Annotated in this window: 52 protein-coding genes and 1 pseudogene (1 of these 53 only partly in view); 39 read left to right on the plus strand and 14 right to left on the minus strand. The window is 50.3% G+C overall.

All coding sequences use genetic code 11. The features are described 5' to 3' along the window. Together ACJJIV_RS16650 and ACJJIV_RS16655 are read left to right on the plus strand one after the other, a co-directional pair. Positions 1–3,635, plus strand: the 3' portion of a protein-coding gene (locus tag ACJJIV_RS16650; RefSeq protein WP_444889671.1) for a toxin TcdB middle/N-terminal domain-containing protein. The gene continues 2,467 nt to the left of window position 1, outside the view; the window shows 3,635 of its 6,102 coding nt (coding positions 2,468–6,102); its start codon lies beyond the left edge, outside the window; the stop codon is at positions 3,633–3,635. Then, a complete protein-coding gene (locus tag ACJJIV_RS16655; RefSeq protein WP_444889672.1) occupies positions 3,635–4,147 on the plus strand; it encodes a hypothetical protein in 513 nt (170 codons plus the stop codon). Before ACJJIV_RS16650 ends, ACJJIV_RS16655 begins: the two co-directional genes overlap by 1 nt. A 46-nt stretch (positions 4,148–4,193) precedes the next feature. Here ACJJIV_RS16655 and ACJJIV_RS16660 read toward each other — a convergent pair whose 3' ends face one another. Beyond that, positions 4,194–4,355: a SymE family type I addiction module toxin gene (locus ACJJIV_RS16660; protein ID WP_444889673.1), complete on the minus strand. Its 162-nt coding sequence runs from the start codon at positions 4,353–4,355 to the stop codon at positions 4,194–4,196. Between the two features lie 608 nt (positions 4,356–4,963). On the opposite strand from ACJJIV_RS16660, the gene ACJJIV_RS16665 reads away from it, so the two are divergent. Continuing rightward, complete coding sequence (locus tag ACJJIV_RS16665) at positions 4,964–5,167, plus strand: helix-turn-helix domain-containing protein (RefSeq protein ID WP_444889674.1); 204 nt, start codon at positions 4,964–4,966, stop codon at positions 5,165–5,167. Between the two features lie 1,105 nt (positions 5,168–6,272). Here the strand turns inward: ACJJIV_RS16665 and ACJJIV_RS16670 are convergent. From ACJJIV_RS16670 to ACJJIV_RS16680, 3 genes are all read right to left on the minus strand, one after another. Then, positions 6,273–7,520 carry a ribonucleotide-diphosphate reductase subunit beta gene (locus ACJJIV_RS16670; protein WP_444889675.1) on the minus strand — a complete coding sequence of 416 codons (1,248 nt, stop codon included), beginning with the start codon at positions 7,518–7,520 and terminating at the stop codon, positions 6,273–6,275. Positions 7,521–7,698: 178 nt separating this feature from the next. After that, a complete protein-coding gene (locus tag ACJJIV_RS16675; protein ID WP_444889676.1) occupies positions 7,699–7,905 on the minus strand; it encodes a hypothetical protein in 207 nt (68 codons plus the stop codon). Between the two features lie 66 nt (positions 7,906–7,971). Next, on the minus strand, positions 7,972–10,911 hold the full coding sequence (locus tag ACJJIV_RS16680) for a ribonucleoside-diphosphate reductase subunit alpha (RefSeq protein ID WP_444889677.1): 2,940 nt from the start codon (positions 10,909–10,911) through the stop codon (positions 7,972–7,974). Between the two features lie 39 nt (positions 10,912–10,950). Here ACJJIV_RS16680 and ACJJIV_RS16685 point away from each other — a divergent pair, with 39 nt between their 5' ends. Next, a complete protein-coding gene (locus tag ACJJIV_RS16685; RefSeq protein WP_252082866.1) occupies positions 10,951–11,205 on the plus strand; it encodes a hypothetical protein in 255 nt (84 codons plus the stop codon). Positions 11,206–11,733: 528 nt separating this feature from the next. Here ACJJIV_RS16685 and argF read toward each other — a convergent pair. Both argF and ACJJIV_RS16695 read right to left on the minus strand, forming a co-directional pair. Beyond that, positions 11,734–12,648, minus strand: coding sequence for an ornithine carbamoyltransferase (gene argF, locus ACJJIV_RS16690; RefSeq protein ID WP_444889678.1), 915 nt, complete (start codon positions 12,646–12,648; stop codon positions 11,734–11,736). Positions 12,649–12,670: 22 nt separating this feature from the next. Then, a complete protein-coding gene (locus ACJJIV_RS16695) occupies positions 12,671–13,855 on the minus strand; it encodes an acetylornithine transaminase (RefSeq protein WP_444889679.1) in 1,185 nt (394 codons plus the stop codon). Between the two features lie 322 nt (positions 13,856–14,177). Between ACJJIV_RS16695 and grxD the strand changes: the two genes are divergently transcribed. Further along, a complete protein-coding gene (gene grxD / locus ACJJIV_RS16700; RefSeq protein ID WP_252082862.1) occupies positions 14,178–14,510 on the plus strand; it encodes a Grx4 family monothiol glutaredoxin in 333 nt (110 codons plus the stop codon). A gap of 111 nt (positions 14,511–14,621) precedes the next feature. Here the strand turns inward: grxD and bfr are convergent, their stop codons facing one another. From bfr to ACJJIV_RS16715, 3 genes and pseudogenes are all read right to left on the minus strand, one after another. Further along, a complete protein-coding gene (bfr, locus tag ACJJIV_RS16705; RefSeq protein ID WP_252082861.1) occupies positions 14,622–15,113 on the minus strand; it encodes a bacterioferritin in 492 nt (163 codons plus the stop codon). 299 nt (positions 15,114–15,412) lie between these two features. Next, positions 15,413–16,758 (minus strand): annotated as a pseudogene (locus ACJJIV_RS16710) (DUF2254 domain-containing protein). A 131-nt stretch (positions 16,759–16,889) separates the two neighbouring features. Next, complete coding sequence (locus ACJJIV_RS16715) at positions 16,890–17,132, minus strand: bacterioferritin-associated ferredoxin (RefSeq protein ID WP_444889680.1); 243 nt, start codon at positions 17,130–17,132, stop codon at positions 16,890–16,892. A 305-nt stretch (positions 17,133–17,437) separates the two neighbouring features. Between ACJJIV_RS16715 and ACJJIV_RS16720 the strand changes: the two genes are divergently transcribed. The 7 genes from ACJJIV_RS16720 to ACJJIV_RS16750 all read left to right on the plus strand — a co-directional run bounded on the left by ACJJIV_RS16720 (position 17,438) and on the right by ACJJIV_RS16750 (position 24,969). Next, positions 17,438–18,040, plus strand: a complete 603-nt coding sequence (locus tag ACJJIV_RS16720) for a peroxiredoxin (protein ID WP_252082857.1) — start codon at positions 17,438–17,440, stop codon at positions 18,038–18,040. 246 nt (positions 18,041–18,286) lie between these two features. Then, complete coding sequence (locus ACJJIV_RS16725) at positions 18,287–19,498, plus strand: serine hydrolase domain-containing protein (protein WP_252082855.1); 1,212 nt, start codon at positions 18,287–18,289, stop codon at positions 19,496–19,498. A 261-nt stretch (positions 19,499–19,759) separates the two neighbouring features. Next, complete coding sequence (htpG, locus tag ACJJIV_RS16730) at positions 19,760–21,676, plus strand: molecular chaperone HtpG (protein WP_252082854.1); 1,917 nt, start codon at positions 19,760–19,762, stop codon at positions 21,674–21,676. 252 nt (positions 21,677–21,928) lie between these two features. Continuing rightward, positions 21,929–22,960 (plus strand): NAD(P)H-dependent glycerol-3-phosphate dehydrogenase, encoded by a 1,032-nt coding sequence (locus ACJJIV_RS16735; protein WP_252082853.1) that lies wholly within the window; start codon positions 21,929–21,931, stop codon positions 22,958–22,960. 12 nt (positions 22,961–22,972) lie between these two features. Next, positions 22,973–23,491: a DUF4389 domain-containing protein gene (locus tag ACJJIV_RS16740; protein WP_444886899.1), complete on the plus strand. Its 519-nt coding sequence runs from the start codon at positions 22,973–22,975 to the stop codon at positions 23,489–23,491. A 19-nt stretch (positions 23,492–23,510) separates the two neighbouring features. Beyond that, complete coding sequence (gene sixA, locus ACJJIV_RS16745; RefSeq protein WP_252082850.1) at positions 23,511–23,969, plus strand: phosphohistidine phosphatase SixA; 459 nt, start codon at positions 23,511–23,513, stop codon at positions 23,967–23,969. A gap of 133 nt (positions 23,970–24,102) precedes the next feature. Beyond that, a complete protein-coding gene (locus ACJJIV_RS16750) occupies positions 24,103–24,969 on the plus strand; it encodes an alpha/beta fold hydrolase (protein ID WP_252082848.1) in 867 nt (288 codons plus the stop codon). On the opposite strand, the gene ACJJIV_RS16755 is transcribed toward ACJJIV_RS16750, so the two are convergent. Together ACJJIV_RS16755 and folE are read right to left on the minus strand one after the other, a co-directional pair. Then, a complete protein-coding gene (locus tag ACJJIV_RS16755; protein ID WP_252082845.1) occupies positions 24,966–25,310 on the minus strand; it encodes a 5-carboxymethyl-2-hydroxymuconate Delta-isomerase in 345 nt (114 codons plus the stop codon). The genes ACJJIV_RS16750 and ACJJIV_RS16755 overlap by 4 nt on opposite strands. 59 nt (positions 25,311–25,369) lie before the next feature. Then, entirely contained in the window at positions 25,370–25,915 is a 546-nt protein-coding gene (gene folE / locus ACJJIV_RS16760) for a GTP cyclohydrolase I FolE (RefSeq protein WP_252082843.1), read from the minus strand. 374 nt (positions 25,916–26,289) lie between these two features. Here folE and prmB point away from each other — a divergent pair, with 374 nt between their 5' ends. Both prmB and aroC read left to right on the plus strand, forming a co-directional pair. After that, positions 26,290–27,213 carry a 50S ribosomal protein L3 N(5)-glutamine methyltransferase gene (gene prmB / locus ACJJIV_RS16765; RefSeq protein WP_444884114.1) on the plus strand — a complete coding sequence of 308 codons (924 nt, stop codon included), beginning with the start codon at positions 26,290–26,292 and terminating at the stop codon, positions 27,211–27,213. 177 nt (positions 27,214–27,390) lie between these two features. Then, positions 27,391–28,467, plus strand: a complete 1,077-nt coding sequence (aroC, locus tag ACJJIV_RS16770) for a chorismate synthase (protein WP_444889681.1) — start codon at positions 27,391–27,393, stop codon at positions 28,465–28,467. A 59-nt stretch (positions 28,468–28,526) separates the two neighbouring features. Here aroC and ACJJIV_RS16775 read toward each other — a convergent pair whose 3' ends face one another. Continuing rightward, a complete protein-coding gene (locus ACJJIV_RS16775) occupies positions 28,527–29,606 on the minus strand; it encodes an integron integrase (protein WP_444889682.1) in 1,080 nt (359 codons plus the stop codon). Positions 29,607–30,326: 720 nt separating this feature from the next. Between ACJJIV_RS16775 and ACJJIV_RS16780 the strand changes: the two genes are divergently transcribed. The 14 genes from ACJJIV_RS16780 to ACJJIV_RS16845 all read left to right on the plus strand — a co-directional run bounded on the left by ACJJIV_RS16780 (position 30,327) and on the right by ACJJIV_RS16845 (position 42,122). After that, positions 30,327–30,884: an alpha-ketoglutarate-dependent dioxygenase AlkB gene (locus tag ACJJIV_RS16780; RefSeq protein ID WP_444889683.1), complete on the plus strand. Its 558-nt coding sequence runs from the start codon at positions 30,327–30,329 to the stop codon at positions 30,882–30,884. A 72-nt stretch (positions 30,885–30,956) separates the two neighbouring features. After that, a complete protein-coding gene (locus ACJJIV_RS16785) occupies positions 30,957–31,310 on the plus strand; it encodes a hypothetical protein (RefSeq protein ID WP_444889684.1) in 354 nt (117 codons plus the stop codon). A 443-nt stretch (positions 31,311–31,753) separates the two neighbouring features. Next, the gene (locus tag ACJJIV_RS16790; RefSeq protein ID WP_444889685.1) at positions 31,754–32,158 is read left to right on the plus strand and encodes a hypothetical protein; all 405 of its coding nucleotides are present in this window, start codon (positions 31,754–31,756) and stop codon (positions 32,156–32,158) included. Between the two features lie 24 nt (positions 32,159–32,182). Next, a complete protein-coding gene (locus ACJJIV_RS16795; RefSeq protein ID WP_444889686.1) occupies positions 32,183–32,575 on the plus strand; it encodes a hypothetical protein in 393 nt (130 codons plus the stop codon). 449 nt (positions 32,576–33,024) lie between these two features. Next, positions 33,025–33,411: a hypothetical protein gene (locus ACJJIV_RS16800; protein WP_444889687.1), complete on the plus strand. Its 387-nt coding sequence runs from the start codon at positions 33,025–33,027 to the stop codon at positions 33,409–33,411. A 114-nt stretch (positions 33,412–33,525) separates the two neighbouring features. Then, a complete protein-coding gene (locus tag ACJJIV_RS16805) occupies positions 33,526–34,395 on the plus strand; it encodes a hypothetical protein (protein ID WP_444889688.1) in 870 nt (289 codons plus the stop codon). Between the two features lie 179 nt (positions 34,396–34,574). Next, positions 34,575–36,131 carry a transposase gene (locus ACJJIV_RS16810; RefSeq protein WP_444889496.1) on the plus strand — a complete coding sequence of 519 codons (1,557 nt, stop codon included), beginning with the start codon at positions 34,575–34,577 and terminating at the stop codon, positions 36,129–36,131. Positions 36,132–36,292: 161 nt separating this feature from the next. Next, complete coding sequence (locus tag ACJJIV_RS16815) at positions 36,293–36,514, plus strand: hypothetical protein (protein ID WP_444889689.1); 222 nt, start codon at positions 36,293–36,295, stop codon at positions 36,512–36,514. 112 nt (positions 36,515–36,626) lie between these two features. Next, positions 36,627–37,094, plus strand: a complete 468-nt coding sequence (locus tag ACJJIV_RS16820; protein WP_444889690.1) for a hypothetical protein — start codon at positions 36,627–36,629, stop codon at positions 37,092–37,094. A gap of 113 nt (positions 37,095–37,207) precedes the next feature. After that, a complete protein-coding gene (locus tag ACJJIV_RS16825) occupies positions 37,208–37,735 on the plus strand; it encodes a hypothetical protein (RefSeq protein ID WP_444889691.1) in 528 nt (175 codons plus the stop codon). Positions 37,736–38,119: 384 nt separating this feature from the next. Next, a complete protein-coding gene (locus tag ACJJIV_RS16830; RefSeq protein ID WP_444889692.1) occupies positions 38,120–38,407 on the plus strand; it encodes a hypothetical protein in 288 nt (95 codons plus the stop codon). Positions 38,408–38,497: 90 nt separating this feature from the next. Continuing rightward, positions 38,498–39,681, plus strand: a protein-coding gene (locus ACJJIV_RS16835; protein ID WP_444889693.1) for an IS3 family transposase whose coding sequence is annotated in 2 segments (ribosomal slippage) — positions 38,498–38,780 and positions 38,780–39,681 — 1,185 coding nt in all. Because the reading frame shifts where the segments join, the coding sequence is not laid out codon by codon here. A gap of 100 nt (positions 39,682–39,781) precedes the next feature. After that, the gene (locus tag ACJJIV_RS16840; protein ID WP_444889694.1) at positions 39,782–40,588 is read left to right on the plus strand and encodes an amidohydrolase family protein; all 807 of its coding nucleotides are present in this window, start codon (positions 39,782–39,784) and stop codon (positions 40,586–40,588) included. 169 nt (positions 40,589–40,757) lie between these two features. Next, positions 40,758–42,122, plus strand: coding sequence for an IS4 family transposase (locus ACJJIV_RS16845; RefSeq protein WP_444889695.1), 1,365 nt, complete (start codon positions 40,758–40,760; stop codon positions 42,120–42,122). A 110-nt stretch (positions 42,123–42,232) separates the two neighbouring features. On the opposite strand, the gene ACJJIV_RS16850 is transcribed toward ACJJIV_RS16845, so the two are convergent. Beyond that, positions 42,233–42,841, minus strand: a complete 609-nt coding sequence (locus ACJJIV_RS16850) for a tRNA-uridine aminocarboxypropyltransferase (RefSeq protein ID WP_444889696.1) — start codon at positions 42,839–42,841, stop codon at positions 42,233–42,235. Between the two features lie 28 nt (positions 42,842–42,869). Between ACJJIV_RS16850 and ACJJIV_RS16855 the strand changes: the two genes are divergently transcribed. Further along, positions 42,870–43,304: a GNAT family N-acetyltransferase gene (locus tag ACJJIV_RS16855; RefSeq protein WP_444889697.1), complete on the plus strand. Its 435-nt coding sequence runs from the start codon at positions 42,870–42,872 to the stop codon at positions 43,302–43,304. 300 nt (positions 43,305–43,604) lie between these two features. On the opposite strand, the gene ACJJIV_RS16860 is transcribed toward ACJJIV_RS16855, so the two are convergent. After that, the gene (locus ACJJIV_RS16860) at positions 43,605–45,686 is read right to left on the minus strand and encodes a glycoside hydrolase family 16 protein (RefSeq protein ID WP_444889698.1); all 2,082 of its coding nucleotides are present in this window, start codon (positions 45,684–45,686) and stop codon (positions 43,605–43,607) included. A gap of 511 nt (positions 45,687–46,197) precedes the next feature. Here ACJJIV_RS16860 and ACJJIV_RS16865 point away from each other — a divergent pair. From ACJJIV_RS16865 to ACJJIV_RS16910, 10 genes are all read left to right on the plus strand, one after another. Next, on the plus strand, positions 46,198–46,713 hold the full coding sequence (locus ACJJIV_RS16865) for a CinA family protein (RefSeq protein ID WP_444886871.1): 516 nt from the start codon (positions 46,198–46,200) through the stop codon (positions 46,711–46,713). 174 nt (positions 46,714–46,887) lie between these two features. Next, positions 46,888–47,922: a recombinase RecA gene (recA, locus tag ACJJIV_RS16870; protein WP_252082775.1), complete on the plus strand. Its 1,035-nt coding sequence runs from the start codon at positions 46,888–46,890 to the stop codon at positions 47,920–47,922. Next, on the plus strand, positions 47,923–48,411 hold the full coding sequence (locus ACJJIV_RS16875) for a regulatory protein RecX (RefSeq protein WP_444889699.1): 489 nt from the start codon (positions 47,923–47,925) through the stop codon (positions 48,409–48,411). Between the two features lie 97 nt (positions 48,412–48,508). Next, positions 48,509–49,987 carry a glycerol kinase GlpK gene (glpK, locus tag ACJJIV_RS16880; RefSeq protein WP_444889700.1) on the plus strand — a complete coding sequence of 493 codons (1,479 nt, stop codon included), beginning with the start codon at positions 48,509–48,511 and terminating at the stop codon, positions 49,985–49,987. Between the two features lie 47 nt (positions 49,988–50,034). Continuing rightward, positions 50,035–51,054: a class I fructose-bisphosphate aldolase gene (locus tag ACJJIV_RS16885; protein WP_252082769.1), complete on the plus strand. Its 1,020-nt coding sequence runs from the start codon at positions 50,035–50,037 to the stop codon at positions 51,052–51,054. A gap of 46 nt (positions 51,055–51,100) precedes the next feature. Beyond that, positions 51,101–51,937, plus strand: a complete 837-nt coding sequence (locus ACJJIV_RS16890; protein WP_252082767.1) for an alpha/beta hydrolase — start codon at positions 51,101–51,103, stop codon at positions 51,935–51,937. Between the two features lie 135 nt (positions 51,938–52,072). Then, positions 52,073–52,258, plus strand: a complete 186-nt coding sequence (locus ACJJIV_RS16895; RefSeq protein WP_152452364.1) for a Trm112 family protein — start codon at positions 52,073–52,075, stop codon at positions 52,256–52,258. Positions 52,259–52,262: 4 nt separating this feature from the next. After that, entirely contained in the window at positions 52,263–52,610 is a 348-nt protein-coding gene (locus tag ACJJIV_RS16900; RefSeq protein WP_444884135.1) for a histidine triad nucleotide-binding protein, read from the plus strand. 71 nt (positions 52,611–52,681) lie between these two features. Beyond that, positions 52,682–55,294 carry an alanine--tRNA ligase gene (gene alaS / locus ACJJIV_RS16905; RefSeq protein ID WP_444889701.1) on the plus strand — a complete coding sequence of 871 codons (2,613 nt, stop codon included), beginning with the start codon at positions 52,682–52,684 and terminating at the stop codon, positions 55,292–55,294. Between the two features lie 129 nt (positions 55,295–55,423). Then, complete coding sequence (locus ACJJIV_RS16910; RefSeq protein WP_252082761.1) at positions 55,424–56,647, plus strand: aspartate kinase; 1,224 nt, start codon at positions 55,424–55,426, stop codon at positions 56,645–56,647. Positions 56,648–56,744: the final 97 nt, after the last annotated feature.

The raw sequence follows: 56,744 nt of genomic DNA on the forward strand, positions 1-56,744 counted from the left end.
AGCAGCATATGCTGGAGCGAGGCAGCGGTACCCCAGTGACCCTTGCCTGGGAGTATGACTACGATAATTACGGCAATACCACTTATATCAAAGAGCTGGGCCGTACCGATGGCAACTGGCAGGATGAGCGTATTACCCAATTGCGCTTCAGTGCGGAATCCGCCTCTGCACAGGGCCACTGGTTCCTGCACCTACCGCTAGAGCGCAAGGTTACCGACCTATCGGGCCGCGCTGTGGCCAAAGAGCAGTGGTTCTACGATGATGAAAGTTTCTCCGCAGGTAATTTAGGCGCGGTCTCCAAGGGCAACCTGACCCTGCGTCGACTCTGGCACGATGCTGAGAGTGCAGATGCCTATGTTGCCGCAGAGCGCCACCGCTACGATGCCTTCGGCAACCGCATTCAAAGTTATGACCCCTTGTGGGACGCCAACACAGGCCACCAAACCAAAGTCACTTACGACTCGCAATATCACACCTTCCCAACAGAAGTGGGTTTGCATACCGGCAGCCGCTGGCTCACCGCTCGTGCGGGTTATGACAAGGGCCTCGGTGTACTTACCGACTACACCGATTTTAACGGGCAGCAGACTCAATATGGTTACGACAGCCATGGACGCCTCACCGCCATGGCCAAGCCAGGGGACAGCCTGCAACTCCCCACGGTTGAGTACGATTACCAACTGGCGCAGATGGTGGATGGTCACCGTATCAGCTGGGTAGAGACTCGCCAGCGCGAGCGGAGTGGTGCTAGCGGTACCATCGACAGCCGCCGTTTTTACGACGGTCTGGGCCGCACCCTGATGGTGCGCAGTGAAGCCGAGCAACCGGGACAGGTTGTGGTCAGCGATCACAGTAACTTTAATGCGCGCGGCCAAGTAGTGCAGACCGCACTGCCTTACTTTGCCCAGGGGCTCGCCTATCGCGCTAATGATAAAGGTCAGCACCACCGACAATATCTTTACGACGCCCAAGGGCGTACCCAGGAGGTTTATCAGCCCTATACCGCGCAAAGTGGGGAAAGTGTCTTCAATCGCATCACCTATTTGCCCATGGCACAGATGCTGGAAGATGAAGAGCAAACTCGTGCGAACAGTGTTCACCATGGGGCCGCCAAAAAACTGGTGTTTGATGGCCTGCAAACGGCGCAGGGTGAATACCGCCTGAGGCAAGTGGATGAAATTGTTGGAGCCAATACCCAGGGCGGCATCGGTGGTGCCACCTGGTCCACCTATTACGACTACGACCTCAATGGTAATTTTACCCGCCTGCAGGATGCACAAAATAATGTGCGCACCATGCACTACGACGACCTGGGGCGCATGCGCTTCTTGGACGACCCCAACCGCGGACAGCGCTGGCAGTACTTTGACGATGCCGGCAACCTGCTGGCCACCCGCGATGCCCTGGGGCAGGAGCGGCACTATCGCTACGACGGCGCCAACCGTCTCTTTGCCGAGTATCAATTATCGCCGCGAGGAGAAGCTCCCAGCGGCGCAAATTGGCAACCGGGCTTGCAGCTGGGCTCCACCTCACCGGTAGTCAGCTACCAGTACGACCAGCGCGGCGAAGAGGGCGGTGCCTTCCTGCTTGGGCGCCTGGCTAAAGTGACCGACCAAGCCGGCTTCGAGCAATGGGGTTATGACGCACGCGGTCGAGTGGTACAGCGCCAGCGCAAGATCATCGGCCCGCAAATTAACAGCCCCCTCTACACCACGCGCTTCGCCTATGACAGTGCCGGGCGTATGACACAGCAGTTCTACCCCGACAATAGCCGGGTGAACTTCGAATACAACACCCGCGGCCTGCTCGAGCGCATCCCGGGAGTGGTGGAACGCCTGGACTATACCGCCAATGGTGTTTTGCAGCACCAAGGGCTGGCCAATGGTGTTGAAACTGATTGGGGCTTTGACGAGCGCCAGCGACTGGCTGGCTTGCGCACCCAGCGCAGCGGGGACGCCCTGCCACTGCAACAGTGGGATTACCGTTTTGATGCCGTCTCCAATGTACTCGGTATCGACGACAAACGCCCCAGCGACGCTCTCGCCGCAATGGCTGCCGAACTCGGCGCAACCAGTGCCCAGGCAGCCTCCCTGGCAAAAAATATTGTCTACAGCTACGACGATGTCTATCGCCTGACCGGCGTTGCCGACGATATCGAGCAGGTTTATTACAGCTACGACAAAATCGGCAACCTGCTGCAAGTGGGTCGCGCGAGTGTCGACCTGGCAGATATGGCTACCGCTGGAAATACCCAGATCACAGATCTGCGTTATGGCGGCAGCAATGACAATGGCAACACTGGCGCCTCCAACCGCAGCAGCCGTGGCAGCCTGCCTGGACCCCAAGCGTTGAGCTGGGCTGAAGGCCTGATTGAATACGATGACAACGGTAATCGTACGCAAGCCGGCGACCAGGCCTACCACTGGGACCACGACCAGCGCCTGACTTACGCCGGTAATCAGCAAGCCGCTGACCAGTACGGTTATGACTTTAAACACCAGCGCCGCTTTAAAATCACCGAACGTGCAGGCGGAGCCCGCAGCGTCACCCTGTATATCGACGGAGATAGTGAAGTACGTGATGGCAAATTACTGAAGTACATCAGTGTTGGTCAGAAACGTATTGCCCGCAGTGACCAGAGTGGAGAAGTGTTCACGCCGACTGAGTATTACCTGCACACGCACGTAGGTTCTACCGACCTGACTCTGGATAAGGCTGGCAAGATCGTTAATGCCTTTACCTATAAGTCTTACGGCGAGCTGGAAAATGTCTTCGGCGATAGTACCGCAGCACCTTACCGCTATGCGGGTAAAGAGCTGGATAAGTCCACGGGTTTAGGTTACTTCGAACGACGCTACCTGCAGTCTGACTTTGGTACCTTTATCAGCCCGGATCCGGTGCTAAATCACTCGGGACGTTTTACGGATCCACAGCGTTGGACGCCTTATCGCTATGCGCGGAATAATCCAATTAATTATGTGGATCCGAAAGGGGAATGGGTTGTTGGTGTTGGGGATGGTGGTCCTGGATCTCCAAATACCTGCGGCGCGACCTCATGTGGTGTTGGATCTAATGGTGATGACAATCTTTCTACTTTACCGTCTCATTTAAGTCTTCTCTCAGTTAAAGATGATTTAGAGTATGTACAAAAGGGGCCGCCCGACTTAATGGCTCGAGATAAAAATGGTAATCCAGTATTTCGTTCTATTGGTGATCCTATAGAGGTAGACCCAAGAAGAGCCGGTCCCGGAACACTACAGCGTGGTGTACTCACTATGAAAGATGGGTCTGAGATCATTGCGTTTAAAAACTTAAGTGCGAATATGGCATGGAATACTGATTGTCACGGATATTCACTCACGGGCGGAGAGTTTTGGGTTAATAATGAGGATATGCAGTCATGGCTGGGTAAACAATCGTTGTTAGTCAAAACTCCATTTGACACCGAGGGGTCTATTGTGGTCTATAGGGTCGGAGGACAAGTGCAACACTCTGCAGTGATTACTGGTTCGGGCACAGTAACCATGGCCGCCGGTACTGTAATTTATCCTGGGCCTAGTAAAACAACGACTGTTCCAATTGGTGAGGGGTGGACTGCTCCTGGAACGACAAGAGAGTATTGGAAAGAAAAGTAATGAAATTAATTTTTTGTTTGGTACTTCTCATGACAATTTCTAGTATGGCTCAAAGTAAGCCAGAGCTTTCTTTGGGGGTTGAAGTAAATGATAAAAATCAATATAGGGTTGGTTTTTTAGCTTTAAATTTTGATTCGGGTGAGTCTTACAATAAGACTGCATTGGAGCCTGCATCGGTTGGGTTGGCTCCATATGCAGCTAAAATTTATGTGAAAAACAAAGATGGTAAAGATGTAACTTGCGGTTCTGTAGATGGTTATTCCTCTGCAAATATGTCGTCGAGCTTCTCTTTTGAGAAAGATAATTTTGAGCCACTATCGCTTGGAAGTCGTGTGTATAGTAATTGGTTGTCAATAGAAGATTTGCTTAGGGGGTTTAAGCAGTGCGCTAGTAATGAAGTTGAAGAGTGGGGTAGTTTCAAAATAGTTTTTTCTGTTGAGTTATCCAGTTTGTTTTTATCAGTAGAAAGTGACTGGTATGGCTTTGATGCTGATTTTTTAAAGCGTCTTTAAATTTTCATACAGTAAAGCCCTAGCTAAAATCTAGGGCTTTTAAATTTTAGTGTTCACTAGTCAACATCAAACATCCCTCCATAACCTTGACCTTCACAGGTAGATCAACCCAAAATACCGCTTGGATTAACCAATGGCTTTTAATATGAATCTCACCAATGGGTGTGTGTTGGTGGCAGTTCTGGCCCAGTTGGTAAGAGTGGTACACTTCCCTGATTTTTAGCTGACGTTGTTGGTTTTTAGTTTATGGAAGGCATTTGTCGGACGCATGCTTCTTGTTGCTCATAATAACCTCACTGCAGGTTTCTGATTGGATGCTATAAGCCAATAAAGAATGATAATTCTGCTTCTATGTTTGATATTTATAACCTGGGTGTCTCTCAATTTGAGGGCATTTCAGGCATTAAGGTGAGAATTCTATTTTGATTATTTTTGGAGGTTATAATAATTGAAGGGTGTGAGTGTTTGGTAAAATTGGTCGAAAAAAATGGTGAAGTATTTTTTAAATTAATCTTTTGCTTTTAAATAATGGTGGAGGCAGGCTATCCAGATTTCTTTGGGTCTTGCTTGATGGTTTTGTCACGATTGACGCAGTCATTTTGAGTCTTACCAGTTTATTTAATATTTTTGGCTTCGGTTGTTTTGTATAAGTGGGTATTGGGGGAGATTAATTTGCAGCGTTTGCTGGTCCATGTTTTTATAGTGGCTGGGCTGAATTGGTTTAGGTTAAACCGAGCACATCCACTATAAAAAATAGGAGGTTACGGGTTTTGATGAGGGTGCCTAAACCGAAAAGAAAAACCAAGGATAAATCCCTTGATCCATACTAAGGATCGCATCATCAAACACAAGAATGGAATGCTCAAGCTGGCAGAAGATCTCGGCAAAATCACCAAAACTTGTAAGATGTGTGATGTATCGAGAGACACCTTCTATCGGTACAAAGAAGCTGTTTTAAGCGGCGGCGAGGGTGTGTTTTTTGAGAAAGATTGGCGGGTACCTAACCACAAATCGAGTTGATACTGCCATCGAAGATGGTCCTATTGACCTATACCCTGCAAGAGCCTGCCCGTGGAAAAGTTTGGGGATCTAATGAACTACGTAAATGTGGTGTATTTGTATCTCCCAATGGTGTTCGAAGCATCTGGTAATGGCATATCCTGGTCAACTTTAAATTGTGATTAAAAGCGCTTAGGGCCAAGTTGGCTAAAGAGGGGATGATACTCACCGAGTTACAAGTTCAGGCTTTAGAGTGAAAGTGGCATGATGAAGTCTGGAGGGTGTTTAAAACTCTGTGTCAGCCAGGAAGCTATAAGTTGCTTTACATAGATATTTCAATGTACCTCCTATTTTGTATTGAAGCGGGCATTATGCCCGCTTCAATACATCACTTCCTGTGAACGACTATTTTTTAGTAACTCCATTTCTACAGCCTGTGGGGGGAGGTTCCGCAAGAGCGAAACCTCAATACTGGTATTTATAATCTTCTCTATATGTATTTCGTTACGCCCAGCTCAGCAAATAAGAAATATTCTCAAAGTCACCAGATGGTGTGATTGGAGTCAGTTAATGCTGTGACTCACAGCGGCTTACCACCACAATGCACCGCCGGTCTGATATTCGATAATGCGGGTTTCAAAAAAGTTTTTCTCTTTGCGCAGATCTATAATCTCAGGCAGGTCCATAATCTCAGAAACCACTGGAACGGGTTTAACACGTTAGGGGATTGTTCTTTGGGGGCTTGCTGACTGGGTGACGGTTAGCAATGCGCTGGAAGAAGCTACTTGGTGAGAGTGAGAGTGAGAGTGAGAGTGAGAGTGAGAGTGAGAGTGAGAGTGAGAGTGAGAGTGAGAGTGGGAGCTCACTCTGCTAAAACGTTAATGAGTGACTCATTAACTGGGACTTAGCAGGCTCCACTAAAAGTACTCCGAGGGGGCAAAGTGTAATGTAATAAGTATTAAGCCTGGAGGGATCCGGTGGAGTGGTAGGGAACGCCTTTCACGCTTATGTTTTAACTATTCAGAATCAGATAAAAAAAACGGGCTGAAAGCCCGTTTTCAATACTTCTCTTCCTGTGAGCGACTACTTTTTCCTTTTGTAGTAATTCACTGGCCGGAAGCCTCTCTTACCACTGCAGCGCGCCGCCGGTTTGGTATTCGATAACGCGGGTTTCAAAGAAGTTTTTCTCTTTGCGCAGGTCCATAATTTCAGACATCCACGGGAATGGGTTCTGAGCGCCAGGGAACTGCTCTTTCAGGCCCAGCTGGCTGAGGCGGCGGTTGGCGATAAATTGGAGGTATTCCTCCATCATATTTGCATTCATGCCGAGTACGCCGCGGGGCATAGTGTCGCGGGCGTAGGCCACTTCGAGTTCCATACCTTCGAGAATCATCTGGGTCACCTCCTGCTGGAATTCCGCCGTCCACAGGTGTGGGTTTTCCAGCTTGATCTGGTTGATCACGTCGATGCCGAAGTTCAGGTGCATGGACTCGTCGCGCAGGATGTACTGGAACTGTTCGGCAACACCAGTCATTTTATTGCGGCGGCCCATGGACAGGATCTGGCTGAAGCCACAGTAGAAGAAGATACCCTCGGTAACGGCATAGAAGGCGATCAGGTTGCGCAGCAGCTCCTGGTCGGATTCAACGGTGCCGGTTTTGAAGTTGGGGTCGCCAATGGCCTGGGTGTGGGACAGGCTCCAGGCGGCCTTTTTGGCAACGGCGGGCACTTCGCGGTACATATTGAAGACTTCGCCTTCATCCATGCCCAGGGATTCTACACAGTACTGGTAGGCGTGGGTGTGGATCGCTTCTTCGAAAGACTGGCGTAGCAGGTACTGGCGGCACTCCGGGTTGGTGATATGGCGGTAAATAGCCAGTACCAGATTGTTGGCAACCAGGGAGTCTGCAGTGGAGAAATAACCCAGGGAATACTCCACGATGCGACGCTCGTCCTCGGTCAGACCGTTGGGGTCTTTCCACATGGACACGTCTTTATTCATATTGATTTCCTGGGGCATCCAGTGGTTGGCGCAGCCGTCCAGGTATTTTTGCCAGGCCCAGTCGTATTTAAAGGGCACCAGCTGGTTGAGGTCCGCACGGCAGTTGATAATACGCTTTTCATCCACCTGGATGCGGGCTGCACCCATTTCCAGTTCTTCCAGGCCGGGCGCTGGGTCCAGGCTGGCAACGGCTGCACGTGCAGCCTCAACAGCGGCGGAGCCATTTTTTGTGGTGGAGCTCGCTGGAGCTTCCGCAGAGTAAGAAGCGCTGGGCTCTTGTACGGATTTCGCCTGGGGCTCCGCTGCGGTCTGCGCCTTAACGGCTTTTTCGGGTTGTTGGGGCTTTGTCTCGAAATCGTCCCAGCTCAGCATAGTCGGCCCTTTTAATCGGTCTCGTTATCGGAAATTCGATATTAATTTCTGTGTTCTTCCTGGCGCTACATTCGTAGAGCGAGGCCAGGGGTGCTATTCCGGAATTTTCCGGTAGTGGTCAATCGCTGCAGGTATTTTTACCCCAGCGGGGCACAAAGTTTCTGTGCCAGATCAATTATCACTTTGCTTTTAGCCAAAATTTATTTTTGGGTTTTTGCCGCACGGCTGTGAGGTTTATGGCAAAGTTTTTTTCGTAGTTTTCATGCGCCGCACCTTTGTGCGGGTTACTGAAAACGTAGTTGGGAAAAAACGCAGACGATCCCCGGCCCGAAAATTCTTCCCGGTTTTTGCAGCCGGGTGGGCCGGGGTCGTTGCGCATGGTCATGCCCGCACTTGCGGTTACGACGCTCTCCCCCGAGAGTGAGTACAGGCCCCAGGAGGGGCCAAATTTTTACTGACAGGCTTCGCAGTCTGGATCGTCCAGAGAGCAAGCCTGCGGCACTGCAGCCGGTGCGGGTGCAGCCTGTTCTACGGGCGCTGCTGCGGCGGCACCATTGCTGCTGCCGTGTGCGCTTACCGCGTTCAGGGTGCCGCTGTTTACAGTAGATTTCTCTGTGGTAGTGGCAGCCAGGGCACGCAGGTAGTAAGTGGTTTTCAAGCCGCGGAACCAAGCCATGCGATAGGTTAGGTCCAGCTTCTTGCCATCAGCGCCGGCAATATACAGGTTCAGGGATTGGGCCTGGTCGATCCACTTCTGGCGACGGCTGGCGGCATCCACAATCCAACGCGGTTCCACTTCAAACGCGGTGCGGTATTTTGCTTTCAGGTCTTCTGGTACGCGATCGATTTTCTGTACAGAACCCTCGTAGTATTTCAGGTCGTTAACCATGACCTGGTCCCACAGGCCGCGATCTTTCAGATCGTGTACCAGGTAGGGGTTTACTACGGTGAATTCGCCGGACAGGTTCGATTTCACATACAGGTTTTGATAAGTCGGTTCGATCGACTGGGAAACCCCGGTGATATTGGCAATGGTCGCGGTAGGGGCGATCGCCATCACGTTGGAGTTGCGCATACCCTGGGCTTTTACTTTTTCGCGCAGGCCGTTCCAGTCCAGAGTGGAGCTGGTGTCCTGATCGATAAATTGCTGGCCGCGCTGCTCAGCCAGGATCTGGATGGAATCCAGTGGCAGAACACCCTTGCTCCACAGGGAGCCTTCGTAGGTCTGGTACTTGCCGCGCTCAGCAGCCAGGTCGCTGGAAGCGGAGATGGCTTCGAAGCTAATCGCTTCCATGGTGTTGTCGGCGAAGGCGACGGCTTCATCGCTGGCGTAGGCGATGCCGGCTTTGTACAGCGCGTCCTGGAAGCCCATCAGGCCCATGCCCACAGGGCGGTGACGCATGTTGGACTGACGTGCACTTTCAACCGCGTAGTAATTAATGTCGATCACGTTATCGAGCATACGTACCGCGGTTTTTACGGTATTAGCCAGTTTGGTGCGGTCGAGTTCACCGTTTTCACCAATGTGTTGAGCCAGGTTGACGGAGCCCAGGTTACACACGGCGATTTCGTCGTCGGCCTTGGTGTTGAGCGTGATCTCGGTGCACAGGTTGGAGCTGTGAACCACACCGGCGTGTTGCTGCGGGCTGCGCAGGTTGCAGCTGTCTTTAAAGGTGATCCAGGGGTGGCCGGTTTCGAACAGCATGCCCAGCATCTTGCGCCATAGGTCGAGCGCGCGGATCTTCTTGAACAGACGCAGCTTGCCTTCGGCAGCCAGTTGCTCGTAGTGGTTGTAGCGCTCTTCAAAGGCGGTGCCGAACAGGTCGTGCAGGTCTGGGCAATCGGCTGGGGAGAAGAGGGTCCACTCTTTGTCTTCGAACACGCGCTTCATAAACAGGTCGGGGACCCAGTTGGCGGTGTTCATATCGTGGGTACGGCGGCGGTCGTCACCGGTGTTTTTGCGCAGCTCGAGGAATTCCTCGATATCCAGGTGCCAGGTTTCCAGGTAGGCACACACAGCGCCTTTGCGCTTACCGCCCTGGTTGACCGCTACAGCGGTGTCATTGGCCACTTTCAGGAAGGGCACAACACCTTGGGACTTGCCGTTGGTGCCTTTGATATAGGAACCGAGGGAGCGCACCGGCGTCCAGTCGTTGCCGAGGCCGCCGGCCCACTTGGACAGCATGGCGTTGTCGCGGATAGCACCGTAAATACCGTGCAGGTCGTCCGGTACTGTAGTCAGGTAGCAGGAGGACAGCTGCGGGCGCAGGGTGCCGGCGTTGAACAGGGTCGGCGTGGAGCTCATGTAGTCGAAAGAGCTCAACAGGTTGTAGAACTCTACCGCGCGCTCGTTCTTGTTTTCTTCGTTAATGCTGAGGCCCATGGCGACGCGCATAAAGAAAATCTGTGGCAGCTCGAAACGAATATCGTCACTGTGCAGGAAGTAGCGGTCGTACAGGGTCTGCAGGCCCAGGTAGGTAAACTGGTGATCGCGCTCGCCTTTTAAAGCTCCGCCGAGTTTTTCCAGGTCGAAGGTGGCCAGGGCTGGGTCCAGCAGGTCCAGCTCGATACCCTTTTTCACGTAAGCGGGCAGAGTGGAAGCGTAGAGTTTTTCCATCTCGTGCTGGGTGGCGCGCTCGGCGATATCGAGGAAGCGTAGGGCTTCGGAGCGCAGCTTGTCTAGCAGTAGGCTGGCTGTGGCGTAAGTGTAATTTGGCTCTTTTTCAACCAGAGTACGCGCAGTAATTACCAGGGCGGTATTGATATCGTTTTCGGAGACGCCGTCGTAAAGGTTCTTCAGGGCCTCGCTGAGGATGGCCTCGGCGTTGACGTCTTTCAGACCTTCACAGGCCTCGCTGACAACAGTGCGCAGGCGCTCCATATCCAGGGGAACGAGGCTGTCGTCGTCGAGTTTAACGCGGATGCTGGGGTGCGCATCGACGGCCTGTTCGGTTTGACTGGCACTTTTTTCTTTTTCTGCACGCAGGCGTGCGTGCTCTTCGCGGTAGAGTACGTAGTCGCGGGCAACCTTGTGTTCACCGGCGCGCATCAGGGCCAATTCCACCTGGTCCTGAATTTCCTCGATATGAATAGTGCCGCCAGAGGGCATGCGACGCTTAAAAGTGGCGCTGATCTGGCCAACCAGCTCCTCGACTTGCTCGTGTACACGGCTGGACGCAGCGGCGGTGCCGCCTTCAACAGCGAGAAAGGCCTTGGTAACGGCAACGGAAATTTTGCCATCGTCGTAGGGGACAACGGTACCATTGCGCTTGATGACGCGGGTCTGGCCCGGTGCGGTGGCGGCCAGAGTGGTGCCGTCAGTAGCCTGGTCGCTGGTTGTGCCTGATTTTGCCGCAGGCACGGTTTGAGAGCGCCCTGTCTCTGTGTGCATGTAAATCTCCGAAAGGTTTGTATTGTTGTCTGTCCGCGTGTGTTCACCAGAACAGCGCCACTGGACTGCGTGGCATGTGCGGAGCGAGTCCATCGCTTGGCCAGTGATTCCTCTCACACCGTGAAGGCACTGGAAACAGGCGGCTCGGTGGCCGGTGTTCAGTTAAGCTTTGCCGGCTGCTGCCTGTGGCGGATCATTCCTTTCCGCCCGCTTACCTCTGATTCTGCTTTGAAAAAAGCAGCGTCTGGCACCGGCCGCCAAAAAGTGTGGCGGAGTGCCGGGATTCGCCCCTAGATTTGGGGATGCTCAAGGTCCCTTACCCCAATATATAGGGGGTATGCCTCGAGCGCGCTACAAGATAATGCGGTAGGCGGGTCAGTTCAAGCCGAATAACTTTGTGGTTGTTTGTGGATAAATTGTGGGTAGGCGTGTTGAGTCAGTAGCCACTTCTGCGGCAGGTCCCGCCACAGCTGGGCTGCATGGCATTTGTCAGTGAAGGGAGAAGGGTAATACAAGCTCTTACAATTTTTTTTAATAGCCGGGGCGTTCTAAATTAACAACGGCAATAACCATTTGCGAATGTGCGCAATTTGAGCAAGTTGGTACTAAGATGATCAGTTTTGTGGCGTGATTTTTTTGTTGCAACATGGCTGGTTATTATTTGTTCACCCGCATTATTTCGCTTGAATCTGTATTTTGATGTCACGAAAAAAGTGCGTGGTCGTTTTTTATACGGATGTCAGTTGGTGGAGGGGTGGTAGGGCGGAGGATGGGCCAGTCGACAGGTTGTAAATAACGCCATCGACCGGCGCATAAAAAACCTTACTGGCTGTGCTCCTGTAAAAACTCCATGAGTGCTTTCTGTGCATGTAGGCGATTTTCCGCCTCGTCCCACACCTTGGAAATACGCTCGTCCTCCAGTAATTCGGCGCTGACTTCCTCACCGCGGTGCGCTGGCAGACAATGCATGAAAATTGCGTCTTCGTTGGCGTGGCTCATCAGCTCGTGATTCACTTGGTAGCGGTCGAAGGCTTCGCTGCGAGCTTGTTGTTCTGTCTCCTGGCCCATTGAAGCCCATACATCGGTACTGACCCAGTCGGCATCGCGCACGGCCTCTACAGGGTTATGCACAACTTTTACCCGATCGCCGGCGGCAGCGACAATATCGGCATCTGGAGCATATCCTTGGGGGCAAGAGATACGTAGTTCAAAGTCGCAAAGCCGCGCCGCATTGATATAGGAGTGACACATATTGTTGCCGTCGCCCACCCAGGCCACCACTTTGCCCGCGGGGCTGCCGCGGTGTTCGACGAAAGTCTGGATATCGGCGAGTAACTGGCAGGGGTGGTAACTGTCAGATAAAGCATTGATTACGGGCACTCGTGAGTGGGCTGCGAAGCGCTCCACATTTTGATGGCCGAAGGTGCGGATCATCACCATGTCGACCATGCGTGAGATCACCCGAGCGCTGTCTTCGATAGGCTCGCCGCGCCCCAGTTGGGTGTCGCGCGGTGACAGAAACAGGGCGCTACCGCCCATCTGTGCCATACCGGCTTCGAAAGAGACGCGGGTGCGGGTGGAAGACTTTTCAAAAATCATCCCCAGCACTTTGCCGCGAAAAAGGTCGGTAGTAATGCCCTGGTTGCGTAGGGTTTTTAATTCGATAGCGCGCTCGATAATTTGTTTTAGCTCCTCTGCGGAGAGATCCATTAAGGTGAGGAAATGCCTGGTCGCCATAAATTGTTCTCCTTTGAGTGCTTCAGACTGCCTGCGGGGTAAATTGTTGAATCAGAGTGCTGACATTGTCGGCCAGTTGCTGGCACTCCTCGTCAGTAAGGGTGAGTGGAGGCAGTAGCCGCACCACATTGCCGGCGGTGACGTTGATCAGTAACGCCTTCTCCCTAGCCCGCTCAACCAGCTCAGCGCAAGGGTGGTTGAGTTCAATACCGATCATCAGACCCTGTCCGCGAATATCCACTACCCCAGGGCAATCGCCCAGTCGCATGCGCAGGGAGTGTAGTAATTGTTCGCCCAATTTTTCTGCGCGCTCGATTAACCACTCGCCCTGAAGAGTCTCCAGCACTGCAAGACTGGCACGGCAAGCGAGAGGGTTGCCGCCGAAGGTCGAACCGTGGCTGCCAGCGGTGAAAAGGCCGGCAGCCTTGCCACGGGCGAGACAGGCGCCGATAGGGACACCATTGCCGAGCCCTTTGGCGGTGGTTAATACATCCGGCACTATGTCGGCGTGCTGGTAGGCAAACATTCTGCCGCTGCGACCGTTGCCGGTCTGGATCTCATCCAACATTAACAGCCAGTCGTGTCGATCGCAGAGTGTACGAAGTTGTTTTAGGTAGTCGGTATCTGGTACGCGGACACCGCCTTCCCCTTGTATTGGTTCCACCAGTATGGCGACGATATCGCTGTGCTGTTCTGCCAGGTTTTCAATGGCTTGCACATCGTTGAAAGGCACCCGCAAAAAACCCTCGGGTAAGGGGGCGAAGCCCTGTTGTGCCTTTTCATTGCCTGTTGCCGTAAGCGTGGCGAGGGTTCGCCCATGGAAAGCGCCCTCCATAACCACAATTTGCGGTGTCACCAGCCCGCGCTCATTACCGAGTTTACGCGCTAGCTTGATAGCGGCCTCATTGGCCTCAGCACCGGAGTTGGAGAAAAATACATTATCCATACCCGATAGGAATACGAGCCGGTCGGCCAACTGCTGTTGGGGAGGAATGTTGTACAGGTTGGATACATGCAGCAGGGTGTTGGCCTGCTCCTGTAGGGCTTCGGTGACTTTGGGATGGCAGTGGCCAAGACCGCAGACGGCGATACCGGAAATAGCGTCCAGGTAGCGGTGGCCGCGATCATCCCACACGTAGTTTCCCTCGCCGCGGACCAGGGTCAGGGTCCTTTCGCCATAGTTGTGCATCAGTGTGTGGGGGGGCACTGAGACGCCTCCTTATTTAATCGTTGGGCTTGTTTAATAGAAGTTATTTCCGCAGATAATTCTGTTTGGTGTATTTTAATCTGCAAATTATATCGTTGAGCTAATGCTAACACAGCCTTTACGGCGTGTGGGCCATCTATTTGATTTCTCTTTGTAAAGGATGGGGCCATTGGGGAGTGGTGCGCATTTTTTGGCTATGCACTGCTGCGGGTACTTATTCCCCCCTGCGCTGAGGTACAATGGCCGACCGTGCGCAATGGCTGGGTGCCGATGCGATACACGTTAATAAATTTGCTTCCACCACCTGAGGTTTCTCACGCTTATGGATACACTGGAGAACATCAAACAGCAGATTGCTGACAACGACATTCTGCTCTACATGAAAGGTAGCCCCAACGCGCCCCAGTGCGGCTTTTCCATGCGCGCCTCCCAGGCGATGATGGCCTGCGGTAAGCGCTTTGCTTATGTGGATATCCTGGCTAATCCAGATATTCGCGCTGAATTGCCCAAGTACGCCAATTGGCCGACTTTCCCTCAGCTTTGGGTGAAGGGTGAGTTGATCGGCGGTTGCGACATCATTATGGAAATGTATGAAAATGGTGAGCTGAAAACCCTGATCGATGAGGCATCGGCGGAGAGTGAAGGCGAAGGTTAATTTTCGTTTTTGCTTCGATGTATCTGCCTGGTGAAAGCGGCAGTACATGGTTGAGAATAAAAAACCGCAGTTGAAACTGCGGTTTTTTTATACCTGTTAAGGTTGTTCTATTTATTTGCCAGAGTGGCCGGCTGCAGTTTCCATTTGAGTTTGCAGGTAGTTTTGAATGCCCACTTTGTCAATCAGTTCGAGCTGAGTCTCCAGCCAGTCGACATGCTCTTCTTCGGAGTCGAGAATTTTTTCCAGTAATTCACGGCTGCCGTAATCGCGTACCGATTCACAGTAGGCGATGGCTTCGCGCAGATCGGGAATTGCTTTGGATTCAATCTTCAAGTCGCACTTGAGCATTTCCTCGGTATTCTCACCGATCATCAATTTGCCCAGGTGCTGCAGATTGGGGATACCCTCAAGGAACAGGATACGCTCGATCAGCCAATCGGCGTGTTTCATTTCATCGATGGATTCGTGGTATTCCTGTTTGCCCAGCTCTTTTAAACCCCAGTTGTCGTACATGCGCGCATGCAGAAAATACTGGTTGATAGCTACCAGCTCATTGCCCAGTACTTTATTTAAATGTTCGATAACCTTGGGATCGCCTTTCATAGCTTTTGCTCCTGTGGCCCTGCGAGCTAGATAACACCCTCAGAGAATTCCTATTTGTTGGTTACTTGAAATAAGTAGCAATAAAAAGTCACTAAATTGTGTTAGTCACTTATGTCTGCAGCTGACCGATTTCCCACAATTTATTTTAGGGTGATAGCTGCAATCCGGGCCGAGTTTGCGTTGCGATTTGCGGCAAGTCAAGAAGAAGTTGTTAGCTGCGGAATGCAGAAAAAACACGGGTTTTAACACGAATTTGGCCGAAAATAGCAACGAAAATGATTCTTGTTTAGGTTGCAGTGTCAGCTGGCGAGCTTTTTCTGAATAGCGGATATTATTTGCTGAATTTCAGTGGAGTCGGTTTCACTCTTAATAAAGTTTTTATTGTCGTTGGCTAGACGTTGCAGATAATTAAATAGTGCAGTCTTGTCTTTTTCCCTTTGGCAAACTTCGGCGAGATGTTCCAGTGCGTTGAGTATGTGGCGCATAAAAACGCCATTGGCGCGGCCGTGTTCGACGATTTCATCCAGTGAAGCATCAAGCAGCTGAGTAAATTCCAATTTGCAGCTGATTAGGCGTAAAGCTCCGCTGGAGTCAGTAAAACAATTCGCAGGTTCCGGTCTTTGCAGCACAGTACCGAGACCCTCAATGAGGCGGTCAACACAAGAATAGGCTGTGAAAGGATCATTAATACCGGGGGATAATGCACGTACTGCAATCTGTGATAACTGGCGCACAGAAAAAACAATGTTCTGCTCGGCAGTGGGCAATGCGCCAATTTGTAGGGCGGACTGCAGTGGTGGAATTATCTTTTCAGGGTTGTCGCCCTGATAAATTCTGCCGATGTGTCCCCAGTGATGCACATAGGAGCCTGGGTGACAATTGACCTGCACACAGCAATTAAATTTTCCGCAATGGCAATCATTTTTTCCCGGTCGATGATTTGTATATAGCCCCCGCGGGGAGTGGGTAAGGGGATCCGCCCAGGCCCCAATGCCAGGCGCTCAGTATCGAAGTGCTCGCCGCGTTTGGGCTCTGTTGAGCTTGGGTATTCACGGTTTATTGCCTGGTGGAATTCCAGGTTGATCTGGTGGGCGATGTTATCCACTTGGATGGATTGCGCCACGTTGTGGATGAAATAAACGAGGTAGTCGACGCTGATTAGAGTGAGCAGTAATGCAACTTGGATAGTAAAGCCATAGGTAGTGATTTCCCCAGTGCTACCCTCAATACCGCGCATTGTGACCAGTGCATAGACATAAGTTGAGAGAAAGATCCCGAGGGACCCCTGGGTACTGCGATCGCGGATAAAATTTCTTACCAGGTGAGGGCCAAACTGGTTGGAGGCAAGGGTCAGGGCCACCACAGTAATTGAGAATACAGTACCGGCAACTGTAATAGTTGAACCGGCAATTACCGAGAGCAAGGCGCGTGCGCTGTTAACGTCGGTCATATGCAGCCAGTCGAGAGTGGCGATATGGCCTGTTTCAAATAGAGGCAGTGCGCTTAAAAGGGCGTCCAGCTGACGCATCAGGTAGGCGAGCAGCAACGCCGACAGAATCATCACGAGTGGCACACTCCAAAAGCTGGAGCGAAGCCGTTCATAGAGGTGTAAGAGGTGCTTCTTCATGGGCAAAGCTGAGCACATTGATGTGCACCCAGCTTAGCGCACCGAGTGTGATTGCCAGAAGTCTAGGGAAAGCTGCAGGGGTAGGGCTTGAGGTACAACTGGCCGCCATTCATGGCAATCTATTCGTGCGCGGCGGCCAAAATGAGAACTTAGCTGGCGGAGTAAAATAGCCCGTTGGTGGCCGAGGAAATCATTCCGGTACCCAGGGTTTCACTGATAATTTCCTTGGTCTGCTCGGCACAGCGACCGCACTGGGAAGAAACCCCGAGCTGGCGTCTTAAGGCCTTCACAGAAGTGGAGCCATCGTAGACAGCCTCTTTGATTTGGCGGTCGGTTATACCTTTACAGATACATACATACATCGTCGTGGGCTCTGCTCGATTTCTGTTCAATACTAGACTGATGTGAATCCTATTGCAATTGAGAATGAGTGTCAATAAGATTCCGGAAAGATCAAAAAGCGACCTCTATGTTTCTTTTTTATGCGAATTATCGGTTGTTTTTTCCTAATTTGAGGTCTGGTTCACGCATAGCTTTTCCGCTATCAGGCTCATTAAAAAAATTTATGGGCCTGCAATAAGTGGATGTGTATCATAGCGGCCCACTATCAATTCCTATTCAATTTATAGCTGTTGCGTATAAATTGAACACTTCACTCTCTTTATCAACAACCCATCATTGGATTGAGGAGGTTTTCATGGCAGTACTGGTAGGCAAGCCGGCTCCGGACTTCACCGCTGCAGCGGTATTGGGTAATGGCGAAATCGTCGATACCTTTAACCTGAAAGAAGCGATTAAAGGTAAGAAAGCAGTAGTTTTCTTCTATCCGCTGGACTTCACCTTCGTATGTCCTTCTGAGCTGATCGCTTTCGACCACCGCTTTGCCGAGTTCGAAAAGCGTGGTGTTGAGGTAATCGGTGTTTCCATCGACTCTCAGTTCTCTCACAACGCATGGCGTAACACCCCGGTCAACGACGGTGGTATCGGCCCCGTAAAATACACTCTGGTTGCCGATGTTAAGCACGAAATCTGCCAGGCGTACGACGTAGAAGCTGACGCTGGCGTCGCTTTCCGTGGCTCTTTCCTGATCGATGAGGAAGGTTTGGTTCGTCACCAGGTTGTGAACGATCTGCCACTGGGCCGCAACGTTGACGAAATGCTGCGTATGGTTGATGCTCTGGCGTTCCACCAGGAGCATGGCGAAGTTTGCCCGGCCGGTTGGCAGGAAGGCGACAAAGGTATGAACGCTTCTCCGGAAGGCGTAGCGGCTTACCTGAGCGAGAACGCTGAGAAGCTGTAAGCTCAAGTTCGCTGGGCTAGCTCGAAGCTAGTCCCGATGCAGAAAAAACCGCCGAAAGGCGGTTTTTTCGTTTTAATGAGTGCCAATACGCAGATCTATGCGGGTGGCATGGGGATTCACACAGGACTAATGGCAAGCGACTAGAATTCAGCAGTCAGTCCTGCGTGGCGCCTAAATAGAGTTTTTGCCCGTTGGCTGCTAGTCTTATCTGCATGTACCGGATTGCTTTGGCGGCTCGATTTGCTTATGAGACCTGCAATTCTTTCAAATATCGTCTACCACCTACGCGCCTGGAAGGCGTGTACCATTCTTTCACTACTGCTCCTATGCGCTGTGGCGCTACCTGTGCGGGCGATGGATATAGACGCCAGGGCCAAGGAGTTCGATCGATACTTCCGCAAGATGATGGCTGGCAAGTCGATCCCCGGTGGTGCCTATGTCATTGTTGATGGCAACCGGGTGGTGGCCATGGACACTTACGGTGTGCGCACACGCGGAAAGAAAGGTAAGGTGGATTCGGATACCGTTTTTCGCCTGGCCTCGGTCTCAAAGACCTTTGCCGCCAGTATGGCCACTCTGTTGGAGCATGAGGAGCGCTTTAATTGGGATGACAAGGTCGTCAATTATGTGCCGGATCTCAGCTTTAAGACGCCGTCCCTGTCTCGCCAGCTGCAGGTAGAGCATTTACTCAGTCACTCCTCCGGCTTAACGCCCAATGCCTACGATGATTATCTGGAGGACAATAAGCCGCTCAGCAAAATATTGCCGAAATTCGCCAATATTGACCCACGCTGTACTCCGGGAAAATGCTATGGCTACCAGAATGTGCTGTTCAGCCTGATTGAAGATGTGATTCTTGAGGCGACAGGTACCACCTTTGCCAAACAACTCAAGACGCGAATCTTTGTACCGCTGAAAATGCAGAATGCCTCGGTAGGTTGGGAGAGCTTTATGGCCTCAGACAACCGCGCCGCGCCCCATGTGCAAACAGGCAGTGGCTGGCGCCCGGTGAAAGTGGAAAAAGAGTACTATTTCGCCGCCCCAGCAGCGGGTGTCAACGCCAGTATTTCGGATATGGCCCAGTGGTTGAAAGCACAAATGGGTTACTACCCCAAGGTACTTTCTCCCGCAATGATCGAGGATATGACCACCGAGCGAGTGTCCACTCAGCGCCATATGCGCCACCGTATCTGGCGAGATTACCTATCTCATGCAGGTTATGGCCTAGGCTGGCGTCTCTACACCATTGGTGATGACCGCATTATCTATCATGGTGGCTGGGTGGCAGGTTTCCGTGCGGCAGTGGCCTACTCGGAGAAACTGAAAATCGGTATCGCCATCTTGCTGAATGCCGAATCCCGGGTGATCTCCGATATGACCGCCAACTTTGTGATCGATGTGACCGGCAGCAAGGGCAAAGCCGCTACGCTCAAGGCTAAGGCCAGTCGCAAGCGTTAGTTGACTGTGCAATAGTCAATAATGCACTCCCCTTAAAGCCCCAGCTGGTGGGGCTTTAAGGAGAAGTCCCAACTCTAAAATGTCTTCTTGAAACCCCGCCGTTTCCCGTAAAGTCTTAGCTGAATAGCGAATTACTGTCAGCGCCGTTTGCGTTACGGCATCATGCAGATATCCTCTATTTCCAGCTTTGCCCTTGAAACCTGTCAGCAGGTCCCAATATTTGCTCCCTGTTCCGATTGACGTGTATGGGGAGACCTACAGATGACCGTTGAGGCCCACAAAGAGAGCCACGGGTTCCAGACAGAAGCCAAGCAACTGCTGCACCTGATGATCCACTCGCTCTACTCCAATAAGGAGATTTTCCTGCGCGAGCTGGTATCCAATGCCTCCGATGCCGCTGACAAGCTGCGCTTTGAGGCGCTGTCGAAGCCAGAATTATTTGCCGATGATACGGACCTGCGTATTCGTATCGAGTTCGATAAAGATGCGGGCACCCTAACCATTACCGATAACGGTATTGGTATGAGCCGTGACGAAGTGATCGAAAACCTCGGTACCATCGCTCGCTCCGGTACCTCCGCCTTTATGCAGCAACTCACCGGTGACCAGAAAAAAGACGCGCACCTGATCGGTCAGTTTGGTGTTGGTTTTTACTCAGCATTTATTGTCGCCGATAAAGTGGATGTGTTTACTCGTCGCGCAGGTGCGGAAGCCGATCAGGGTGTGCACTGGGAGTGTCACGGCGAAGCGGAATATTCCGTAGAAAATGCAGAGTTGCCCCAGCGCGGTACTCGCGTTGTTCTGCACCTGAAAGAAGATGCCAAAGAGTTTGCCGATGGTTGGCGCCTGCGCTCCATTATTAAAAAGTACTCCGACCACATCGCTATTCCGGTAGAGATGCTGAAAGAGGAAATGCCGGCGGCAGAGGGCGAGGAAGAAAAAGAAGAGAAGGCGCCCGAGTTTGAAGCGGTCAATGCGGCCCAGGCGTTGTGGACCCGCCCGCGCTCCGAAGTGAAAGCCGAGGAGTACAAAGAATTCTATAAGCATATTTCCCACGACTTTGATGACCCACTCAGCTGGAGCCATAACCGCGTTGAAGGCAAGCAGGATTACACTAGCCTGTTGTATATCCCGGCGCGCGCACCTTTTGACCTGTATCAGCGCGATGCCGCCCGCGGCCTCAAGCTTTATGTACAGCGCACTTTTATCATGGACGACGCCGAGCAGTTCCTGCCGCTGTACCTGCGTTTCGTGAAGGGTGTACTGGACTCCAACGATCTGCCGCTAAACGTTTCCCGTGAAATCCTGCAAAAAGACCGCAATACCGATGCGATCAAAAGCGCACTGACTAAGCGTGTGCTGGATATGCTGGATAAGCTGGCGAAGAAGGACGGTGACGAGTACCAGAAATTCTGGGACCTGTTTGGCAATGTGCTGAAAGAGGGGCCGGCCGAGGACTTCTCCAATAAAGAGAAAGTGGCCAAGCTGCTGCGCTTCGCCACCACGCATACCGATACCGACAAGCAAGATCAGTCTCTTGAAGACTACGTCAGCCGCATGAAAGATGGCCAAAAGGCGATCTACTACGTGTGCGCAGACAACTTCGCGACAGCGAAATCCAGCCCCTACCTGGAAGTATTCCGCAAGAAGGGTATCGAGGTGCTGCTGCTCACCGATCAGGTGGACGAGTGGTTCGTGGGCCATATGAACGAGTTTGATGGTAAACCGTTCCAGGACGTGGCCAAAGGCGCGCTGGACCTGGGTGAAGCCGAGAGCGAAGAGGATAAAGCCGAACGCGAGAAAGTTGAGAATGAGTCCGGTGCGCTGGTTGAGCGCGTTCAGTCTGTTCTGGATAGCCGTGTGGAGTCCGTACGCGCTACCACTCGCCTGGTGGACTCGCCGGCGTGTCTGGTGGTGAGCGAACAGGATATGGGTCCGCAGATGCGCCGTATCCTCGAACAGGCTGGACAGGCGGTACCAGAGGCTAAACCGATTTTTGAAATCAACCCATCGCACCCGCTGGTACAGCGCCTGGATCAGGAGCAGGATGAGGATCGCTTTGCCGATCTCACCAATATTCTGATGGATCAGGCCAACTTGGCGGCGGGCAACCAGCTAACAGATCCAGCCGACTACGTGCGTCGCCTGAATACACTGCTGCTGGAAATGCACGACTAAGTTTTAATCAGTCGTTATTGGCTTTCAGGAGCCTGGCGCGGTGAATTCTTCGGAAGTTCTTGCGCCTTATTTCTGCGGCCTCAGCGGAACAGCCCGGTTGTGCAACCGGTAGCTTGTCCCGCTGGGGCCGTTTTCCGTTTTTGGCGTGTTAATTTGTAACTTTACACGCGAGATCCTGATAGTTGAACCCTTTGGGCTGAGCGGGTCATACCTCTATAATCCCTGCCCTCGAGAAGCTTTATCGGTATCAATATGCAAAAGGAAACTTCCAACCCTCTCTCCATCGCTGTATTGGGCGGCGGTAGTTTCGGTACGGCCATTGCTAATATTATTGCGGGTAATGGTCACGATACCCGCCAGTGGATGCGGGATTCGGAGAGCGCGGAAGCCTGTCGGGAAACCCGTGAGAACAGCAAGTATTTGCCCGGAGTGGCCCTGCACCCAGAACTTTGTATCAGCAGCGACCTGCAGGAAGTGGTACGGAACTGCAATATTGTATTTGTCGCTATCCCCAGTAAATCTTTCCGTGAAGTGGTCCGCCGGGTAGCCCCGCTGCTAAAACCGGGCACCATGTTGATTTCCACCACTAAGGGAATAGAGCACGACAGTTTTCATTTGATGAGCGATATCCTGCGCGAGGAGACCCAGGGTATGCGCGTGGGGGTGCTGAGCGGGCCCAACTTCGCTAAGGAAATTGTCGCAGGTCACTACACAGCAACCGTGGTTGCCAGTGAAGATGAAGCGCTGTGCAAGGATATCCAGTCCGCGCTGCACTCCGAGACCTTCCGCGTTTACTCCAGTAACGATGTATTTGGCGTGGAACTGGCGGGGGCGCTGAAAAATATTTATGCCATTGTCACCGGTATGGCGGCGGCCTTGGACCGGGGGCAAAATACCATCAGCCTGCTGATTACCCGTTCTCTCGCAGAGATGATGCGCTTTGCTGAGGCTATGGGTGCAGACCCTATGACTTTTATCGGCCTCGCCGGCGTTGGCGATTTAATCCTGACCTGTTCGTCCGACCTCAGCCGTAACTACCGGGTAGGTTATTTGGTGGGCAAGGGCAAGCCTTTGGATCGTGCTGTCGCGGAAATCGGTCAGGTTGCCGAAGGGGTGAATACGGTTCGTCTGATTAAAAAGAAAGCGGATGAAATGGGTGTCTACATGCCCTTGGTTTCCGCAATTCACGCCATATTATTTGAAGAGCGACCGATTCCTGAGGTAATTCGCAATTTAATGTCGGGCGCGCAAACTTTTGATGTGGCCTACTCGGCCAAGCCTTGATGGAAGCCTCTTATGAAAAATGATGATTTAAAGCGCAACCTGACTTCCGGGAACCAGTGGGTGCGGCTGATCTATATGGTGCTGTTTGCGATCTGCCTGCAGATTGCCAGCTGGGTGCTGCTCGCGGTGGTTGTGCTGCAGTTCCTGTTCTCGATTATTGGTGGCAGTGCCAATGATAATTTGCGTCGTTTTGGCGACCAGCTCGCCTCCTATATTTATCAGGCGATACAGTTTTTAATTTACAACTCTGAGGAAAAGCCTTTTCCTTTTGCAGAGTGGCCGGAATCTGAAGTGGACGATCTCTCCGGTTACGAGGGCGCGCAAGAGGTTAATGCAGAAGTTATGGCTTCCGATGATGAAGCCGAGGCCGAGAAAAAAACTGAGTCCAAAAAGGAAGAAGAAGCCGAGGAGGCCATTATCCTCGGTAGTGATGACGGTAAGCCCGAGCTGGTAGAGGAGAGTGCAGAGGAGTCCTCAACGCCCTTCAGTGAGCAGAAGGGTGAGTCTGACAAGCGCGGCGACACACACTAAACCGATTGAGGCGAAGTCAATGCAGCTGTTTATCCTGCGTCATGGTAAGGCCGAACCCATGTACGGTAACGATGCCGGCCGCGCGCTTACGGAGCGCGGTCGTAAGCAGGTGGCGCAGGTATGCAAAGAGCGCGCTGGGGAGTTGTCTTCCGTGCGCGCTATTTGGGCGAGCCCCTTTGTGCGTACTCAGCAGACAGCTGATATTGTCTCCGCCCACTTGGGGTTGCCTGTTGTTACCGAGTCATTGCTGATTGGCGATACCGATCCGCAGCAGCTACTCGACAAGTTACAGGAACAGCAAGCCGATCATTTCCCTCTTCTCCTGGTGAGCCATCAACCACTGGTGGGTAGCCTGTTGAACGGTCTCTGCGGTAGTGGCAATCAACACCCGATGGGGACTTCCAGCCTCGCCTGTGTCAGCTCGGAGGTCTGGGCCAATGGTTGTGCTGAGTTGCAGTGGTTACAGCACGCCGGCTAGCCATTTTTCCCTCCGGTTTTTACCCTTTGCCTTCAAATCCCTAGGTTGCTGGCGCTAACTGTCATTGCCTGCGGGCCTTTGGACCTGCACCATCTGGCTCTTTAATATTCACTTTCTTCTGGAATCAGCGCGCATGAAGCAAGCCGCCCCCCGTGAGATCAGCCTGGAATTCGACAGCAAGACCATTGCCGCAAAGCAGTGGGGGGATGGCACAGGGGAGCCGGTATTGGCACTGCACGGATGGCTGGATAATTGCGCCAGCTTTGATCGTCTGGCCCCACTCTTGAAAGGCGTTAATTTGGTCGCCGTGGATATGGCAGGCCATGGGCGCAGCTACCATCGGTCTCCCCATGCTAATTACAATATTTGGGAAGAAGCTGAGGATATTATTGGTGCCTCCGAAGCACTGGGCTGGCGCAGTTTTTCTTTATTGGCCCATTCCCGCGGCGCTATTGCTAGTGTGATAACGGCAGGCACCTTTCCCAAACGCATCAAACGCCTGGCCCTGATTGATGGCCTGGTACCCCCTGCTACCAAGGATAGCGAGGCGCCGGAAATTCTCGCTAAGGCTATCGCCCAGCGTGCCCGTTACAGCCAGCGCAGGGCAAAGATTTACCCCACTTTTGAGGGAGCGGTAGAAGCGCGTATGAACGGCATGTTCCCGCTGACAGAATGGGCGGCGCGTGCGCTGGCCGAGCGGGGGACCCTGCCACTAGAAGGTGGCTTCACTTGGAGTAATGATCCGCGCCTGATGGCGGCGTCCTCCGCCAAGCTTAACGAGGCACAGGTGCGCGCTTTTCTATCCCGCCTGAGTATGCCGGTGCGCCTGGTGCTGGCGAAGGAGGGGATTGCGAATATGATTGAGCGGCTGCGCCCAGTGTTGGAGAGCTATAAAACGATCGAGGTTAGGGAGATACCCGGCAGCCATCACCTGCATATGGAAGAGGGCGCCGAGGGCATTGCCGAGTGGTTTGGTCCCTTCCTGCGTGGAGAAGCTTAGAAGGGCACCCGCTTTGAGTAACTGCCGGGGTCCATTTCACGCACTTCTACCGAGACCGCCGGTACCCCATCGGCAAATTGGCACAGGCAGTTAAAAACCGCTGAACTCAACGCTTCCCGCTCGCGGTTGTTGCGGCCTGCCAGTAGGCGGATTTCCGCGTGAATAAAGCTATCGCCGTGCTCACCGGCAATAAATTGGTCGTAGGGCTTGGCGCGGGTTTTGATGGTATGGGAGGCGAATAAGCCGGAGCTATGCATTGCCTCTTGAGCCGAGCTGACCAGGGCGGCGACAGAAATACGTTCTTCTAGATTCTTGGCGTACTCAATAACCAGATGGGGCATAGTGGCTCACTCCGTGATTGCGGGCGGCCCAGGGGACCGCACGTTGCTAGCTCGCAGCCTTAAGGGCGGCTGATCAGGGAAAGAAACTCGTTGCGTGTGGCTTGGTTCTCGCGGAAGGTGCCCAGCATTGCCGAACTCTTCATCACGGAGTTCTGCTTCTCCACGCCGCGCATCATCATGCACATATGCTTTGCTTCAATAATAACGCCAACACCGGCGGCATTAGTGACAGATTGCAGGGTTTTGGCGATCTGTGTGGTCAGCTGCTCCTGAATTTGCAGGCGGCGTGCGTACATATCGACAATACGCGCTACCTTGGATAGGCCCAGCACCTTACCTTGGGGGATATAGGCCACGTGGGCGCGACCGATAAATGGCAGCATATGGTGCTCGCACAGGGAGTAGAGCTCGATATCCTTGACCAATACCATGTCGGTGCAGTCACTGGGGAAGAGTGCGTCGCTGACAACCTCTTGAACGGTCTGCTGATAGCCGCGGGTCAGGTATTCCATGGCCTTGGCAGCGCGCTTCGGAGTATCTTTGAGTCCGGGGCGCTGCAGGTCTTCGCCGATTGCTTCAATAATTCGTGCGTAGTGTTCGTTCATGCTGCTCTTTCCAACATCTCAGCCCGAGGGGGCGGGTGCGCTACCCTAAGCGTTTGTAACCCGAGAGTAAAGATCCGCGCGGACCTAGGGGCCTATTGGTACCAATTTGATCGCTACTCTCGGGGCCATTGTGAGCTCGGGGAGGCAAAAGGAGTGAATCCACATAAACGACCGACAATGCAGTTGGGTGAAAATTAGCCTAGGCCCTTCGGGTTACAGCTATTAAACCGTCACTCAGCGTTACTCGTCGCTTATTTGGAACAACCAAACTACACTCCTCGTGCCTTGATTGGCGCTTCTATAGCCACAGCAGAGGCTACTTAATGAGTGACAATAGGCCTTGATGAGATACATAGCACTTAAGGATAGATTCAATGATAGAAAGGCGTGAATCCAGCCTGCACGAGCTGACCACGGTTTTGGACTATATCCGCTGGGGAGCCAGCCGTTTTAGCGAAGCGGGCCTTTGGTATGGTCACGGCACGGACAATGCCTGGGACGAGGCGGTACTGCTGGTAACCCACGCATTGCACCTGCCGCCCTACAGTAAGCAGGAAATCCTGCATGCACGTTTGACCATGGAGGAGAGACGGGACGTGCTTACTCTCCTAGAGCGGCGCTTTATCGAGCGTTTGCCAGCGGCTTATCTGACCAATGAAGCGCATTTTTGCGATATGACCTTTTATGTGGATGAGCGGGTGTTGGTGCCGCGTTCCCCTATAGGTGAAATGATCCGCCACAATTTTGAGCCTTGGCTCAATGTAGAACCGTTGGCAATCCTCGACCTCTGTTGTGGCAGTGGCTGTATCGGCCTCGCCTGTGCAGAGGCCTTCCCTGAAGCGAGAGTCGACCTGAGTGATATTTCTGAAGGCGCCATTGAGGTGGCACAGCTGAATATCAATCGCCACCAGCTCAACGAGCGTGTGCGCGCAGTGCAGTCGGATCTTTTCAGTGGTTTGCAAGGCATGAGTTACGAGTTGATCGTGTGTAACCCTCCCTATGTGGATGCCCGCGACCTGGCAGAGATGCCGCAAGAATACCTGGCCGAGCCGGAGATTGCCTTGGGTTCCGGTGACGATGGTCTTGATTTTACCCGCCGTTTGCTGCGTGAGGCCGCCAATCACCTGCAGCCAGAAGGCTTACTGGTCTGTGAGGTGGGCAACAGCTGGGAAGCTCTGGAACAGGCTTTCCCGGAAGTGCCATTTATGTGGCCCGAATTTGAGGATGGTGGCCACGGTGTGTTTGTGATTAGTCGCGAAGAGCTGCTCGCCTACCAAAGCCACTTTGAAAAAGAGTAATTCTTTTTCTGAACCCGGCAAAAGCTATTGCCGGGTTCTCTGATAAAGCCACATAGCTGCAGCAATTGTGCTTTTTACCTTGAACGCCGCGCGCGGCGGCTAGATCCTTTATAATGCGCGGCTCTGCATAAAGCCAACCGCTGTTAATTTATCAACCGTTATCTGGAAAAGTCGCATATGTCGGGCAATACCTTTGGCAAGCTGTTTTGCGTCACCACCTTTGGCGAGAGCCATGGTCCAGCCTTGGGCTGTATCGTCGATGGCTGCCCCCCGGGGTTGGAGATCAGTGAAGAGGAGATCCAGCTGGAGCTGGACCGCCGAAAGCCGGGTACTTCTCGCTATACCACACAGCGCCGTGAACCGGATCAAGTGAAAATTCTATCCGGTGTGTTTGAAGGAAAAACTACCGGTACTCCTATTGGCCTGTTGATTGAAAATACGGATCAGCGCTCTAAAGACTATGGCAATATCGCTGAGCAGGTACGCCCGGCGCACGCCGATTACACCTACTGGCAAAAATACGGTATTCGTGACTACCGCGGTGGAGGTCGCTCTTCTGCAAGGGAGACCGCCATGCGTGTTGCGGCCGGGGCTATCGCCAAGAAATGGCTTAAGCAGAAGTATGGTATTGAAGTACGCGGTTACCTGTCCCAGTTGGGACCAATTAAAGTGCAAAAACTGGATTGGGAGCAGGTCGAGCAGAATCCATTCTTTTGCCCGGATGCCGAACGAGTACCCGAGATGGAAGCTTATATGCAAGCCTTGATCAAAGAGGGTAACTCCATCGGTGCAAGGATCTCAGTACACGCCAGCGGCGTCCCTGCAGGGCTGGGCGAGCCGATTTTTGATCGCCTGGATGCAGACCTGGCCCACGGCCTGATGAGTATCAACGCGGTGAAAGGGGTGGAGATTGGAGCCGGCTTTGATTGTGTGGAGCAAAAGGGCACCGAGCATCGGGATGAAATTACTCCTGAGGAGGGTTTCCTCTCCAATAATGCCGGTGGCATTCTCGGCGGTATTTCCAGTGGCCAGGATATTGTTGCCCATATCGCCCTGAAACCCACTTCCAGCTTGCGTATCCCCGGCCGAAGTATCGATCGCTCAGGCAATGCTATTGAGGTGGTTACCAAAGGTCGCCACGATCCTTGCGTAGGTATCCGCGCAACGCCAATTGCTGAAGCAATGATGGCTCTTGTTTTGATCGACCATGCTCTGCGCCACCGAGCACAGAATGGTGACGTAACACTGGGATAATTTGATCGGCCTTCTTCTATTGCGATACCGGCGAAAGCCGGTGTTCGGTATCCTCGCTGCTAAGATGCAGCCAATAAGTTAAGCCCCTGTATTTCCCCTACTTTACTCCCAGCAAAATAGTTAGCTCCAGCCTCCTCAATTTTATTAATGTTGCGCAGTCGATCTGAGGGACTTAAAACGCCTTTATTTCCCCGATTTACGACATGGGTATAAATTTCAGTAGTACTAACATCCGAATGCCCTAGCAGCTCCTGAATCGTACGCAAGTCATAACCCGCTTCGAGCAAGTGAGTCGCAAAACTATGGCGAAATGCATGGCAACGAGCCGGTTTGTTGACTCCCGCTAGCTTGACAGCTATACGAACCTGGCGCGCTAAAGTTGTTGCGTGCATATGGTGCCTTCTGTTTTCACCGGAGCGAGGACATTGGCCGATGGTGCTGGAAGGGAAAAGGTATTGCCAGGCGAGTTGTCGGCTTGCACTTGGATACTTTCTTTCCAAAGCGTTAGGTAAATAAACCGAACCAAAACCGGCCAAAAGATCTTGTTGGTGCAATAGGGAAACAGTCTTTATTTGCCTATGTAACTGCACTATTAGCCCGTTAGGTAATATTGTAGTGCGATCCTTATCCCCCTTGCCACCTCGAACAAAAATATTATTGCTGTCGAAGTCTATATCCTTTATACGTAAAGAAAGCAGTTCGGCACTGCGAAGGCCGCTACCGTACATTAGCTCAACTTGTAATCTGTAAGTGCCTTCAAGATGATCCAAAATTGCTGATATTTCTCTACGGCTATAAACCACAGGCAAGTACTTTTGTTGTTTTGCCAGTTTAAAGTCCAATGCTTGAATATCCCTACCTAAGAATCTCTTGTACAGATATATCAAAGCGTTCAGAGCTATTCGCTGTGTATTTGCGGAGCAAAGACCTTGAACTGCAAGGTGAGAGAGAAACGTCTCAATCTCAACAGCTCCCATATCAGCAGGGTGCTTCTTTTTATTGAAATGAATGAAGCGTTTAACCCAATGCGTGTAAGTTTGCTCTGTTCGGTACGATAGTCCTTGTTTTCGAATATGAAATCGCAGGTTGTCCATAAAACGTTCAGGCTTACTTGGAATTTTGTGGCGAATGTCGTCCATGATATCGCTCTTAAACTGTTTTTATATACAGTATTTATTCTTTTGTTCTGCTGTCAATATCAGAATTCAAGAGAAGCTTCTCCTATTTCTGGGGGTGAGGGGCTAACTCTTTGACTTTTATAGGGTTGGTGATGTTATAAAGAGCAGAAAAAGCAGGTAGATATATAGTGCCTGCTATATATCTACCTGTTGAGAATTATGCCAAAGCTCTTAACTTGCTGATATTATTAGGTTTTTTAGGTTATCTTGAAAGTAGTGAGTAGAATTATATAGAAGGGTGATATAAAGACGCTTCTTTTGAATTAACTGTTATTGGTCGCTCGCTCCAGTTTTGTGAGGGTTCCGTTAAGAATAGCAGATGATTATTGGGGTGCTGTATAAAAAAACAGTATTGGCGGGGGAGCCCATAGTCAACGGTTCGACCTTCGTGTAAGCTTCGAAGCTTCAGCGACGCTCGCATAACGAAGTTGATGCGGACGGCGCAGCCGCTTCGAAGCAAGGCCGCGAACCTAGAGCTGCTAATTTCTCTCTCCGAATCGTGGTAGACAGTAGCAAGAAAGATATTTGTAGTGGATTTGTACACAATGCCACGAGCAACAAATAACAACCCGATGATGCGGAAACCTAAAAGTTGTCATTCCCTTTGCTTGCGCAAAGGTACCGCCAACTTCCTTAACGGTTCCGCATATCTATTTTCGTTATACATTTTACGAAAAGAATATGATTCACGGTTTAACATACATAGAAGAGTTTATCTCCAAAGAAGAAGAGCAATTTCTACTAAATTCTTTGGATAATGAAGAATGGCTCACGAGTTTAAAGCGGCGAGTGCAGCACTATGGATATCGATACGACTATAAGACTAGGTTCGTTGATAGCTCTCTTTATCTCGGGGCGCTCCCTGATTGGTCTACCAAAATTCTATCTCGCTTACATGCCAAAGAGTCTATTTCAGAAACCTTTGACCAGCTTATCGTCAATGAATACGAGCCAGGTCAAGGAATATCAGCACATATTGATTGTGTGCCATGTTTCAAGGAAACAATTGTTTCTCTAAGTATTGGATCACAAGCAGAAATGGTATTTGGCAATAAACAGGTCGAGAAGCAATCCATTTTGTTAAATCCAAGATCGGTAGTAATACTCCAAAAAGATGCTCGGTATAATTGGACACACAGTATTCCAAATAGAAAAAGTGACTTAATAAACGGGCAGAGAGTTCAAAGGTCGCGCAGAGTTTCTTTGACGTTTAGACAAGTAATCAAAAAAAATGTATAACAAAGCACTCAAGTTGATGCCAAAAGCCCCGCTTTTAGCACAACTTAGTGCGGCGTTATGTGTAAATAGAGTATGGAAAAATTTCGAGTAAGACCTGGCTATAAATCGAAAGAACTTTTAGTAGAGTTCTGGTGGGAGCATCGAAGTAAAAGCTTTCCCGACATACAAGATATATTAGCCGAGGGTTTGAATGCTAAGCCGGTGAAACATCCAACATTAGATACGGCTACTATCTCTATGGCTACGGATGAATTTATCACGCTATGGGAGTACAAAAATGGCGAGTATGAATTGGATGATGATATCTGGGCTTTCTTTATCTATGCTCCCGAAAACAACACTCAAGTAATAGCTGATATCGAGAGTGTTTTATTGGCTAGTGGCCAGTTTATTAAAGAAAAAGCAGATTTAAGTGAGTACACATAACAAGTTGCTCAAGTACACTCCGGCCGCGAAAGGCACGGCCTCCGCGGGACAGCCTACACTGCGTTTCGGCTGCCCCTTAGCAAGACGTTATTGTGGCGGTAGGCTTTATTGATTTTTCGTAGTAACTGAAGCTTTAGTGCCACTAAATAGCACCCGGTATTGAACAATTTTACTGAGTGTTCTTCAGGCAGTTTCGTTCCTAGAGTGTTTGCCTAGGTGCTGTAAAAAGGGGCAGTCCGCTGCAATTTCGCGGAGTGCCAGTAAAATAGGAATTGGTTAGGGAAAGTGCGGTATTCTTTCCTCGTAAATATTGGGCAGCAGCCAGCCAAACTATGGCTGGAAAAGTGCTAGTAGTCGGTCCCGAGCGCGCCAACCATAACCAGGCTAGGCTGTCCAGCCTACGCGTTGCTTAGGCTGCCCTTGCTAGCAGCGTTAAATGTCATATGAATATGATCGGTAAATACACAGTACTAGTGGTCACTATGGTGAGTGTAATGTTGTGCTCGTCACTTTACTTTCGCCCGCCAGGCCTGTTCGATTTGCCGCGCTATTTGGACATCTTCCTAAATATTAAGAGTTATTTTGCTCAAGGACTACTTTCAGGGATGGTGGGTTTGGTTCTTGCTAAGAAGTTAGGGATTTCTAAGTACGCTGTCTTTACTTTAGGTCTCGCTATTTCTGTTGTGCTTTTGGCCTTAAATAGTCTAAGAGTTCAATCTATGGATTTTTATCATGCGCAATTTGTAGCATTGCCACTGATTGGTGGTATTGCAGGCGGAATTACAATAGCCGAATATGTGCAACATTTAACAAGTTTAGGCACCCGACGCCTGCGGCGCTGGTGCTAAAAGCGTTAGCTGTACGAGAGAGTCATGCGAAGAAAGCAATTTCTTACAGAATTCCTAGGTGCTCTCGGCGCCAAAGAAATTCAATGGCAGAAGGAGACGGATGCAAGTATTTCTGGAGCAGTTATTTACGAAATTGATGACCCAGAAGAGGTTCAAGAGTTCATCTGGCACGTACAAGAGTCAGAAGCACCGCCTGAAAATGTTAGAAAGCTAGTTGAGCTTCTGAATGAGAAGAACCTGTTGAGTATTGATAAAATTAGTATTTCTAGGAAAGAGCTAAGAAGTTTATATAGTAAAAAGCAGGGGCGAATTGTATCGGAGGGTGAGTTCATATCTATTTTAAAAGCTCTGGTTTCAATTGAGGTTTCAATGGTAGATGAAGGAAGAGAAACAGATGTTTACTTCATCCATGAGTAACACAGCTAACAAGTGGCGGCACAATCGCCACACTTCGTGTGGCTGGACAAAGCACTGCGCGCTTTGCCTGTGCGTCAGGCGTTAATTGCTCACTAAATTTGTATGAGCTGCGAGGAAAGGATGCTTCGAAAAATTTTGATCAGCTCGGTGTGCATATACCTTGGCTTGGGACTCGTGATCGGTCTATTTCTGTATAATCAGGATCTAAATACATTTGAATGCCTCGCTCCTGATGAGCCACACGGATATATAACAATATTCAGGTCGAGTGGCGGAAACCCCGATCCGGAAAAATGCACATCACATGGAATACGATTAAAGTCGCTCATAAAAATTCCAGCAGCAATGGCAATCGGGCCGCCATTGATAGTTTATTCTGTTTTACGCAAACGTGCGGAGCGAGAACTAATTAATGAGCGAGGAGTCGGCAATTAACAAGGCCAGGCAGTATGCTACGGGCCTTCGGCCCTCCGCGGGACGCCTTACCTTGTGCACTTTTTGCGCGGTCACAACGCTCCCATTTTCGCGCAAAAAGCGCACAAGGTAAGTCGCCCCTGCTGGCGGCGTTATATTTTTCAGCCATGAATGAGAAAGAAGCATATTTACTAAAGAACTACCAAAATCTGATGGAGCCGCACGAGCAGATGGTAGCTCGATGGCTAACCGAAGAGTGGGATGGCCAAGAGCAAGAAATTCCGAAGTGGCTGCGAAATCGTGTTTGGTTAAATTTCACAATGCGTGATTTCGGAAAACCTGATTCAATGGCAAGGGTTATTTGTCTTAAACTGTTAGAAAAGTACAAGCATGAAATATCATTGCCAAAAAACAAAATATAACAAGTTTAGGTAACATCGCCCCTTCGGGGCTGGACAGCCAAACCTGCGGTTCGGCTGCCGTTGCTAAAGGCGTTAATGCGATAATTAGTTTCGTTGAAATATAAAGAGAAGACTATGAAACAATTTAGTATCCAAATTATTCTGCTTTTTTTTATCCTCACTATGAGTAACAGAAACTATGGTCAAGATGAGTTATCGGTCCTCGAAGGGCCCTACCTTGGCCAACAACCACCAGGCTTGATACCTGAACTATTCGCACCCGGTATTATTTCAACTGAAAATCTTGAAATTGAAGGTGTCTTTGCTCCTGGCATGAATGAGTTCTATTTTACCCGGCAGGTTAGAGGCAACGAAGTTAAAACCCACGCCTTTCAATATGAAGATGGTGTGTGGAAAAAGTTTATGGATGAGCCCCGCTCAGGTGAAGTTTTCATATCGACTGACGGCAATACGATGTATCTGGGTAACAAATATAGAGAGAGAACAGCATCAGGATGGTCGGAAGTCAAAAGCTTAGGACCAATTTTCGAAGAGTTTCCTATTATGCGCCTTACCGCTTCAGAGGATGATACTTATATTTTTGATGAACGAGACGAAATCGGGACCATCCGATACTCCCGATTGATTGATGGGAAGCGTGAGGAGCCGAAGGTGCTTAGCAATGAATTTAATACAGGAAAACAAACAGGTCACCCCTACATTTCACCAGGTGAAAGTTACATAATCTGGGATAGCATAAGGAAAGATGGGTACGGAAATGCAGATTTATACATAAGTTTTCGGCAAGAAGATCACTCGTGGGGACCTGCTATTAATATGGGCGAGGATATAAATACTGAGCATGAGGACAGGTATGGCAGTGTTACGTCGGATGGAAAGTATTTCTTCTTTCACAGAATTGAGTGGCGGGAAGGGAAAATAGAAAAGGCCAACATTTACTGGGTCGATGCACAGATTATCGAAGATATCTCGCCCAAGCATTAACAAGCGCAAGCAGAGGGACGGCCAACGCTATGCATATTTTGTGCTGTCGCTACGCTCCCATTATTGCACAAAATGTGCATAGCTTTGCCCGCCCCTGTTGCGGGCGTTCAGGCTGTAGAAAAACTCTTAAAAGGTAGCTTTTTTGTTAAAATGGAGGTCTTGATGTCGAGATTATCCATATGCCCAACTTCAAACGTTACGATTACAACCAAGATGCAATGGTCGTCATCAATTTCGAAGAACAATTACAACCTGAAACCTTTGAGTTTACACTTCATCATCTGATTGATGATCATATCGACCTCTCTGCCTTCCATAAAAAATATCAAAATGATAGCGGCGGGCGAACCGCTTATGATCCAGCTATCCTCCTGAAAATCATATTGTTTGCTTACTCAAAAGGCATTACCTCAAGTCGTGAAATTCAATGGCAATGTGAGAACAATATCCTCTTCAAAGCACTGTCATGCGATACCGTTCCGCATTTTACTAGTATTGCAAGTTTCGTAAGCAGTTATCCTGATGCGATTGAGTCGGTGTTTGAGCAAGTGTTACTGGTCTGCGATCAGCAGGGACTGCTTGGAAACGAACTTTTCGCAATAGATGGATGCAAGATGCCATCCAATGCCAGCAAAGAACATTCGGGGACTTTTAGAGAGCTAGCACAGAAGCAGGAAAAAATTCGCAAGAAGATCAAATATTTCCTCAAAGAGCACAAGAGGCTGGATGGCAGGAAGCCTAAAGAAAAAGAGCGAAAGCAAGCGGTAGCTAAAGCGGCGGATACGCTGCAGAAACACTTTGATAAAATTGATCAGTTCTTAAAGAATCATTCCCCCAGGATGGGGCAAGGTAAAAAACCTAAAGAAGTGAAAAGTAATATCACGGACAATGAATCAGCTAAGATGACTACCAGCAAGGGAACCATCCAGGGCTATAACGGTGTTGCCGCAGTTGATAGGAAGCATCAGATAGTTGTTGAGGCCCAGGCCTTTGGAGAGGGCCAGGAGCATCATACATTGAAACCTATTCTTGATGGCATCAGTTGCCATTATCAGAATATAGGAATAGATGAAGACATCTTGGCCAAACAGGTCATCATTACTGCTGATACTGGATTCTCCAACGACGCTAACTACAACTACCTGCGAGAGAACGGCATCAATGCCTACATACCTGATAATAAATTCCGTTCACGTGATAAAGCTTTTACAACGCAAAAAACCAAGTATGGCAAGCGCAATCAAAAAGGTAGGGCTAATGTCCAGAAGACTACCCCAGCTAGTGAATTTACATTCAACAAGAAAAAGAAAACCTGTATCTGTCCTGCAGGAAAAGCCATGCTCTTGTTAAAAGAAGAGCATGTCAGTGAAGGTAAGAAGAAACTACTGTTCGAAGGGCGCCTCACCGACTGCAGGGCATGCAGCCTTAAAAGTCAGTGTATGCGAAACCCAGACTCTGCTGACTCTCGAAAAGGACACGGAAGGCAAGTATCCCTTACGTGGACAAACGGACGGACAGCCACCGACTGGATGAAGAAGAGGGTTGATAGTATCGAGGGCAAGACCATTTATGGACATCGAATGTCTGCTGTCGAACCGGTATTTGGAAACATTGGTACCAATAAACGATTGAATCGCTTCTCGCTACGAGGAAAAAGTAAGGTTCAAGGACAATGGCAGATGTTCTGCTTGGTACATAACATTGAAAAGTTGATGAGATATGGCAGTATCCACTGATTGAGTATAAATTAAGGGCATCAAGATGCCTAAATTTAATACAATGAATGAAATTTGGTGGTATAGATAAAATTTGGCCGAAATTTCAATTGGAGGAATCTGGGAAATGGCAGATTTTTCTAAAACTGTTTTTCTACAGTCTCGTTATGTGTAATTAGAAGATGAATATACCTTTAAATACCATTGGCAAAATTGAGGCTGGCGACAACAAAGGCTGGCAAGTAAAAGTAGAGCCATGTGCAACTGATTCAGAGAATTGTCTTGTTTTAATTTCTCGTGACTTCAGCAACCCAGAAGCAGAAGGCTACGACGACTGGGTAGAGGACTACGAATCATTAGAGCAATATTTTAAAGAGTCAAAGTGGTTAATATCATGGGCATAAATAAAATCACACATAACCAGTTGCAGCACGTTAGCCCACTGCGTGGGCTCGGACTTTCGCTGCTGTGCAGCTCAAGCCCGTGTGCAAGGCGTTATGTGTTACGGATGCACCGATGAAGAACTATAAATTTGAAATTTTCGCCGACTACTTTCAGATATATCTGATGGATGTTGAGGCCGACGACGACACTTCAGATATCTGGACAGAGGAAGCATTAAATATAAAGCTTGGCGTCCTGCCAAACACTCTCGCTATCGGCACGTTCAGAAACGTTGATGTTCCTCTAGAGGTTGAGATTCACGATAGCCTGCCTGAAATTAGCCTCGAAGAATGGGGTCATGCTTCTATAGGTTATTTCACAGTAACATCGGGGCAGTGCGCTGTTTTTGGCTGCAGCGATTATCTACCTGATGCAGCAAAAATCGAAGTAGCGCCCGGTAAATATTCGGCTATTTCACTCGCGAAGGGCCTCGATTCAATAACCGAAGAGTGGGAAGATGCAGATGATTTATATAAAGTCATTCTGTGGCCCTCAGCCGCCAGTGAATGTAAGGCACTAAAGCACTATGAACACACATAACAAAACGCTCAACTACAATCCGGCCGCAAGCGGCCTCCGTCGGACAGCTAAGAGCGTACTTCGCACTGACTGGCTGCCGGTTAGCTCAGCGTTATGTTTCTTGAGGGCTGAGCGTGCTTAATCAGTTGGTCTACAAAGTAATTGAGTTCGAGCTGTTGTGCTCAATCATTGGCCCTGAGCAGGTCGTAAGTTGGGCCGATGAACAGATCATCGCGAGTGATGAGCCAGAAGAAGTTCTTCTTGATCTTTGTGTGGCTAAGGCCGAAGACAAACAGCTTAAAATTTTAGGCAGCCTTGATGCCAGCTTAGAAAATGAAGCATTTGAGCTAGTGGTCATGGAACTTTTAAAACAATACGAGTCAGGCCTATTGGATTTCTTTGAAGTGGCCAATAAGCTTCTGGTAATGCATTACCATTCATCGAAGCTAGCAGCTGATACAACTGATTTCATAATTTGGCTCGATGATGAGACATGCCTGATCGCCGAGGGTATTAAAGAACTTGATCCGGCAATCGCTAATTTACATAAATTTCTTGCCGGAATTGTAGAAAAACATAACCAGTCAAAGCACGCGGACTTGGTAAAGCTGTCACCTTTTTTGTTCCAAAAAAGTCGCCACCTTCACCAATCCGGTGTTTGAGGCGTTTATTGTGGCGGTCATTTTTTAGGTAGTTTGAAGTGGCTGCAATCACCAATCTCTTCCTGAGCACATTTCTCCAGAGGGTTTTCCTGCAAACTGGCACCGCAGTTTCGTTCAAGTGCCTTCGTTTAAAGCCAACAAGTTCTGCAAGCCAGCTGCCTCATTGTGGAGTGCCAGTCAGGTAGTTAATTGGTGGGGAAAGTATGGTATTTTCTCTTGCAAATTTATCGGGCAGAGGCCAGCCAAAGGTGGCTGGCAAAGAGCAAGTAGGTTATTCAGTGCGCGCCAGCTATAACCAGGCAAGGCAAGATCGCCCAGCCGGAGGCTGGGCTGGACAACCTACGCCTTGCTTCGGCTGCCCTTGCTGGCAACGTTAGGCACATAATGAGTGTACGTTTAAAAAGTGGCCGTTATTGGGATCCTAGTGTTGATCCATTTTCTTATCAAGGTGCTACTGACAATAATAGAGAGCAGATAGTAGGAAGTGATATTTGCGGTTGTATTGGCTGTGGTGAAATATATCCACCATCTGAAATTACCAGATGGTGGGATGATGGAGCTACTGCCTGTTGTCCGCGCTGCGGAATGACAGGCGTTGTAGTTGGTTCGGAATCTGGTCTGGCTATCGATATTGAGATGCTAGAAATAGCTGGGGCACACCTTGTTCGCTAGCTTGTACCAAATGCCTAACAAGCGCATGTTACTGGACTGTGATCTTGCCCCGTTTTAACGGACACCAAAGTCAAACAGACGAGGTGTCTTATGCCGAAATACAACAAACCTAGAAAGACTTGGCAGTATTCAAACGAATTCAAAGTGAAAGCGGTAATGCTTAGCTTGATAGAGGGTGTTCAAGTTAAGGAAGTGGCCGAAACTCTCGACATTCACCCTTTCATGCTGTCACGATGGCGAAAAGAGTTTCAGGAGGGGAAGATTGTGGCAGATAAACGAAGAAAGCTTACTGGTGTAGTCTCTAAAGCAGAGAAAGAACTTTCTAGGGTAAAGCGTTTAGAGGCGGAGAATCGTAAATTAAAGCAGGAGCTTGATTTGTTAAAAAAGTGGCAACGGTTTCTTGCGGAGGAACATCAGCAAGATATCGATTCATCCAGAGGTTCGGATCAGAACTAGGTATCAAAAGAACTTGTCAGTGGCTGGGAGTATCGCGCAGTGGCTATTATGATTGGCTGAAGAGGCAGCGATCGCACCGAAAACACCAAGATGATGATCTAAAGGTTCAGATTCAAAAGATTTCGGATGACTCTGCAGGGCGCTATGGTAGTCCAAGAATTTGGAAAGCCCTGCTGACCAAGGGATATGAAGTTAGCCGTAAGCGCGTAGCCCGGCTGATGCAGGAATTAGGAGTCGTAGCCAGAGTTACGAGAGTGACACGTAGGGCACCAGGCATAAAGCGTTTCCTAGCCTCTGGGGAGAATCTTAGACCGGATGGAGCTGTGCCTAAAAGCAAGAATCAAGTTTGGGTTGCTGACATAACCTACCTTAAGGTTAAGGGTCAATGGCAGTACTTGTCAGTGGTGATGGATTTGTATTCTCGCCGAGTAATCGGTTGGAGTTTAGATACGAAAAGAACAACAGAATTAACCCGAAGAACCCTGATGAATGCTGTAAGGAAAAGAGGATCAAAACCGGGATTAATATTACACACGGACAGAGGTGTAGAGTACAGAGGGTCCGAGTATCAAAAAGAGTTGAGAAAATATGGAATCCAGCATAGCTTGAGTAGAGCGGGTAAATGTACGGATAATGCCCATATGGAGTCGTTCTTCCATAGCTTAAAAGCTGAACTGATTAGAGAAACTAGATTCCAGACAATGAGCCATCTAAAGTATGCTTTGGCTCGATATATTAATGATTTTTACAACCGTAGGCGGCTGCATTCAGCTCTAGGCTATCGATCGCCAATGGAATATGAGCGAATAGCAGTATGAAAAGTAGTGTGTCCGTTTTATCGGGGCAAGATCACTGGTTTTCCGCTGCGCTCCAAACCAGCCACAAATACTGGCGTTAAGCAGCAAAGGAGAAAAGTAGATGATTGTTGATGCTTGGGCACAGCACCCAACATTACGGCACTCGCAAGATCCAGTCTTCAAGTCGCTACGCAGGTGGACGAAGATGCCTATGCCGACAACAGAAATCCCGATAGAGATGACTCTCGGAATGATGGATCAAGGTGGTGTGGATCGCAGCCTGATATCGGCTTGGGTTGCTCCCCGAAATGTCATGATCTCCAATGATGAAGTCGCAGGTTTCGTGGCTAAGGCACCTGACAGGTTGGTTGGCGTGGGGTCAGTGGACATCTCGAAGCCGATGGAGGCTGTTCGAGAGATCCGACGTTGCGTAAACGAACTAGGTTTCAAAGCGATTCGGGTTTTGCCCTGGATTTGGGAGGTGCCGCCGATCGATCGTCGGTTTTATCCCGTGTACACAGCATGCTGTGATCTTGGTGTTCCGTTCTGCACCCAGATTGGTCATACCGGGCCGCTCATGCCGTCGGAGGTTGGCCGACCTATCTACCTAGATCAGGTGGCCCTGGATTTTCCCGAGCTAAAAATCGTCGGTGGTCACATTGGCTACCCTTGGACAGATGAGGCTATTGCGGTGGCTACAAAGCACGAAAACGTATACATCGACACGTCAGCGTACACCGCTAAGAGATACCCACAGCCTCTAGTCGATTTTATGCGAGGACATGGCCGCAACAAAGTTCTCTTCGGCACAAATTACCCAATGATCATGCCCGCCAAAGCGCTCGAGAGTCTTCCGGAGCTGGCGTTGGGAGAAGATGTGGAGGAGCTTTTCTTGAGTGGTAACGCATGTCGAGTATTCAATTTATAGTCAGAGCGGTGTGGCCTAACAGGCACTGCCAGGGACAAACCTACGCTGCGCTTCGGTTTGCCCCAGAGCGCGGCGCTAAGTTTTATACACAAGTTTTTTCAGTTTTATTATAAAAATCAATGAGTTACAGTTTGTACGGTATAGGAGCTACAGATTTGGCTGGATAATTATGCAGGACTGGGTCAGGGACGAAGTGAAAAATCAGGTTATGGGTGATACACGATTGAATAAGCGGTTGTCCAATATTCTCAGTAATTTAAGTTCCGACCCAAAGAGCAGTATTCCCTGTGCAAACAAGTCTTGGGCAGAAACCTTTGCAGCCTATCGATTTATCGAAAATGATAAAGTCAGCTTTGACTCCATTATGAGTGGCCATAAATCAGCCACTCTTGAAAGAATCAAGGTTCAACCAGTTGTTCTTATCCCTCAGGATACCACTTTCCTAAATTTTGCTACCGATTTAGAAAGCAAAGAAATGGGAACACTCCGACGCAAAGAGACTAATCAGCAGCTCCTACATACGTCTATCGCTATAACACCATCCAGAGATAATCTGGGTATTATTGAGGGTAGCATGTGGCAGCGAGATAAAGAATCTAGCGCTAATTCTCGCTATACCAAGTCGATACAAGATAAAGAGAGTCGACGTTGGCTAGACCATTATGAATCAGCTTGTGAGATACAAGAGCACTGTCCTGAAACCACGATTGTGAGCATCGCGGATAGAGAGGGGGATATTCATGAGTGGTTTCAATTAGCTGAAGATCAAAATGAACATCGGCGTGCAAGTTATATTGTTCGAGCCAAGGCTAATCGTAGTTTAGAGATCGAAGGAGAAGATACGACTTTACTTTGGGACTATTTGACCAAACAGAAGTCCATCGGAAAATATACAGTAGGTATCCCCAAAAGAAATGGAGAGCCAGAAAGGGAAGCTAAGGTCAGTGTATCCATTGCAGAAGTAAGATTGCAGGGAAAAGGAAAATCAAAACGACCTCTTTCTATCTACGCAGTTTTTGCTAAGGAATTAGGCCCACCAGAAGGCAAAAAAGGTATTGAATGGATGCTGCTGACCGATCTTGCAGTTGAGGACTTTAAGCAAGCAAGGATTATCATTGAGTGGTATCGAAGTCGATGGGAAATTGAAACCTATTTTAGAGTGGTGAAAGGCGGATGCCAGATAGAAAGTAATCGCTTTAGAACCGAGCAGCGAATGCTGAACTGTATTGCAATCTATATGATTATTGGGTGGCGTCTACACTCCATGACAACACGAGCACGAACGCTTCCTGATACATCGTGTACGAAAGTCTACTCTGAAAAAGAGTGGCGTATGATATGGATAATGCAGGCTAAAACCTCCCCACCAAATGAAGCTCCAAGTATGAGAGATATAACTCGTATGCTGGCAGGACTTGGAGGCTTTCTGGGGCGGAGCGGCGATGGTGAGCCTGGAGTTAAAACCGTTTGGCAGGGGTACACTAAACTTCTCCATTATATGGAGGCAGCGGAGGCTTTAAATGGACTTAAATGATGTGTATAAAACACAGGCGCGGCGTAAGGTGTAAGACTTACCCACGTTTAGTAGACACCCTGTATAGTTAGGTTTAGGCCTAATACGAAATTTAACATGGGTTTGGTTATTCACGCGGGTTCAAATGTAAAGCTCTTCTGTTGCAGCTCAACCATTTTTTCAAATGGCGCTAACAATTTTAAAAAGTTGTTATTCCCCTCTAGCAATTGCATTGCCATGGCGATACTTTCAATTGTAGATAGCCCGTCTGCTACAGATGTTTTACGGATTTCATAATTTGATTTTAGGCCCCCACCAAGATTGATCCGTGGAAGTTTTTGCAATTGGGGGTTGAGGTGGAGAATTTTTTTGGATTTCTTCCAGGTCGCATCTAGTACGATCAGCTGCTTAACAGGTGCTTGTTTACTTGAAGTTTTATCAGATTGGTGATTATTAGAGTTCAGCTCGCCACTGTCAGGTAACCATTCCAGGGATGGGTAGAGTAGGGCGGAGGGCGTGCAAAGCAAAGTATTTAGCTGATGGGTCGATAGGCTCTCGGCAATCATCATTTCGCTGTTACTCAGGCATAGGTGTGCCATACGTCCTGTATTGAATGGGTGCTTCTCCTCCTGCGGGTGCTGTATGATCACCACTTTTATGGTGCTTGTTAGGCTAACCAATGCGCAGCAATAGCAAACATTGGGTGGGCGCAGGCAAGTATTGCAGGTTTCTCTGGGCATTTTTCGACTACTGAGTACAGGCAGGTTTATGGAAGTTACGCAGCCTTCTTATAAGGTTCAATGGTTGGCAGATATTGAGATTCCGCTAGCGAACAAATTCTATCGCATGCATGGATTTCGTGGCAAAGCCAAGCGACATGAAGATTGTGCAGTCGTGCGTAACGAGCGGGGTGAGGTGATCGGCTGTGGCTACCTGCGTAGATATGAGTCTTTTAAATTACTTGCAGGGGTTGCGGTGGCCCCTGAGTACCAGGGGCGGGGAGTCGCGCGTTTATTGCTAGCACTCCTGGCTAAGAGGTTTGACAGGAATACCTATACCTTTCCCTATATCCACTTAGAGTCTTTTTATTTGTCGCTGGGCTTTGAGGTAGTGGAGGCCGAATTGCTGCCAACCCCTGTAGCTGAACTGTATAGTAGCTACCTGAATCAAGGGCGCTCCATATCAGCAATGGGTTATCGATAGCTGTTTTTTGGTTTATATTTCTCTAAATGATTGAGTGCAGAGTATATTTACCCTTTTGTGGGAATTAATTGAAATTTTAGAACTTTCTCACAATCAGATAATAAACTGGGCATCATCATTAAGATGCTGCCCAGACCGTCCAGAAGGCGTTGGTTTCTCAGGTAGGTAATCTGTACGCTGTGCTCCGTTTGGTACAATTAATTTTTAAGTAGGGTAGTTGCAGTTTACACTGATTGAGTGTTGACGTTTGTGGTTACTTAATCCGTACAGGGACTGGATATTGTCCGGTGGCTGTCATCGTTATTTTCCAGCAGAGTCTAGACAGCGGTGTTGATGACCTCCCAGTCGATAGTTACAGAGCTGATCATTGCTGAAGTCACTATTACTGAAGTCACTTAGAGGGCTGCAGGGCTTGCACTTTCTTTTAGGCTGCTCCTGTCGCCCGTGATGTGGATGGCACTTGTGGGGTGGGTGCTGACAGTGAGATCCAGAGGCTTCACTGGAAAAATAGATGTTATCGATCTCAATATTAGTGATATCTCCTTCTACACCTAATATTTCAAATAACTGAATCACGTTGGACATATCCACTTCATCGCTGAAGTCGCTGACTGGAATGGATATTTGATGCCATTGGCCGTCACGGACAAATTCATAGGGATCAGGGTTTTTATTAAATTCGATCCACTTTTGTTCAATATTAGTGATGCTGCCACTCTTCATGCCGACTTTAAAAGGGGTGTCACTGCTGGTTTTAAGGAAAAAATTTAGTGTGGCTCTATCGTTATCGTAAGCGGATAGGTCGTGGTAGCTGTTGGCGGTAAACGCCATGCCAAACCAGCCGGCTCCAGTGGATTGGTAGGAGAGGGACTTTTCGCCTTCGAATGGTGATTGAGAGACTTCCAGCAGGGTGTTTTCCCACACGAATAAATTGCCATCGCTACCCAGCTTAAAAGTCGAATCGGCTTCGAGCGTTTCACTGTATACGGAAAAAATGCCAGCGGGGATAGTCTTTGCCTCTCCCTCACTGAAGTAAATGTCATCAATGGCCAAGGTGAACCCCTCTGCAGGTGCGTCACCACGAACCATTATGGCCTGGCTAATGGTGTGGAAGTCCACAGCATATTTGCTTAGCGGAATGCTGACCAAGTGCCATTGTCCATCTCGTTTTAACCCATAGTCTTCATCGCCATCGACTAAATCAACCCAACTATCGCTACCACTGCCAGTGCTGGCGATACCAATACCAATCGTTTCAGTGCTGCTGGTCTTGATACGTAAGTTTAAGTGACCATTTTGATAGTGCATCATATTTAGGTCGTAGTGCATCCAAAAACCCATGCCAAACCAATCGCCAGCGTCAATATTAAATTCCAAGGCCTCATTGTCATCAACACTTGCGGTGGATTCCATATTGTTCCAGATATAGAGTTCGGTATCGGTGCCAAGCTGCAAAGACTCAGGGATATCTTCACCGTCACCGTATATGCTTAGGTTGCCGAATTTTGCCTTGTCTTCGGCCAGGGTGATTTCTGTGTTGTAGTTATTATCGTCGTTATCATAGATACGGATATAATCCACATACATTTTGGCGGGCATCGGTGCAGTGATTTCTTCATTGCTAAAAATCTGTGGGAAAATACCGCCCACAGCGAGGTTGAGTATCAGGAAGTGCTCTTGACGAAACTCATCAAACGCCGGGTCTTCACTGTCAATGTTGATAATTTCGTTGGCTTCATCGTCCACCCACATCGTAATACTGTCGGGTGTCCAAGTCATACCAAAGATATGGTAATCCTCGGTTAAATCCCTACTGTAGCCAAAATCTTTGATGAGGTTTTTACTTTGACCGTAATCCGCTTGTCCTGTGTATTCATCGGACTCATGATGCCAGTGGAAGGCACTGGAAATCGCTGAATTGACACTGCCGCTTTCGAGCGCCTCGGCCATGCCGGCTTCGAGAATATCCAGTTCACCGCATGCGGGCCAGCCGACCTGCCCATAGTTATTACCGAGCTGCCAAAAAGCCGGCCAGAGACCGGCGTTGAGATCAGGTAGTTTGATGCGGGCCTCAATCGTACCGTATCGATAAGAGAGTCGACCAATCGTTTTCAGGCGGGCAGATGTAAAACTGCCGTCAGTATTGCGTTGTGCCTGAATAACCAGGTTACCATCTTCAATATAGGCATTATTACTATTGCCCGTGTAGTCTTGTAGTTCGTTATTGCCCCAGCCCCAACTGCCTACATCGTAAGTCCAGACGGATTTATTAATACTGTTTCCTTCAAAATTATCTTCCCAGATTAAAGTTTTTGCGTTGATTAATGGAGAAGCGCAGCTTCCCAGGATGGTCATAACCATCACTGATTGTTTTATTCGCATAGCTTTTTATTCTTTTTTGGCTATCAAAGGGGTATCGTTGATTTTTTTATCGACGAATAAAGCCTAACAAATAGCGGGTTATTCTTGGGTGAGTGCTTTCCCCCTTTATCGCGTGCTCAGTCCTGCTTATCGCACGAGGTTAGTACCATGCATTTTTCTTTGTCCTGTAGCTATATTTTCCGCACTTTTAAAACCTATGAGGATGTTTATGTGTTGGACGTGCCCGACTAGAAGAGCTACATCTTTTTTGTGGGTAGTTATGTCTTGATTAAAGGGAGGTAGTTTTTTGAATCTACAGAGGCTGTAGTACCGCTTCAGTAATTTTAAGGCTGGCACGGTAATGTTATTTTCATTTGCTGCTTGTAGGTCTATGGATGGCTATACGCCATTGCTTGGTGCAGCGAATGGCGGTCTTGTTAGTGGAGGTTGCGTTCAGTTGGCATACTATAAGGTGATGTGCGGGTTGCTCCTGGCGAGTGAGTACCTTGAGAAATGATACGCGGGTAGAAAAATGGCTGATCATGGCGAGATATTAAGTTTGGCACAGCAGCTTGGTGAGGAATTGATAAAGCGCTGTTGGTTTGTAACCTCTGCGGAGTCCTGCACTGGTGGTGCGATTGCCGCGGCGATCACTTCTATTCCCAATGCGTCCAATTGGTTTGATGGTTCAGTCGTTAGTTATGCCAATCGCATCAAGCACAGTGTGTTAGGGGTGGATGCGAAGGACCTAAAACAGTTTGGTGCGGTCAGCGAACCAGTTGCCCGGCAAATGGCTTGTGGAGTGCTGGCTATGATGGATGCCAACCTGTCCGTGGCGGTAAGCGGTATTGCTGGTCCCAGTGGTGGTACCGAAGAGAAACCAGTCGGTACTGTGTGGATTGCCTGGGCTCATGCGGAAGGGCAGGAACCGGTTCAGATTGATGCTCGGTGTTTCCACTTTAAAGGGGATCGGGCCACAGTTCAGGCACAAACGGTGCTGGAGGCTCTCAAAGGGATGCTGAAGATCTTGGAGGAACACCCTGTTTAAAGGTGATCTACCTGGTCAGTTTACTGGTGTGATAGCGGGGTTGTGCAGAATTGAGAGCGGTGTAACCGTGTTGGGAAGATTGGTACAGATTGTGCCGGAATTACTGGTTGCCTATACAGTAATCCTTCGATAAGCTTGCCCCACTCAACACAGCTCAGATATACGGGAACGGTCATGGATTCCAATAAAGACAAGGCATTGAAAGCGGCGCTGTCGCAGATCGAACGCCAGTTTGGCAAGGGCACAGTGATGCGTATGGGGGATAAGGAGCGCGAGCGTATCCCCGCAATCTCCACTGGCTCTCTCGGCCTGGATGTGGCGCTGGGGATAGGCGGCCTGCCCCGCGGCCGTATCGTTGAGATCTATGGCCCGGAATCCTCTGGTAAAACCACTCTGACCCTGCAAGTGATCGCCGAGGCCCAGCGTAAAGGCGGTACCTGTGCTTTCGTGGATGCAGAACACGCCCTAGATCCCATTTATGCCGAGAAGCTCGGTGTAAATGTTGATGAGTTGATCGTCTCCCAGCCAGATACCGGCGAGCAGGCCTTGGAAGTGGCAGATATGCTGGTGCGTTCCGGTGCTGTGGATGTATTGGTTGTGGACTCCGTTGCAGCCTTGACACCGCGCGCTGAAATTGAAGGAGAGATGGGAGATTCCCACGTAGGTTTGCAGGCTCGTCTGATGTCCCAGGCACTGCGTAAGTTGACCGGCAATATCAAGAACACCAATACCTTAGCGATCTTTATCAACCAGATTCGTATGAAGATCGGTGTAATGTTCGGCTCCCCGGAAACCACTACCGGTGGTAATGCTCTTAAGTTCTACTCCTCCGTGCGTTTGGATATCCGTCGCATCGGCTCGGTAAAAGATGGCGATGAAGTAGTGGGTAACGAGACCCGCGTGAAAGTGGTGAAGAACAAGGTGGCTCCGCCCTTTAAACAGACTGAATTTCAGATCATGTACGGCGAAGGCATCAATATGATTGGTGAGGTTGTCGACTACGGTGTGAAGCTGGGCTTGGTTGATAAGGCGGGCGCTTGGTATAGCTACAAGGGTGATAAGATTGGTCAGGGTAAGGCCAATGCTACCAAGTTCCTGCGTGATAACCCCGATATCCGCAATGAAATTGAGGCTCAGCTGCGCGCACAGCTGTTAGGCGATCTGGTTCCGGCCAGCCCTGAAGAGGCTGCCGAACTGCCCCAAGAGTAAGTGTCTTTTTCCTCCAAGGCGGCTTTCACCGCCGACCCCGCTCAAGCGCTTTTCGGCGCGGCGCTTGAGCTGCTTACCCGCCGCGAGCACTCCCGTTTGGAATTGAGGCGGAAGCTGGTGGGTAAGTTCCCCGATGCCGACTTCGATGCGCTATTCGCGCGCTTGCAAGAGCTCAACTACCAGTCTGATCAGCGCTTTGCCGAAGTTTTTGCCCGTTCTCGTGTTCAGCGTGGTCAGGGGCCCTTGCGTATCCGCCTGGAATTACAACAGCGCGGCATTTCCGCAGAGCTTTTATCCCAGGTCTTAGAGCAGTTAGAGGTGGACTGGTTTTCCCTGGCCCATGAGCAGCTACAGCGCAAATATCGCTCGTCAATTGATTTGGCGTTGCCGCGGGAACAGCAACTGAAGGAGCGCGCAAGTCGCCAACGCTACCTGTCTTACCGCGGTTTCTCTTCAGATGCTATTAGCTGGGCGCTGGACGAAGAGTAATCACGCTTATACTCTCATGCTTGCTTGAGGCGCAAAGGTAATGCTTTCCCTCAGGCTTAGGGTAATGAGAGAAAGAATAATAAGCGCGAGAGACTTTATGATCCTGTCTATTGATCAGGGCACTACAGGCACCACGGCTTTCGTTTTTGATAGTAGCGGTACCCTGGTGGGGCGCAGTTACTCAGAGATCCCCAATTATTATCCAGAGCCTGGATGGGTCGAGCAGGATGCTGAGGAAATCTGGCAAGTCACCCAACGTGTCTGCACGGCTGCCCTGCAGCGTGCTGATGTTTATGCATCCGAAATCAAATCGGTTGGTATCACTAACCAAAGAGAGACAACGATCCTGTGGGATCGCCACACAGGCGAGCCAGTGCATAGGGCAATTGTCTGGCAGTGTCGGCGCTCAGCAAATATTTGTGCGCAGTTTGCCACAGAAGGAAAGTCCGAATGGCTGCGCGCACGCAGCGGACTACTATTGGACGCGTACTTTTCTGCCAGTAAGCTGCTGTGGCTATTTCGAGAGCAGCCGGATCTACAGGCCCGTGCTCGCAAGGGGGAGCTGTGTTTTGGCACGGTAGACAGCTGGTTGATCTGGAAGATGAGCGGTGCCCGCGCGCACATGACTGATCATACTAACGCCAGTCGCACCCTACTTTATAACTTGGAGGAGAAAAGCTGGGATCCAGAGTTGCTGGCTCTTTTTGAGTGCCCTGAGTCGATTCTGCCAGAAATCAGGTCGTCTGCCGGATATTTTGTCGATACGGATCCAGCAGCTTTTGCTGGCGTCAGTGCACCTATTTGTGGGGTGGCTGGAGATCAGCAGGCGGCGCTGTTTGGGCAAGGCTGTACGAACCCAGGAGATCTCAAAAATACCTATGGCACTGGCTGCTTTATGCTGGCCTATGCCGGCGAAAAACGCCCTGAACCGCCTCGCGGCCTGCTGGCCACAATCGCTTGTGACCCCCATGGATTACCAGGCTATGCGGTTGAGGGCTCAGTATTTACCGCGGGTTCAGCAATACAGTGGCTGCGTGATGAAATGGGATTGATTCAGCGGGCTGTCGATAGCGAGATTATTGCGCAGAGCATTCCCAATACCCGCGGAGTGTATTTAGTGCCGGCGTTTAGCGGCCTGGGTGCACCACACTGGGATTCATCGGCGCGGGGAACTTTGTGTGGCTTGAGCCGGGGTGCGGGGCGGGCTGAAGTGGTTCGCGCCACTCTTGAGTCCATCGCCTACCAGAGTGATGAGCTGGCGCGGCTTATGGAAGAGGCTCTAAAGGTTGATATCAGCCATATGCGTGTCGATGGCGGGGCAAGCGCGAACAATTTCTTGATGCAGTTTCAGGCCGACATTTCCGATCTGCGTGTAGAGCGCCCCAGACAGATTGAGTCCACGGCAATCGGCGCGGCGCTATTGGCGGGGATCGGCAGTGGTCTCTGGCATTTTCACCAGCTACCGGAGCGTCTGCTGGAGATTGAGCGCGATTTTCTGCCGGGAATGCCAGCAGAAAAAAGGGATTCCCTACTGACGGGTTGGAAGCGAGCAGTTGCAGCCTGCAAAGCATTCTAATTTAAGCGTCTATCCTTGACTGGGTTTTGGCACATGGAGGTGTTTTTATGACAGTTCACGATGAGTTAAAAGCAACGATAGATTCTCTGGTCGATGGTCGTCGGGGAATCCTGGCTGCAGATGAGAGCAGCGGAACTATCGCCAAGCGCTTTTCTGCTGTAGGGGTGGAATCAACCGAAACAAACCGCCGAGATTACCGTGCGGCCCTGCTGTCGAGTGAGGGGCTTGGGGACTTTATTTGTGGTGTCATTCTGTTTGAGGAAACGCTCGGTCAGAGTGATAGAGGTGGTACGCCTTTGCCTGAGGTGGCGGCGGCACAGGGGATTCTACCGGGTATTAAAGTTGATAAAGGCAAGGGGCCTCTTCCCGGCGCGGAGGGGGACATGATCACCTATGGGCTCGATGGCCTTATCGAACGCTTGCGGGAATATAAGGCGCAGGGAGCGCGATTTGCCAAGTGGCGGGAAGTGTATCCCGTGAGTGCTCACAACCCCACTGAGTTGGGGCTTACGGCTAACGCGGAAATGTTGGCTCGGTATGCCGCCGTTTGCCAGTCTGAGGGGGTGGTGCCCATTGTTGAGCCGGAAGTGCTAATGGACGGCAATCACAGTCTCGAACGCTCCGCGACTGTTAACGAACAGGTTTGGAGCAGTGTTTTTCATGCCTTGAATCGTCATGGTGTTATTTTGGAGTTGATGTTGCTTAAGCCGAGTATGGTCACTCCTGGAGCAGAGTTGCCTAGTGCGGAGCCGCAAGAAGTGGCTGAGTACACTTTGCGCAGCCTGCGTCGCAGTGTGCCTGCCGCAGTGCCCAGTATCAATTTTCTTTCTGGTGGACAGGGCCCGGAAGAGGCTACAGAAAACCTTAATGCCCTTAACCAGCTTAACAATGCTCCATGGCAGTTGAGTTTCTCCTATGGGAGGGCATTGCAACAGCCGGCGTTAGCGACTTGGCATGGCAAGCTGGAAAATATTGAAATGGCGCAGAGAGCCTTGGTTAAGCGAGCATGTATGAATCATCTGGCTATGTTGGGTAAGTATCGCGATAGCCTTGAGGGGGAGGGTTAGGGGTGACCAAAGCGCGATAAAACAATAAGGAAAGTGGGCTGCGACAATGGAATTTTTAACAAGAAACATCAGTTTGCATTACCGCCGCTGGTGGGTTGAAGGCGCGCGGGGAACTGTGGTGATTTCCCATGGGCTGGGTGAGCACAGCGGCCGTTACGTTAATTTAGCGGCACATCTTAATCGGGCAGGTTTCAGTGTGTATGCGCCGGACCATTATGGTCATGGTTTGTCCCAGGGGAAGAGGGGGCACATAGAGGATTTCTCGCTCTATAGCGAGGACCTCTATGAATTTATCTGCCTGGTCAAAAGTGGTAACCCCGGCACACGGCTGCATCTGTTAGGGCATAGTATGGGGGCAGTGGTCGCTTGTGGCAGTGCCGTTCGCTACGGGGCAGTAGATAGCCTCATCCTATCAGCACCGGGTTTCCGCGGGGCTAAGGAGCCTTCGGGACTCGAGTTGAGGCTGGTGCTGATACTGGCAAAGATGTTCCCAGGGCTAGTGCTTTCCAGCAGGATAGATAGCCAGTGGTTGAGTCGGGATTCTGCGGTAATTGAAGCTTACCGTGAGGATGAGCTAACGCATCGAGGGGTTTCACTGCGCTGGTTTGAGACATTTCTGCGCGAGCGGGAGTTTCTCTCCACTAATCTGGAGCGATTACTGGTGCCTTGCCTGATGTTACTGCCGGAATCCGATCGGCTGGTGGATGTTGGAGTGAGTCGTGAGTGGTTTGGGCGGATGGGCTCGGCCGGCAAAATGCTGCACTGCTTTCCCAAGGCTTATCACGAGCTTTTTAATGAGGTCGAAGAGGGGCGTTTAGCACGTGATCTGCTGCTTGGTCATTTAAAATCCTACGAACCGCAGGCGGGGTCTGTCGTCTCTTGATAAAAACAAGGGGCAGACAACCATGCTGGTTGTAACCCTTGGCGAATGCCGTGAAAAACCCTATGAAGCATTGTATGATACGCGGTCATTTTTGCCCCCTGCTTGTTACGCCAGGGGGAAATAGTGGGGTGGAACATGGATAAGAAGTTACTGAGCCTGTTAGTGTGTCCGGTAAGCAAGGCGCCGCTTGAGTACCGTGAGGAGACCCAGGAGCTGGTGTGTAAAGCTAGCGGTCTGGCCTATCCAATAAAAGACGGCATCCCGGTGATGCTGGAATCCGAGGCGCGTCAGCTGACTGCTGAGGAAAAGCTGGAAAAATAAACCAATGGGTGAACCCAGCGTTTTCAGTCGAATTATCTCGGGCGAAATAGCGAACGAGAAAATCTACGAGGACGATCTTTGTATCGTTATTGAGGATCGGGCGCCACAAGCCCCGACCCATCTCCTCATTATCCCGCGTAAACCCCTGGTTAACTTGTTCGACGCCAAAATCGATGACAAGGCTCTGCTCGGCCATCTGATGTGGGTGGCCGCTGAACTTGGCAGAAAGCTGGGATTAGAGGGATTTCGACTTGTGGTCAACAATGGTCGAAGCGCGGGACAGACCGTATTTCACCTGCATGTCCATCTACTGGCTCAACAAACAATGCCCGAGCAGGGGCTTGCACAGTAGCGGGACAGACGAGACACCGCGTCACCGGTGTCATTCAATAACTCTCAACTAACGAAGTGGAATTACGCCGGATGAAAAGCGCACAGATTCGCGACGCCTTTCTGAATTACTTTGCCGAACAGGGCCACACTGTGGTGCCGTCAAGCTCCTTGATTCCGGGCAATGACCCGACCCTGCTATTCACCAACGCCGGCATGGTGCAGTTTAAGGACACCTTCCTCGGCCAGGAAAAGCGTCCCTACAACCGGGCCACTAGTTCGCAGCGCTGCGTGCGTGCTGGGGGTAAGCATAATGACCTGGAAAATGTAGGTTATACCGCGCGCCACCACACCTTCTTCGAGATGCTGGGTAATTTCAGCTTCGGTGATTACTTTAAGCGCGATGCCATCCGTTTTGCCTGGGACTTCCTCACCAAGGTGCTGAACTTGCCAGAAGAGCGCCTGTGGGTAACCGTGCATATCAGCGATGATGAAGCAGCCGATATTTGGCAAAAGGAAGTTGGGGTGAGCCCTGAGCGCTTCTCCCGTCTTGATGAGGATAATTTCTGGCAAATGGGTGATACCGGCCCCTGTGGTCCCAGTTCAGAAATTTTCTTTGACCACGGCGAAGATGTACCCGGTGGCCCTCCTGGTTCCGACAACGACGATCTCGATCGCTATATCGAGATTTGGAACCTGGTATTTATGCAGTACGAACGCACGGCGGACGGCGAGTTGCACCCGCTGCCTAAACCCTCTGTCGATACCGGGATGGGGTTGGAGCGTATCGCCGCTGTTATGCAGGGCGTGCACTCAAATTATGAAATTGACCTGTTCCAGGCGTTGTTACGAGCGGCCAGTAGTATTGTTGGTTGCGACAATCTGGAAGAAAAATCCCTGCGTGTGATCGCTGATCATATTCGCTCTTGCTCCTTCCTAATTGCCGATGGTGTTATGCCTTCCAATGAAGGTCGTGGCTTTGTATTGCGTCGTATTATTCGCCGGGCAGTGCGTCATGGACACAAGTTGGGTCACAAAGAAGTCTTCTTCTACAAGTTAGTGAGCGCTCTAGTAGAGCAGATGGGAGAGGCCTATCCAGAATTGCGTGAGAAGCAGTCGCTGATTGAGCAGGCACTGCGCAAAGAGGAGGAGCAATTCGCCAAGACCCTGGATAAAGGCATGGCTTTACTTGAGAGTGCATTGAGCACTCTCGAAGGGAGTGAAGTGCCGGGTGAGTTGGTATTCACCTTGCACGATACCTACGGTTTTCCTACAGATCTAACCCAGGACATCGCCCGCGAGCGCGGCCTATCTCTGGATATGGCGGGTTATGAAGCCGCCATGGAAGCTCAACGTGAGCGGGCCCGTGCCGCCGGTAAATTTAAGCAGGATTATACCGAAGCTTTGGATCTGCAAGGTGCCACGGAGTTCCTTGGATACGAAACCACCGAAGCAGAAGGCACAGTAACCGCGATTCTCAAAGACGGAGATCAGGTTGAGCGTCTGGAGAATGGGGAAGAAGGCGTGGTAATCCTCGATCGGACACCATTTTACGCTGAGTCAGGTGGTCAGGTTGGCGATAGCGGTTATCTGAAGGCCGCATCGGGCCGTTTTGAGGTGCGAGATTGCACCAAACAGGGCAGTCATCATTTACATACCGGCAAGCTGCTGCAAGGAACAGTAGTTGTTGGTGAGCGGCTCACTGCTGAGGTGTCAGCGGATGTGCGCCAGGCAACGGCATTGAATCACTCTGCGACTCACTTGCTACACGCCGCTCTGCGCAAAGTGCTTGGCGAGCACGTAACCCAGAAGGGCTCATTGGTGGATTCCGAGCGTTTGCGTTTTGACTTCTCCCACCCGGAAGCGGTCACCGCCAAGCAATTGCACGCGATCGAATCCCTGGTGAACACGCAGATTCGCGCGAACACACCGGTTGATACCTGCGAGACAGACATTGAGTCAGCCAAAGAAATGGGTGCCATGGCACTGTTCGGTGAAAAGTATGGCGATACAGTGCGCGTTCTCTCTATGGGCGCTGTAGAGGGCAGGACTTTTTCTGTAGAGCTGTGTGGTGGCACTCACGTGAAACGCACGGGGGATATTGGTCTTTTGCGTATTGTCAGCGAGAGTGGCATCGCCTCCGGCCAGCGACGTATTGAGGCGGTCACCGGTGCGCATGCGCTGTCACAATTTGATCGCGCTGAGCAGCGGCTGGAGCATGTTGCGGCTCTCCTCAAGGCGCGCCCGGACACTCTTGCAGATAAGGTAGAGCAGTTACTGCTCAATAACCGCAAGTTGGAAAAGGAAGTTGCGCAACTCAAGACTAAGCTGGCCAGTGGTGCTGGTGGAGACCTCAGTGCCCAGGCAATAGAGATTGCGGGCTTTAAACTGTTGGCCACATCAATCGACGGCGCTGACCCTAAATCTTTGCGTGACCTGGCTGACCAAATGAAGAGCAAATTGGGCAGCGGAGTTGTATTGCTGGCGGCGCCGGGAGAGGAAAAGGTTGCCCTGGTTGCGGCAGTGACTAAAGACCTCACCGACCGTTTATCGGCGGGAGACTTGATGCGTTTTGCTGCTGGCAAGATTGGCGGCAAGGGCGGTGGTCGCAGCGATATGGCGCAGGGGGGGGGCACCGACGCTTCGGCTCTGCCAGGTATGCTGCAAGAAGTGCCTGTATGGGTAGAGAACGCCCTAAAAAGCTGATTTCGGTCAATTTGGCGCCATAAATAGCGTGTGAAGTTGATTTCGCCGAAGTTTGGTGATTAAGTGCGCGCCTGCACGATTTCGGGTGGTGCGCGGACTTGGCCTGGAGCTAAGGAAACACAGAAAGTTATGAGTTTGTTCGTGCAGAAATACGGCGGGACTTCCGTAGGCTCTATTGAGCGTATTGAAGCCGTCGCCGATAAAGTAGCCGCATTTCGTGCAAAGGGGCACGGTATGGTTGTCGTTCTTTCCGCTATGAGTGGAGAGACCAACCGCCTGATTGAGCTCGCCTACCAGATTCAGGAAAAACCCGACCCCCGCGAACTCGATGTACTGGTGTCCACAGGCGAGCAGGTCACTATTGCGCTGTTGAGCATGGCCCTTAAGAAGCGCGGTTACGATGCCTGCTCCTATACTGGCGGGCAGGTCAAGATCCTCACGGATAATGCCCACACCAAGGCTCGCATCCAGCGCATTGATGTCGAGCGTATGCGCACAGACCTGGATGAAGGCAAGGTAGTTGTGGTTGCCGGTTTCCAGGGCGTGGATGACAACGGAAATATCACCACTCTGGGGCGTGGCGGTTCAGACACCACAGGGGTAGCGCTCGCTGCTGCCCTTGATGCCACGGAATGCCAAATTTATACGGATGTTGACGGGGTCTATACCACTGATCCACGTGTGGTGGATAGTGCGCGCCGTATGGATCGAATCACTTTTGAGGAAATGCTGGAAATGGCCAGTCTTGGCTCCAAGGTCCTGCAAATCCGCGCCGTGGAGTTCGCTGGCAAATACAAGGTTCCGTTGCGCGTGCTCTCAACATTTGAAGAGGGTGAAGGAACCCTGATAAGCCTGGATGAGGAAGAAAACGAGATGGAGCAGCCTGTCGTATCCGGCATCGCATTCAACCGTGATGAAGCCAAATTAACGATTCGTGGTGTCCCGGACACCCCCGGTGTTGCCTGCCGTATTTTGGCACCTGTAGGTAAAGAGAATATCGAGGTCGATGTAATCGTACAGAATATCAGTGCGGTTGACGGGACTACCGATTTTACTTTCACGGTACATCGCAATGATTTGGTTAAGGCTCGCGAAGTCTTGGAGCGTGTTTCGGCGGAACTTGGCGCCCGTGAGGTGATCACAGACGACAAGATTGCCAAGGTTTCTATTGTCGGCGTGGGAATGCGTTCCCATGCGAATGTGGCCAGTCGTATGTTTAGTGCGCTGGGTGAAGACAATATCAACATTCAGATGATCACTACTTCGGAAATTAAGATTTCGGTGATTATCGATGAGCGCTATCTCGAGCTGGCAGTGCGTGCTTTGCACAGTGAGTTTGAACTCTCCAAGTGAGAGAGTTGAAAGAAACACTATAACCGGAGTTAAGGCAAAGAGAGCCTTCCCATTTCAATTCAGTTGTTTGGCATTGCATCCAACCTGTTGAGATTTT

Source organism: Microbulbifer mixtoriginis (SeqCode) (genome assembly GCF_052466765.1).

Bases quoted from the DNA above. Each gene is read 5' to 3' on its own strand.
- ACJJIV_RS16655 (WP_444889672.1), top strand. From the start codon at position 3,635: ATGAAATTAATTTTTTGTTTGGTACTTCTCATGACAATTTCTAGTATG.
- ACJJIV_RS16670 (WP_444889675.1), bottom strand. From the start codon at position 7,520: ATGCTGAGCTGGGACGATTTCGAGACAAAGCCCCAACAACCCGAAAAA.
- ACJJIV_RS16675 (WP_444889676.1), bottom strand. From the start codon at position 7,905: ATGACCATGCGCAACGACCCCGGCCCACCCGGCTGCAAAAACCGGGAA.
- ACJJIV_RS16680 (WP_444889677.1), bottom strand. From the start codon at position 10,911: ATGCACACAGAGACAGGGCGCTCTCAAACCGTGCCTGCGGCAAAATCA.
- argF (WP_444889678.1), bottom strand. From the start codon at position 12,648: ATGGCGACCAGGCATTTCCTCACCTTAATGGATCTCTCCGCAGAGGAG.
- grxD (WP_252082862.1), top strand. From the start codon at position 14,178: ATGGATACACTGGAGAACATCAAACAGCAGATTGCTGACAACGACATT.
- bfr (WP_252082861.1), bottom strand. From the start codon at position 15,113: ATGAAAGGCGATCCCAAGGTTATCGAACATTTAAATAAAGTACTGGGC.
- ACJJIV_RS16720 (WP_252082857.1), top strand. From the start codon at position 17,438: ATGGCAGTACTGGTAGGCAAGCCGGCTCCGGACTTCACCGCTGCAGCG.
- ACJJIV_RS16725 (WP_252082855.1), top strand. From the start codon at position 18,287: ATGAGACCTGCAATTCTTTCAAATATCGTCTACCACCTACGCGCCTGG.
- htpG (WP_252082854.1), top strand. From the start codon at position 19,760: ATGACCGTTGAGGCCCACAAAGAGAGCCACGGGTTCCAGACAGAAGCC.
- ACJJIV_RS16735 (WP_252082853.1), top strand. From the start codon at position 21,929: ATGCAAAAGGAAACTTCCAACCCTCTCTCCATCGCTGTATTGGGCGGC.
- ACJJIV_RS16740 (WP_444886899.1), top strand. From the start codon at position 22,973: ATGAAAAATGATGATTTAAAGCGCAACCTGACTTCCGGGAACCAGTGG.
- sixA (WP_252082850.1), top strand. From the start codon at position 23,511: ATGCAGCTGTTTATCCTGCGTCATGGTAAGGCCGAACCCATGTACGGT.
- ACJJIV_RS16750 (WP_252082848.1), top strand. From the start codon at position 24,103: ATGAAGCAAGCCGCCCCCCGTGAGATCAGCCTGGAATTCGACAGCAAG.
- ACJJIV_RS16755 (WP_252082845.1), bottom strand. From the start codon at position 25,310: ATGCCCCATCTGGTTATTGAGTACGCCAAGAATCTAGAAGAACGTATT.
- folE (WP_252082843.1), bottom strand. From the start codon at position 25,915: ATGAACGAACACTACGCACGAATTATTGAAGCAATCGGCGAAGACCTG.
- prmB (WP_444884114.1), top strand. From the start codon at position 26,290: ATGATAGAAAGGCGTGAATCCAGCCTGCACGAGCTGACCACGGTTTTG.
- aroC (WP_444889681.1), top strand. From the start codon at position 27,391: ATGTCGGGCAATACCTTTGGCAAGCTGTTTTGCGTCACCACCTTTGGC.
- ACJJIV_RS16775 (WP_444889682.1), bottom strand. From the start codon at position 29,606: ATGGACGACATTCGCCACAAAATTCCAAGTAAGCCTGAACGTTTTATG.
- ACJJIV_RS16780 (WP_444889683.1), top strand. From the start codon at position 30,327: ATGATTCACGGTTTAACATACATAGAAGAGTTTATCTCCAAAGAAGAA.
- ACJJIV_RS16785 (WP_444889684.1), top strand. From the start codon at position 30,957: ATGGAAAAATTTCGAGTAAGACCTGGCTATAAATCGAAAGAACTTTTA.
- ACJJIV_RS16790 (WP_444889685.1), top strand. From the start codon at position 31,754: ATGAATATGATCGGTAAATACACAGTACTAGTGGTCACTATGGTGAGT.
- ACJJIV_RS16795 (WP_444889686.1), top strand. From the start codon at position 32,183: ATGCGAAGAAAGCAATTTCTTACAGAATTCCTAGGTGCTCTCGGCGCC.
- ACJJIV_RS16800 (WP_444889687.1), top strand. From the start codon at position 33,025: ATGCTACGGGCCTTCGGCCCTCCGCGGGACGCCTTACCTTGTGCACTT.
- ACJJIV_RS16805 (WP_444889688.1), top strand. From the start codon at position 33,526: ATGAAACAATTTAGTATCCAAATTATTCTGCTTTTTTTTATCCTCACT.
- ACJJIV_RS16810 (WP_444889496.1), top strand. From the start codon at position 34,575: ATGCCCAACTTCAAACGTTACGATTACAACCAAGATGCAATGGTCGTC.
- ACJJIV_RS16815 (WP_444889689.1), top strand. From the start codon at position 36,293: ATGAATATACCTTTAAATACCATTGGCAAAATTGAGGCTGGCGACAAC.
- ACJJIV_RS16820 (WP_444889690.1), top strand. From the start codon at position 36,627: ATGAAGAACTATAAATTTGAAATTTTCGCCGACTACTTTCAGATATAT.
- ACJJIV_RS16830 (WP_444889692.1), top strand. From the start codon at position 38,120: ATGAGTGTACGTTTAAAAAGTGGCCGTTATTGGGATCCTAGTGTTGAT.
- ACJJIV_RS16840 (WP_444889694.1), top strand. From the start codon at position 39,782: ATGATTGTTGATGCTTGGGCACAGCACCCAACATTACGGCACTCGCAA.
- ACJJIV_RS16845 (WP_444889695.1), top strand. From the start codon at position 40,758: ATGCAGGACTGGGTCAGGGACGAAGTGAAAAATCAGGTTATGGGTGAT.
- ACJJIV_RS16850 (WP_444889696.1), bottom strand. From the start codon at position 42,841: ATGCCCAGAGAAACCTGCAATACTTGCCTGCGCCCACCCAATGTTTGC.
- ACJJIV_RS16855 (WP_444889697.1), top strand. From the start codon at position 42,870: ATGGAAGTTACGCAGCCTTCTTATAAGGTTCAATGGTTGGCAGATATT.
- ACJJIV_RS16860 (WP_444889698.1), bottom strand. From the start codon at position 45,686: ATGCGAATAAAACAATCAGTGATGGTTATGACCATCCTGGGAAGCTGC.
- ACJJIV_RS16865 (WP_444886871.1), top strand. From the start codon at position 46,198: ATGGCTGATCATGGCGAGATATTAAGTTTGGCACAGCAGCTTGGTGAG.
- recA (WP_252082775.1), top strand. From the start codon at position 46,888: ATGGATTCCAATAAAGACAAGGCATTGAAAGCGGCGCTGTCGCAGATC.
- glpK (WP_444889700.1), top strand. From the start codon at position 48,509: ATGATCCTGTCTATTGATCAGGGCACTACAGGCACCACGGCTTTCGTT.
- ACJJIV_RS16885 (WP_252082769.1), top strand. From the start codon at position 50,035: ATGACAGTTCACGATGAGTTAAAAGCAACGATAGATTCTCTGGTCGAT.
- ACJJIV_RS16890 (WP_252082767.1), top strand. From the start codon at position 51,101: ATGGAATTTTTAACAAGAAACATCAGTTTGCATTACCGCCGCTGGTGG.
- ACJJIV_RS16895 (WP_152452364.1), top strand. From the start codon at position 52,073: ATGGATAAGAAGTTACTGAGCCTGTTAGTGTGTCCGGTAAGCAAGGCG.
- ACJJIV_RS16900 (WP_444884135.1), top strand. From the start codon at position 52,263: ATGGGTGAACCCAGCGTTTTCAGTCGAATTATCTCGGGCGAAATAGCG.
- alaS (WP_444889701.1), top strand. From the start codon at position 52,682: ATGAAAAGCGCACAGATTCGCGACGCCTTTCTGAATTACTTTGCCGAA.
- ACJJIV_RS16910 (WP_252082761.1), top strand. From the start codon at position 55,424: ATGAGTTTGTTCGTGCAGAAATACGGCGGGACTTCCGTAGGCTCTATT.